Source organism: Salmonella sp. SAL03688 (assembly GCF_046551895.1).
In the GTDB taxonomy this organism is placed as follows: Bacteria; Pseudomonadota; Gammaproteobacteria; order Enterobacterales; family Enterobacteriaceae; genus Salmonella; species Salmonella enterica.
In genome coordinates this window covers 1-42,769 of the sequence record NZ_JBGDVI010000029.1, presented here as the reverse complement: position 1 = coordinate 42,769, position 42,769 = coordinate 1, and the positions used below count along the sequence as shown (strand labels likewise).

Annotated in this window: 36 protein-coding genes; 18 read left to right on the top strand and 18 right to left on the bottom strand. The window is 49.5% G+C overall.

Annotated elements, in window-relative coordinates:
* Positions 1–162: 162 nt before the first annotated feature.
* On the bottom strand, positions 163–3,687 hold the full coding sequence (gene nifJ / locus ACLJR2_RS21495) for a pyruvate:ferredoxin (flavodoxin) oxidoreductase (protein ID WP_001193254.1): 3,525 nt from the start codon (positions 3,685–3,687) through the stop codon (positions 163–165).
* A 60-nt stretch (positions 3,688–3,747) separates the two neighbouring features.
* Positions 3,748–4,047 (bottom strand): hypothetical protein, encoded by a 300-nt coding sequence (locus ACLJR2_RS21490; protein ID WP_031607555.1) that lies wholly within the window; start codon positions 4,045–4,047, stop codon positions 3,748–3,750.
* Here ACLJR2_RS21490 and ACLJR2_RS21485 point away from each other — a divergent pair.
* Complete coding sequence (locus ACLJR2_RS21485) at positions 3,963–4,229, top strand: DUF333 domain-containing protein (RefSeq protein WP_001200679.1); 267 nt, start codon at positions 3,963–3,965, stop codon at positions 4,227–4,229. The two genes, ACLJR2_RS21490 and ACLJR2_RS21485, sit on opposite strands and share 85 nt — an antisense overlap.
* A 43-nt stretch (positions 4,230–4,272) precedes the next feature.
* Here ACLJR2_RS21485 and hslJ read toward each other — a convergent pair whose 3' ends face one another.
* Positions 4,273–4,683, bottom strand: a complete 411-nt coding sequence (hslJ, locus tag ACLJR2_RS21480; protein WP_000725242.1) for a heat shock protein HslJ — start codon at positions 4,681–4,683, stop codon at positions 4,273–4,275.
* Positions 4,684–4,793: 110 nt separating this feature from the next.
* The gene (gene ldhA / locus ACLJR2_RS21475; RefSeq protein ID WP_000762206.1) at positions 4,794–5,783 is read right to left on the bottom strand and encodes a D-lactate dehydrogenase; all 990 of its coding nucleotides are present in this window, start codon (positions 5,781–5,783) and stop codon (positions 4,794–4,796) included.
* 266 nt (positions 5,784–6,049) lie between these two features.
* On the opposite strand from ldhA, the gene ACLJR2_RS21470 reads away from it, so the two are divergent.
* The 4 genes from ACLJR2_RS21470 to ACLJR2_RS21455 all read left to right on the top strand — a co-directional run bounded on the left by ACLJR2_RS21470 (position 6,050) and on the right by ACLJR2_RS21455 (position 9,800).
* Complete coding sequence (locus ACLJR2_RS21470) at positions 6,050–8,686, top strand: YdbH family protein (protein ID WP_000677042.1); 2,637 nt, start codon at positions 6,050–6,052, stop codon at positions 8,684–8,686.
* Entirely contained in the window at positions 8,686–8,877 is a 192-nt protein-coding gene (locus tag ACLJR2_RS21465) for a YnbE family lipoprotein (protein WP_000784063.1), read from the top strand. Before ACLJR2_RS21470 ends, ACLJR2_RS21465 begins: the two co-directional genes overlap by 1 nt.
* Before the next feature lie 7 nt (positions 8,878–8,884).
* Entirely contained in the window at positions 8,885–9,208 is a 324-nt protein-coding gene (locus tag ACLJR2_RS21460; RefSeq protein ID WP_000760414.1) for a YdbL family protein, read from the top strand.
* A 142-nt stretch (positions 9,209–9,350) separates the two neighbouring features.
* Positions 9,351–9,800, top strand: coding sequence for a GFA family protein (locus tag ACLJR2_RS21455; RefSeq protein ID WP_001518898.1), 450 nt, complete (start codon positions 9,351–9,353; stop codon positions 9,798–9,800).
* Here ACLJR2_RS21455 and azoR read toward each other — a convergent pair.
* Positions 9,797–10,402, bottom strand: coding sequence for an FMN-dependent NADH-azoreductase (gene azoR / locus ACLJR2_RS21450; protein WP_000048924.1), 606 nt, complete (start codon positions 10,400–10,402; stop codon positions 9,797–9,799). The genes ACLJR2_RS21455 and azoR overlap by 4 nt on opposite strands.
* A 200-nt stretch (positions 10,403–10,602) precedes the next feature.
* Between azoR and hrpA the strand changes: the two genes are divergently transcribed.
* From hrpA to cybB, 3 genes are all read left to right on the top strand, one after another.
* Positions 10,603–14,505, top strand: coding sequence for an ATP-dependent RNA helicase HrpA (gene hrpA / locus ACLJR2_RS21445; protein ID WP_024134145.1), 3,903 nt, complete (start codon positions 10,603–10,605; stop codon positions 14,503–14,505).
* A gap of 63 nt (positions 14,506–14,568) precedes the next feature.
* On the top strand, positions 14,569–15,369 hold the full coding sequence (locus ACLJR2_RS21440) for a YdcF family protein (protein WP_001098505.1): 801 nt from the start codon (positions 14,569–14,571) through the stop codon (positions 15,367–15,369).
* Between the two features lie 116 nt (positions 15,370–15,485).
* On the top strand, positions 15,486–16,016 hold the full coding sequence (gene cybB / locus ACLJR2_RS21435; protein WP_000527277.1) for a cytochrome b561: 531 nt from the start codon (positions 15,486–15,488) through the stop codon (positions 16,014–16,016).
* A gap of 270 nt (positions 16,017–16,286) precedes the next feature.
* Here cybB and ACLJR2_RS21430 read toward each other — a convergent pair whose 3' ends face one another.
* From ACLJR2_RS21430 to ACLJR2_RS21405, 6 genes are all read right to left on the bottom strand, one after another.
* The gene (locus ACLJR2_RS21430) at positions 16,287–16,949 is read right to left on the bottom strand and encodes a class I SAM-dependent methyltransferase (protein ID WP_001534088.1); all 663 of its coding nucleotides are present in this window, start codon (positions 16,947–16,949) and stop codon (positions 16,287–16,289) included.
* 463 nt (positions 16,950–17,412) lie between these two features.
* Positions 17,413–18,963: a glycosyltransferase family 39 protein gene (locus ACLJR2_RS21425; protein WP_001534052.1), complete on the bottom strand. Its 1,551-nt coding sequence runs from the start codon at positions 18,961–18,963 to the stop codon at positions 17,413–17,415.
* A gap of 136 nt (positions 18,964–19,099) precedes the next feature.
* Entirely contained in the window at positions 19,100–19,780 is a 681-nt protein-coding gene (locus ACLJR2_RS21420; protein ID WP_000560165.1) for an amino acid ABC transporter permease, read from the bottom strand.
* Complete coding sequence (locus tag ACLJR2_RS21415; protein ID WP_001534086.1) at positions 19,777–20,508, bottom strand: amino acid ABC transporter ATP-binding protein; 732 nt, start codon at positions 20,506–20,508, stop codon at positions 19,777–19,779. Before ACLJR2_RS21415 ends, ACLJR2_RS21420 begins: the two co-directional genes overlap by 4 nt.
* Before the next feature lie 24 nt (positions 20,509–20,532).
* Entirely contained in the window at positions 20,533–21,180 is a 648-nt protein-coding gene (locus tag ACLJR2_RS21410; protein WP_000094453.1) for an amino acid ABC transporter permease, read from the bottom strand.
* Between the two features lie 6 nt (positions 21,181–21,186).
* Positions 21,187–21,948, bottom strand: a complete 762-nt coding sequence (locus ACLJR2_RS21405; protein WP_001534089.1) for a transporter substrate-binding domain-containing protein — start codon at positions 21,946–21,948, stop codon at positions 21,187–21,189.
* A gap of 906 nt (positions 21,949–22,854) precedes the next feature.
* Here ACLJR2_RS21405 and ACLJR2_RS21400 point away from each other — a divergent pair.
* The gene (locus ACLJR2_RS21400; RefSeq protein WP_000281189.1) at positions 22,855–23,199 is read left to right on the top strand and encodes a DUF1294 domain-containing protein; all 345 of its coding nucleotides are present in this window, start codon (positions 22,855–22,857) and stop codon (positions 23,197–23,199) included.
* 120 nt (positions 23,200–23,319) lie between these two features.
* Here ACLJR2_RS21400 and sseJ read toward each other — a convergent pair whose 3' ends face one another.
* The gene (gene sseJ, locus ACLJR2_RS21395; protein ID WP_001131436.1) at positions 23,320–24,546 is read right to left on the bottom strand and encodes an SPI-2 type III secretion system effector SseJ; all 1,227 of its coding nucleotides are present in this window, start codon (positions 24,544–24,546) and stop codon (positions 23,320–23,322) included.
* Between the two features lie 425 nt (positions 24,547–24,971).
* On the opposite strand from sseJ, the gene ACLJR2_RS21390 reads away from it, so the two are divergent.
* A complete protein-coding gene (locus ACLJR2_RS21390; protein ID WP_000997196.1) occupies positions 24,972–25,688 on the top strand; it encodes a membrane protein in 717 nt (238 codons plus the stop codon).
* A gap of 128 nt (positions 25,689–25,816) precedes the next feature.
* Here ACLJR2_RS21390 and steB read toward each other — a convergent pair whose 3' ends face one another.
* A complete protein-coding gene (steB, locus tag ACLJR2_RS21385) occupies positions 25,817–26,218 on the bottom strand; it encodes a type III secretion system effector SteB (RefSeq protein ID WP_077905099.1) in 402 nt (133 codons plus the stop codon).
* 523 nt (positions 26,219–26,741) lie between these two features.
* On the opposite strand from steB, the gene ACLJR2_RS21380 reads away from it, so the two are divergent.
* From ACLJR2_RS21380 to ACLJR2_RS21370, 3 genes are all read left to right on the top strand, one after another.
* Positions 26,742–27,017, top strand: a complete 276-nt coding sequence (locus ACLJR2_RS21380) for a metal/formaldehyde-sensitive transcriptional repressor (RefSeq protein WP_001120770.1) — start codon at positions 26,742–26,744, stop codon at positions 27,015–27,017.
* Positions 27,018–27,048: 31 nt separating this feature from the next.
* Positions 27,049–28,167 carry an S-(hydroxymethyl)glutathione dehydrogenase/class III alcohol dehydrogenase gene (locus tag ACLJR2_RS21375; protein WP_000842141.1) on the top strand — a complete coding sequence of 373 codons (1,119 nt, stop codon included), beginning with the start codon at positions 27,049–27,051 and terminating at the stop codon, positions 28,165–28,167.
* A gap of 168 nt (positions 28,168–28,335) precedes the next feature.
* Complete coding sequence (locus tag ACLJR2_RS21370; protein WP_001534046.1) at positions 28,336–29,961, top strand: methyl-accepting chemotaxis protein; 1,626 nt, start codon at positions 28,336–28,338, stop codon at positions 29,959–29,961.
* Positions 29,962–30,021: 60 nt separating this feature from the next.
* Here the strand turns inward: ACLJR2_RS21370 and ACLJR2_RS21365 are convergent, their stop codons facing one another.
* A complete protein-coding gene (locus ACLJR2_RS21365; RefSeq protein WP_000414259.1) occupies positions 30,022–30,945 on the bottom strand; it encodes a LysR substrate-binding domain-containing protein in 924 nt (307 codons plus the stop codon).
* Between the two features lie 292 nt (positions 30,946–31,237).
* On the opposite strand from ACLJR2_RS21365, the gene ACLJR2_RS21360 reads away from it, so the two are divergent.
* The 4 genes from ACLJR2_RS21360 (at position 31,238) to ACLJR2_RS21345 (ending at position 36,784) form a co-directional block, all read left to right on the top strand.
* The gene (locus tag ACLJR2_RS21360) at positions 31,238–32,581 is read left to right on the top strand and encodes a VOC family protein (RefSeq protein ID WP_001534095.1); all 1,344 of its coding nucleotides are present in this window, start codon (positions 31,238–31,240) and stop codon (positions 32,579–32,581) included.
* 48 nt (positions 32,582–32,629) lie between these two features.
* A complete protein-coding gene (locus ACLJR2_RS21355; protein ID WP_000933978.1) occupies positions 32,630–34,138 on the top strand; it encodes a carboxylesterase/lipase family protein in 1,509 nt (502 codons plus the stop codon).
* A 219-nt stretch (positions 34,139–34,357) separates the two neighbouring features.
* Positions 34,358–36,013 carry a glucan biosynthesis protein D gene (locus tag ACLJR2_RS21350; protein ID WP_001081947.1) on the top strand — a complete coding sequence of 552 codons (1,656 nt, stop codon included), beginning with the start codon at positions 34,358–34,360 and terminating at the stop codon, positions 36,011–36,013.
* 195 nt (positions 36,014–36,208) lie between these two features.
* On the top strand, positions 36,209–36,784 hold the full coding sequence (locus ACLJR2_RS21345; protein WP_001024324.1) for a YceI family protein: 576 nt from the start codon (positions 36,209–36,211) through the stop codon (positions 36,782–36,784).
* A gap of 177 nt (positions 36,785–36,961) precedes the next feature.
* Here the strand turns inward: ACLJR2_RS21345 and ACLJR2_RS21340 are convergent, their stop codons facing one another.
* The 4 genes from ACLJR2_RS21340 to ACLJR2_RS21325 form a co-directional block, all read right to left on the bottom strand.
* Positions 36,962–37,681, bottom strand: a complete 720-nt coding sequence (locus tag ACLJR2_RS21340; protein WP_000023780.1) for a FadR/GntR family transcriptional regulator — start codon at positions 37,679–37,681, stop codon at positions 36,962–36,964.
* A gap of 90 nt (positions 37,682–37,771) precedes the next feature.
* Entirely contained in the window at positions 37,772–38,863 is a 1,092-nt protein-coding gene (idnD, locus tag ACLJR2_RS21335) for an L-idonate 5-dehydrogenase (RefSeq protein WP_001131637.1), read from the bottom strand.
* Positions 38,832–40,193 (bottom strand): MFS transporter, encoded by a 1,362-nt coding sequence (locus ACLJR2_RS21330; RefSeq protein WP_000648129.1) that lies wholly within the window; start codon positions 40,191–40,193, stop codon positions 38,832–38,834. The genes idnD and ACLJR2_RS21330 overlap by 32 nt, the downstream gene beginning before the upstream one ends.
* 83 nt (positions 40,194–40,276) lie before the next feature.
* On the bottom strand, positions 40,277–41,044 hold the full coding sequence (locus ACLJR2_RS21325; RefSeq protein ID WP_000125686.1) for an SDR family oxidoreductase: 768 nt from the start codon (positions 41,042–41,044) through the stop codon (positions 40,277–40,279).
* A gap of 337 nt (positions 41,045–41,381) precedes the next feature.
* On the opposite strand from ACLJR2_RS21325, the gene ACLJR2_RS21320 reads away from it, so the two are divergent.
* Positions 41,382–42,635, top strand: coding sequence for an enolase C-terminal domain-like protein (locus ACLJR2_RS21320; RefSeq protein WP_000067287.1), 1,254 nt, complete (start codon positions 41,382–41,384; stop codon positions 42,633–42,635).
* Positions 42,636–42,769: the final 134 nt, after the last annotated feature.

The window sequence follows — 42,769 nt, the reverse complement described above, 5'->3', positions numbered from 1 at the left end:
CAGCCCGTTTACGGGCCGTAAGTAACGAAGTTTGATGCAAATGTCAGATCGTATGCGCCTGTTAGGGCGCGGCTGGTAAGAGAGCCTTACAGGCGCATCTGAAAAACCTCCGGCTATGCCGGAGGATATTTATTGTTTCCAGGTTAATCCTTAGAATATTTTTTAATCTGCGCCGGGTTTTTCCGCTTTTCCTGCCAGCAAGGCAAGAAAGTCATAGCGTTTTTGCAAATCCAATGCGGCATCTCGCCATAATTGTTCAGCTACTTCAGGCTGTTGCGCATTCAGGCGACGGAAACGCTGTTCATTAAGCAACGTTTCCGCCAGGGCATCAGACGGTGGCCGAGAGTCCAGCGCCAGCGGCGGCTTGCCTTCATCCGCACGGCGGGGATCAAAGCGGTATAACGGCCAGAAACCGGTCGCCGTTAACTGGCGCATCTGGTCATGGCTTAGCGCCAGATCGTAGCCATGTTCCTCACAGGGGCTATAGGCAATGATCAGCGACGGTCCTGGCCAGGCTTCGGCCTCCTGGATGGCTTTCACCGTCTGGTTTAACTGCGCGCCCAGCGAGATTTGCGCGACATAAACATGACCATACATCATCATGCTGACACCAAGATCTTTACGGGCTTTACGCTTGCCATGTTCGCCAAACTTAGTGACGGCGCCAAGCGGCGTCGCCTTCGATGCCTGGCCGCCAGTATTGGAGTAACACTGCGTATCCAGAACCAGAATATTGACATTCTCCGTCAGGCTTAACACATGGTCTAAACCGCCAAAGCCGATGTCGTATGCCCAACCATCGCCGCCAATCAGCCAGATTGATTTTTCTACCAGCGCATCAGCATCCTTTAACAGTTCCTCTGCGCCTGCAACCGATTTCAGATGTTGGCGTAATGCGGCGACCTGCTCACGCCGAACGTCAGGCGTTGCTTCGGCATGCAGCGCATTGTTTAATTCCGCCGGGATGCGATCGGCGAATTGCGCCAGTAAACGCATGACGCGCGCCCGGTGCTGATCCACGCTCAGACGGAAACCGAGGCCAAATTCCGCGTTATCTTCAAATAGCGAATTCGCCCACGCCGGGCCGCGTCCGTTGGCATCGGTGGTATAAGGCGTAGAGGGTAAGTTACCGCCGTAAATAGAGGAACACCCCGTGGCGTTAGCGATTAACATTCTGTCGCCATATAACTGAGTCAGCAGCTTAATATACGGCGTTTCACCACAGCCGGAACAGGCGCCGGAATACTCAAACAGCGGCGTAATAAGCTGCGATGTGCGGATATCAATTCGTTCCAGTTTGCTGCGATCGATTTCCGGCAAGTCGAGGAAGAAGTCATAATTCACTTTCTCTTCTTCCACATGCTCAAGGCGCGACATCATGTTAATCGCCTTGATCTGTGGATTTTGCCGATCTTTAGCCGGGCAGACCTCTACGCATAAATTACAGCCAGTACAGTCTTCCGGCGCGACCTGCAGCACATATTTCTGGCCGCGCATATCGCGGGACTTCACGTCCAGCGAATGCAGACTGGCTGGCGCGTTCTCCATCGCCTGCGGGGAAACGACTTTCGCACGAATCGCCGAGTGAGGGCAGGCGGCGACGCAGTGATTACATTGTGTACACAGTTCCTCTTTCCAGACAGGAATCTCTTCGGCGATATTGCGTTTTTCCCAGCGGGTGGTGCCCATTGGCCATGTTCCGTCCGGCGGCAGCGCGGAAACAGGCAGTGCGTCGCCAAGGCCCGCCAACATGGCGGCGGTAACGGTTTTCACGAAATCCGGCGCGGCGTCGGAGACGACCGGCGGGCGATGCGCGCTGTGCGGATTAACCGCCTGCAACGGCACTTCCGCCAGCGATTCCTGCGCCAGAGCCAATGCCTGCCAGTTACGCTCAACCAGATCCTGACCTTTGCTGCTATAGCTTTTGGCAATCGCGCCCTGCAGCTCAACCAGGGCGCTATCGCCCGGAAGAATATGCGTCAGGTGGAAGAAAGCCATTTGCATGACGGTATTGATGCGGGCGCCAAGTCCACATTCGCGGGCGATTTTCGCCGCGTTAACCACGTAAAAACGCGCCTTTTTCTGATTCAACACCGCCTGAACTTCTTGCGGCAGACGCGACCAGACCTCGTCGGCGCTGTACGGCGTATTAAGCAGAAAGATACCGCCGGGCTTCAGACGCTCCGCCATCTGATATTTATCGATAAACTGTAATTGATGGCAGCCGACAAAATCCGCCTGAGCAATTAAGTAAGCGGAACGAATGGGTTTTTCGCTGACGCGCAGGTGCGATACCGTGAGCCCGCCAGCTTTTTTAGAGTCATAAACGAAATAACCTTGCGCATACCACGGCGTAGAATTACCGATAATTTTAATATTATTTTTCGTGGCGGATACGCTGCCGTCGCTTCCCAGGCCGTAAAATAACGCTTCAAGTTTAGCGCTGCCGGGCAGGGTATTTTCCGGTAATGGCAGCGAGAGGTTAGTAACGTCATCATAAATGCCCACCGTAAACCGTGGTTTGGGTTTCGCGCGGCTGAGTTCATTAAAGACCGCCAGTACGCACGCCGGGCCGAACTCTTTGGATGATAGCCCATAACGGCCGCCAATGGTGCGCGGCAACGTTTCGCGCTCGCCATTATTAAAGGCTTCCGCCAGTGCGGTCATCACGTCCAGATAAAGCGGCTCGGCCTGCGCGCCAGGCTCTTTGGTGCGATCCAGCACGGCGATAGCGCGAACGGTTTCCGGTAATGCCTGTAACAAATGTTTGGCGGAGAAGGGGCGGAACAGACGGACTTTCAGAACGCCGACCTTTTCTCCGCGTATCAGTAGCTCGTCCACGACCTCTTCGCAGGTGCCGAGGGCGGAGCCCATCATTATGATGACGCGTTCAGCCTGGGGATGGCCATAATATTCAAATGGCTGGTACTGACGGCCCGTAGCGTCGCCAAATGCCTTCATCGCCTCTTCAACATGATCATAAACGGCGTTGTACCACGGGTTGGTCGCTTCGCGAGACTGGAAGTAGGTATCCGGATTCGCTGAAGTTCCACGAATCACCGGATGTTCCGGATTCAGCGCGCGGGCGCGGTGAGCGTCGATCTCCGCCTGCGGCATCAGGTTCAGAATGGTTTCATCCGTTAGCGGTATAATTTTGTTGATTTCATGCGATGTACGGAAGCCATCAAAAAAATGAATAAACGGAACGCGGCTTTTCAGCGTAGCCCTGTGTGCGATCAGCGCAAAATCCTGCGCTTCCTGAACGCTGGCGGCGCATAACATCGCGCAGCCTGTCTGGCGGACCGCCATCACATCGGAATGGTCGCCAAAAATAGAAAGCGCGTGTGTGGCGACAGTGCGCGCGGCAACGTGCAGTACAAACGGCGTGAGCTGCCCCGCCAGTTTATACAGCGTTGGAATCATCAGCAGCAGCCCCTGCGATGATGTAAATGACGTAGAAAGCGAACCGGTTTGTAACGCACCGTGAACGGCGGCGATCGCGCCGCCTTCCGACTGCATCTCTACCACACGCGGCGTATCGCCCCAGACATTTTTAAGCCCATTGCCGGCCCAGGCATCCGCTTGTTCAGCCATTGTTGAACTGGGCGTAATCGGGTAAATGGCGATAACCTCGCTGGTACGGAACGCCACCGACGCTACTGCGCCATTACCGTCAATTGTTTGCATATGACACCCTTACATTGCGCAAAAAAGAGGGACACGCATAATCGTGAGCGCATCCTGTAGTTATCCTTTTATTTTAGCAAAGCCCTTCAAGCCCCATTTTCGCTTTTGTGTCCCTGGCGGGAGGAGAATGACGATTTCTTGCCGAAAAGACGTAAAAAATTGCCAATAAATGTTAATGAAGCGCATAAATGCGCGCTTTGCCTCTCGACGCGTCAGTTTCTGCTGCCTATTATTTAGGGCGGTGTCGTTTGGATGAATAAACAGAGGGGAGAGAAATGCGCGCAGCGTTTTGGGTGGGATGTGCCGCGTTATTATTGTCGGCTTGCAGTAGCGAACCTGTTCAGCAGGCAACCGCGGCACATGTTTCGCCAGGGATGAAAGCGGCGATGTCCAGCGCCGGCGAAGCGAATTGCGCTATGATTGGCGGTTCGCTTTCAGCGGCCCGGCAGCTTGATGGTTCAGTAATTGGTATGTGCGCGCTACCCAACGGCAAACGTTGTAGCGAACAGTCGCTTGCCGCCGGAAACTGCGGGAGTTACTAAGCGCGGCGTTTCGCCTGACGCGTATAACTTTTCACTTAATGGCTTAGTGCGCTAAATCCGCCAGTTTATACATTAGCGTTGTTTCTGCCGTCGCCAGCGTTAATTGGTTCGCAGTTAAATCGACCTGCGCTCCTTTGCTGAAGAGCTCGCTGAGGGTGCCGTCCAGCGCATTAAGCTGCGGATCGGCGCACATCATTCGGGTCATCGCTAAATTTTTCACTTTTAATTCGCCGTCCGATAGTTTTCCTTCGCCGGTGAATTGATTGCACATTTTGCCGGATACCGTCATGTCCTCGCCAAAGCTGAGCTCCGGGCCGGTGACCGTTTTACCGTTTACGCTTTCCAGAACAAAGCGGTGGTGCTCCAGTTGCTCGCGTTTGACGGACACTTTTCCACTGCTCACACACCCTGTCATTATGATGCTCAGGGCGACCAGCGTGACGATTTTCTTCATTGATATTCTCTGTAATCTGATAGTTAACACTGACTATAGTAATGATATGACCGGATAGATCTTCAGGGGTTATCCGAAAATGCTCCCCTGAGCGCAGGGGAGCGACAGGATTAGAACAGCGCGTTCGGGCAGGCTTCGCCCTTCTCAAGCTGGCTTAAGTTTTGTAACGTGGTTTCAGAGATGCTGATCAGCGCTTCTGCGGTCAGGAATGCCTGGTGCCCCGTAAACAGTACGTTATGGCAGGCCGACAGACGGCGGAAAACATCATCCTGGATAACATCGTTTGACTTATCTTCAAAGAACAGGTCGCGTTCGTTTTCATACACATCCATCCCCAGCGAGCCGATTTTCTGATTCTTCAGAGCTTCGATAGCCGCCTGGGAATCAATCAGCGCGCCACGACTGGTATTAATGACCATAACGCCATTTTTCATTTGGTCGAATGCCGCATGGTTCAGTAAATGGTAGTTTTCCGGCGTGAGCGGGCAGTGCAGGGAAATGACATCCGATTCGGCAAACAACGTTTGCAGATCCACATACTCGACGCCGAGATCAAGCGCGGCGGTGCTGGGATAGGGATCAAACGCCAGTAAACGCATTCCAAAGCCTTTCAGGATACGCAGCGCGGCGACGCCGATTTTACCGGTACCAATGACGCCAGCGGTTTTTCCGTGCATGGTAAAGCCGGTCAGTCCCTCAAGGGAAAAGTTAGCGTCGCGGGTGCGTTGATAAGCGCGGTGAATACGGCGGTTCAATGTCATCATCATGCCAATCGCATGTTCAGCGACGGCTTCCGGAGAATAAGCCGGCACGCGGACCACCTGCAAACCGAGCTCTTTAGCGGCATCCAGGTCGACATTATTAAATCCGGCGCAACGCAGCGCGATGTATTTCACGCCATGTTTTTTCAGCTCTTCCAGTACCGGTCGGCTCCCGTCGTCATTCACGAAGATACAAACTGCTTCACATCCATTGGCGGTTTTCGCCGTTTTCTCGGTCAGCAGAAAATCAAAAAACTCCAGTTCAAAACCGAACGCTTCGTTCACTTGCTGTAGATATTTCTTGTCATACTGTTTGGTACTATAGACGGCGAGTTTCATATGACCTTCTCCAGTGATGTTAGAATCACACAAATATGCTTAAAATTATCTTACAAAAAATCAAAAATAATTGATAGTCATACATATAATGAATAATTTTAGGTTATCATTCTCCACAACGCCTCAAATAGCCGGAGGGCGCCCCTGCAACAGGCATAACGCATCACCCGCTTGCAACATGAACTATTAGGCTATGTACGGGCAATCATGCCAAAATAAAGAGATAGCCAACTGAATTTTTCGTTAAATCAGGAAATTAATGGCCCATGAAGGGTAAATATAAAGCCGCCCTTGCGCTACTGTTACTGCTGATTCTTGTCCCTCTGACGCTACTGATGACCCTCGGGCTGTGGGTTCCCACTCTGGCGGGAATTTGGCTACCCGTCGGTACCCGTATCGCTCTGGAACAAAGTCCACGCCTGACACGTCATGGGTTAGTGATTCCCGATCTTCGCTATCTGGTCAATGATTGTTCGTTAGCGCATATTACCCAGGCGAAACTGACGCATCCCAGCCGTTGGTTGCTGAATATTAAAAGCCTCAAACTGGATGCCGCGTGCCTGGCGAAACTGCCTGCTACAGAAGCCTCTCCCGCCGCGCCGCGTACGCTGGCGCAGTGGCAGTCAATGCTGCCCAATACCTGGATTAACATCGATAATGTCATTCTCGCGCCCTGGTCGGAATGGCAGGGCAAGCTGGCGATCTCCATGACGCCGGTCATTCAGCAGATACGTTATCAGGGCGAAAAAGTAAAATTTCAAGGGCAGCTACGCGGTCAGGCATTGACGGTGAGCCAACTGGAGATCGCCGCGCTGGCCAACCAGCCTCCCGTTAGCCTGGCGGGGAAGTTTATGTTGCCGCTGGTACCGGATGGCCTGCCGGTCAGCGGTCATGCGGCAGCGACCTTGCGTCTGCCGCAGGAACCGTCGCTGGTGGATGCGGAACTGGAGTGGCGTGATAACGCCGGACAGCTCATCGTGATGGCGCGAGGTAATCCTGACCCGATTCTCGATCTCCCCTGGGCGGTAACGCGTCAGCGGCTTACCATCAGCGATGGCCGCTGGAACTGGCCATATCAGGGATTTCCCTTGAGCGGACGTCTGGCTTTTAATATCGATAACTGGCAAGCCGGGCCGGATAATGCGCGAGTCAGCGGACGCCTGAATATTCTGACCCAGGGCGATGCCGGTAAAGCGAACGCTGTACTGACTATCGGCCCGGGAAAACTCAGCATGGATAGCAGTGAGATGCCTCTACAGCTTACCGGCGAGGCTAAACAGAAGGATTTAATCTTTTATGCCGTATTGCCCGCTATGTTCCGCGGCAGTCTGGCCGATCCGCAGCTCACCTTTGCACCTGGCGCATTGCTACGCTCGCGCGGACGGGTGATTGATGCGTTAGATATTGATGAAATTCGTTGGCCGCTGGCGGGCGTTAAGGTGACGCCGCGCGGCGTTGATGGCCGATTACAGGCTATTTTACGGGCGCACGAAAATGAGATGGGCGATTTCGTTCTTCATCTTGATGGCCTGGCGAATGATTTTCTCCCTGATGCTGGTCGCTGGCGGTGGCGCTATTGGGGGCAAGGAAGCTTTACGCCAATGCGCGCCCGCTGGGATATTGCCGGACAGGGCGAATGGCATGATAACACCATCAGGTTGACCAGTTTGTCCACCGGTTTTGATCAGTTGCACTATGGCGCAATGACCGTCACATCGCCAAGACTGGCGCTGAATAAACCTATTGTCTGGGTTCGCGACGCCACAACGCCGTCGCTACAGGGCGCGCTGTCTCTGGAGGCGGGAAAAACCGTATTTACCAGCGGGAGCGTGCTGCCGCCTTCTACCATTAATTTTAGCGTTGAAGGGCGCGAGCCAACCCTGTTCCAGTTTAAAGGCGACCTTCGGGCGGGGGCGATAGGGCCGGTACGGCTGAATGGGCGCTGGGATGGCGAACGCCTTCGCGGACAGGCCTGGTGGCCGAAGCAGTCGCTTATCGTTTTCCAGCCGTTGCTTCCACCAGACTGGAAAATGACGCTGCGCGAAGGCTCACTGTATGCGCAGGTGGCTTTTTCCGCCGCACAGGGGCAGGGGTTTGAAGCAGGTGGACACGGCGTGTTAAAAGGCGGCAGTGCCTGGATGCCGGATAACAAAATCAACGGCGTCGATTTCATTCTGCCATTTCGCTTCCACAACGGCGCGTGGCAATTGGGGACGCGCGGGCCCGTCTCGCTGCGTATTGCCGGGATAGTTAACCAGGTCACGGCGAAAAATATCACCGCTGATTTACAGGGCGGTTATCCCTGGAGCGAGTCGAATCCATTACTGCTAAGCGATGTCAGCGTAGACGTGCTGGGCGGTCAAATCATTATGAAACAGTTGCGAATGCCGCAGCACGACCCGGCGCTTTTACGGGTGCAAAATATTTCATCCAGCGAATTGATTAGCGCCATAAATCCAAAGCAATTCGCCATGTCTGGTCCGGTTAGCGGCGCGCTGCCGCTGTGGCTGAACAATGAAAAATGGATAATCAAAGATGGCTGGCTTACGAATCCTGGGCCAATGACGTTGCGCATCGATAAAGATACTGCGGATGCGGTGGTGAAGGATAATGTTACGGCAGGCTCGGCGATTAACTGGCTACGTTATATGGAGATTACGCATTCGTGGACGAAAATTAACGTTGATAACCTGGGCGTACTAACGATGCAGGCGGCCATTACCGGCAAAAGCCGGGTAGATGGTAAAACCGCGATCGTTAACTTGAACTATACCCATGAAGAAAATGTGTTTACGCTGTGGCGCAGTTTGCGTTTTGGCGACAATTTACAGGCATGGCTTGAACAAAATACAGCATTGCCGCAACCTCCTTGTCGGAAAGACAAGGACTGTGAGGATAAATAATGAAAATGAGTATTGCCATGCTGTCAGCGCTTGCGTCATTTATCGTGGTGGGCTGCACGCCACGTATTGAAGTCGCCGCGCCGGAACAGCCGATTACCATCAACATGAATGTAAAGATCGAGCATGAAATACATATCAAAGTCGATAAAGATGTTGAAGAACTCCTGAAATCACGCAGCGATCTATTCTGAGGCCATAATGAAAAAGTATTTAATGCTATGGGTGCTGACGCTGAGCTTGCTCACACCTTCTGTGTGGGCCTTAACCCTGGACGAAGCGCGCACGCAGGGCCGGGTAGGGGAAACGCTGAATGGCTATCTGGTGGCCTTAAAGAATGATGCCGAAACCCAGAAACTGGTGCTTGATATTAATCATGCCCGCCGCGCCAGTTATCAGCAGTTAGCGGATAGCAATCATCTTCCCGTGGACGAGGTGGCGAAGATGGCAGGGCAAAAACTGGTTGAGCGCGCCAGGCCGGGAGAATATGTCCAGGGAATTAATGGCAAATGGATGCGTAAATAACCGCTTCCCGACAATTTTTTTACCGCAAAATGCATTTTTATATGGGTAATTTCTGAATACGAAGGTCGTATTTACATTAGGCGAACCGGAAGGCTATTTCTATACTGTTGGCTGGTATCATTATTCGCGAGAGTAACCAGGTATGACGTCTGAAAAATTATCTGCTGCCTGCCATTGTGGCAGCGTCGTGTTTACCGTTCAACTTAGCGATGGCTTTCATACCGCCAGGCGCTGCAACTGTTCCTTTTGCCGGATGCGCGGAGCAGTGGCAGTGTCTGCGCCGCTGTCGGGTATTAAAGTGCTAAAAGGGCAGGATAAGCTTACCGAATATCGCTTCAATACGGGCAAGGCGGTGCATTTTTTCTGTTCGGTATGCGGGATATATACTTTTCATCAGCGCCGATCCAATCCCGATCAATATGGGGTCAATGTGGCGTGCATCGAAAATGTGTCGCCTTTTGATTTCGCCTGCGTTGAAGTCAATGATGGGGTAACGCATCCCAGCGATGGCGGCAGTAGCGGCGTGGTAGGATATTTGCGCTACGAACCTAAGAAGTCACCTCCCGTCGAAACGGGAGGCAAAAATATTTAAGCGGCCACTACGCTGTCAATCGCAGCTTTTGCATCGGCCTGAGCTTTAGCCGCCACTTCCGGCCCGTAGGCGATGCCTTCGGCAAAGACAAAATTCACGTCGGTAATACCGATAAAACCAAGGAACACTTTCAGGTAAGGCGCAATCAAATCCGTCGGGGTGTCTTTATGGATACCGCCGCGACTGGAGAGAACCACCGCGCGTTTACCGGTTACCAGACCTTCCGGGCCTTTTTCGGTATAGCGGAAAGTGATACCGGCGCGGGCAATCAGATCAAAGTAGTTTTTCAGCTGCGTCGGGATATTGAAATTGTACATCGGTGCCGCAATAACGATGACGTCGTGGGCTTTCAGTTCAGCAATGAGTTCATCAGACAGCGCCAGAGCGTCCTGCTGACGTGGCGTTAAAGGCGCATCGCCCGGACGCATCGCGCCCACCAGCTCGCCATCCAGCACCGGAACAGGGTTGGCCGCCAGATCGCGGACAGTAATTTCATCTGCGACGTGTTTTTCGCGCCATTGTTCAATAAAATAGTCAGTCAACTGACCAGACTGAGAGTACCCTGCCAGAATACTGGATTTAAGAACTAATACCTTGCTCATGGGTGTTTCCTTTTATGTGTTTGAAGGGGCGTGCCCCGTTGCTTGTTGACACTTTATTCACAAATATGTCGCAGGGATAGCGCAATATATCGAACCCTTTGTTCGAAATTATTGAACAACGCAAAAAAAGCCCCAATGTGGTACTCTATACCTATCATTTAAAACGATTTTAAACAGGCAGAATGCTGCCCAAGAGCTTTATGACTGAACAATCTATGTTGACGCTTCAGGTGTTACAGCAGCGGCTGGATGCACTGATGCTGCGCGACAAACAGCGCTTTGCGCGCCGCCTGCATGGCGTAAAGAAAGTAAAAAATCCTGATGCGCAACAGGCCATTTTCCAGACGATGGCGAAAGAAATTGAACAGGCTGCGACGCAGGTCGCTCTCCGCGAAGCGGCGCGTCCCTCAATCACTTATCCGCAAAATCTGCCTGTTAGCCAGAAGAAACAGGACATTCTGGAAGCGATCCGCGATCATCAGGTAGTGATCGTGGCAGGGGAAACCGGTTCCGGTAAAACCACCCAGTTGCCGAAAATTTGTATGGAACTGGGACGCGGAATTAAAGGACTTATTGGACATACTCAACCGCGTCGCCTGGCGGCGCGCACCGTCGCTAACCGCATTGCCGAAGAGTTGCAAACGGAGCCAGGCGGCTGCATCGGCTATAAAGTTCGTTTCAGCGATCATGTCAGTAGCAACACCATGGTCAAACTGATGACGGACGGTATCCTGCTGGCGGAAATCCAGCAGGACAGGCTATTGATGCAGTATGACACCATCATTATTGATGAAGCGCATGAACGCAGCCTGAATATTGACTTCTTGCTCGGCTATCTGAAAGAGCTTCTGCCGCGTCGCCCCGATCTGAAAGTGATTATTACCTCTGCGACCATCGACCCGGAACGCTTCTCGCGCCACTTTAATAACGCGCCGATTATCGAAGTCTCTGGCCGAACGTATCCCGTAGAAGTTCGTTATCGCCCCATCGTGGAAGAGGCTGACGACACTGAACGCGATCAGCTACAGGCAATTTTCGACGCTGTTGATGAACTGGGGCGTGAAAGTCCCGGCGATATTCTGATTTTTATGAGCGGAGAGCGGGAAATCCGCGATACCGCTGACGCCCTGAACAAGCTGAACTTACGGCATACCGAAGTGTTGCCGCTGTATGCACGCTTGTCGAACAGCGAACAGAACCGCGTTTTCCAGTCGCACAGCGGACGCCGTATCGTGCTGGCAACTAACGTGGCGGAAACGTCGCTGACGGTGCCGGGTATCAAGTATGTGATCGATCCTGGCACTGCGCGCATCAGCCGCTACAGCTACCGCACTAAAGTGCAGCGCCTGCCGATTGAACCGATCTCACAGGCTTCCGCCAACCAGCGTAAAGGGCGTTGCGGGCGCGTATCGGAAGGGATTTGCATTCGTCTGTATTCGGAAGATGACTTTTTGTCACGTCCGGAATTTACCGACCCGGAAATTCTACGTACCAACCTGGCGTCGGTTATTTTGCAGATGACCGCCCTGGGGCTGGGTGACATCGCCGCCTTCCCGTTTGTCGAAGCGCCGGATAAGCGCAATATTCAGGATGGCGTGCGTTTGTTGGAAGAGCTGGGGGCGATTACCGCCGACGAACAGCAAACGGCATATAAGCTGACGCCGCTGGGCCGACAATTATCTCAGCTGCCGGTCGACCCGCGCCTGGCGCGTATGGTTCTGGAAGCGCAAAAACATGGCTGTGTGCGCGAAGCGATGATCATTACTTCCGCACTCTCTATTCAGGATCCGCGCGAGCGCCCAGTGGATAAGCAGCAGGCTTCCGATGAGAAACACCGGCGTTTCCATGATAAGGAGTCCGATTTTCTGGCGTTTGTTAACCTGTGGAATTACCTCGGCGAGCAACAAAAGGCCCTGTCGTCGAATCAATTCCGCCGTCTGTGTCGCACCGACTATCTGAACTATTTACGCGTGCGTGAGTGGCAGGATATCTATACCCAACTGCGTCAGGTGGTAAAAGAACTGGGGATTCCGGTAAACAGCGAACCCGCAGAATACCGGGAAATTCACGTTGCGTTGTTAACGGGGCTGTTGTCGCATATCGGGATGAAAGATGCCGATAAACAAGAGTACACCGGCGCGCGTAACGCCCGATTCTCTATTTTCCCCGGTTCCGGTTTATTCAAAAAACCGCCGAAATGGACAATGGTCGCAGAACTGGTGGAGACCAGCCGCCTGTGGGGGCGCATCGCTGCCCGCATTGAGCCAGAATGGGTGGAACCGGTAGCCCAGCACCTGATTAAACGTTCATATAGCGAACCGCACTGGGAGCGGGCGCAAGGCGCGGTGATGGCGACGGAAAAGGTTACTGTCTACGGTCTGCCGATTGTCGCCGCGCGCAAGGTGAATTACAGCCAGATTGACCCGGCGTTGTGTCGCGAGTTGTTTATCCGCCATGCGCTGGTGGAGGGGGACTGGCAAACCCGTCACGCCTTCTTCCGTGAGAATCTAAAATTGCGTGCGGAAGTCGAGGAACTTGAGCACAAATCTCGCCGCCGCGATATCCTGGTGGATGACGATACCCTGTTTGAGTTTTATGACCAGCGTATTAGCCATGACGTTATTTCCGCCCGCCACTTTGATAGTTGGTGGAAAAAAATCAGCCGCGAGACGCCGGATCTGCTCAACTTTGAAAAAAGTATGCTGATTAAAGAAGGCGCGGAAAAAATCAGCAAACTGGATTACCCGAATTTCTGGCACCAGGGCAATCTTAAGCTGCGTTTGAGCTATCAGTTTGAACCGGGCGCGGATGCTGACGGCGTGACCGTCCATATTCCGTTGCCGCTACTTAACCAGGTTGACGAGAGCGGTTTTGAATGGCAGATCCCAGGGCTGCGCCGTGAATTAGTTATTGCGCTGATTAAATCGTTGCCAAAACCGGTACGTCGCAACTTTGTTCCAGCGCCAAACTATGCTGAAGCGTTTTTAGGTCGCGTAACGCCGCTGGAGCTGCCGCTGCTGGACGCTCTGGAGCGTGAACTGCGCCGGATGACCGGCGTCACGGTCGACCGGGAAGACTGGCATTGGGATCAGGTGCCCGAGCATCTGAAAATCACGTTTCGCGTGGTGAATGACAAAAACAAGAAACTGCAGGAAGGGCGTTCGCTCGCCGAGCTTAAAAATGCGCTGAAAGGTAAAGTGCAGGAGACGCTCTCGGCGGTAGCGGATGACGGCATTGAGCAGAGCGGGCTGCATATCTGGAGTTTCGGCGAGCTGCCGGAAAGCTACGAACAGAAACGCGGTAATTATAAAGTGAAGGCGTGGCCGGCGTTAGTGGATGAGCGTGACAGCGTCGCTATCAAATTGTTTGATAATCCGCTGGAACAACAACAGGCGATGTGGTGCGGTTTACGCCGTCTGCTGTTGCTCAATATTCCTTCACCGATTAAGTATCTGCATGAGAAATTGCCGAATAAAGCCAAGCTGGGGCTGTACTTTAACCCGTACGGCAAAGTACTGGAGTTGATTGATGACTGTATCGCCTGCGGGGTAGATAAGCTGATAGATGCCAACGGCGGACCGGTGTGGAGCGAAGCAGGTTTCACCGCGCTGCACGAAAAGGTACGCGCCGAGCTGAATGATACTGTGGTGGATATCGCGAAGCAGGTCGAGCGGATCCTGACGACCGTATTCAATATCAATAAGCGTCTGAAAGGGCGGGTGGATATGAGCATGGCGTTGGGGCTTTCCGATATCAAGGCGCAGATGAGCGGTCTGGTATACCGTGGTTTTGTGACTGGCAACGGCTTTAAACGTCTCGGCGATACGCTGCGTTATCTGCAGGCAATTGAAAAGCGGCTGGAGAAACTGGCTGTCGATCCGCACCGCGATCGGGCGCAAATGCTGAAAGTCGAAAGCGTCCAGCAGGCGTGGCAACAATGGATAAATAAATTGCCTCCAGCGCGTCGCGAAGATGATGATGTTAAAGAGATCCGTTGGATGATTGAAGAACTGCGTGTCAGTTATTTCGCCCAACAGCTCGGTACGCCTTATCCTATTTCCGATAAGCGTATTTTACAGGCCATGGATCAGATTACGGCCTAAAAAGCCAGGCGACGATGTCTTTCAAAGAGATCCGGTACAAGTTCGGAACAAAAAGGAGGAATTATGAATACAACGCCATTTCCGGCGCTCTCTGCGGAAACATTGCTGGCGGTGAATACCGTCGGACAGTGGCTGGCGCAAAATGATTTTTCCGGCGAACAACCTTATTCGTCGGATTGCGTCGTCCTGGCGGGCAATGCGGTGATCCCCACTATCGACGCGGCCTGTCGCATCGCCAAAGCGCAAGGCGTTCCTTTACTGATTAGCGGCGGTATAGGTCATTCGACGCCGTTTTTGTACGCCGTGATTGCCCGGCATCCGCGCTACCATACTATTCGCACAACCGGACGCGCTGAAGCCGCTATCCTCGCGGATATCGCGAACCAGTTCTGGCATATTCCGGCTGAGAAAATTTGGCTGGAAGATCGGTCAACTAATTGCGGCGAAAATGCCCGTTTCTCCTGCGCACTGATCCGTCAGGCGAAAGAAAACATTAACACGGCTATCGTTGTGCAAGACCCCACCATGCAGCGGCGCACTATCGCGGCGTTTCGGCGCGTGACAAACGACGACACCGATGCGCCGCGCTGGCTGAGTTTTCCTGGTTTTGTTCCGGTACTGCGCCACCTTAACGGCGGTACACGTTTTGCCAACGTTGAAGAGGGCATCTGGACGGTGGAGCGTTATCTGTCTCTGATTGCCGGCGAGCTGCCACGTTTGCGTGACGATGAAACAGGGTATGGACCGCGTGGTAAAGATTTTATCATTCACGTTGATATCCCACGCGATATTGAAAAGGCATGGCAGGTATTGCAGGCAGATACTACGTTGCGCAGTGCGTTAGAACAGAGAGCTTTACGCTAAAAATCGCCCGTTTGCGAGGGTGAACGGGCAAGTGCGACCACCAACTCATAAATTTGATGAATTATTTATAAAAGCTGGTTATGTTGTCGCTTTACGGTTTTCATTCAGGACGCGCTATGGGCAATAAGTATTCCGGCCTGCAAATTGGTATTCACTGGTTAGTCTTTTTTCTGGTTATTGTGGCTTACGCCGCGATGGAGCTACGCGGTTTTGCGCCGCGTAGTTATCGGCCCTGGTTTAATATGACGCATGTTTCATGTGGCATCACTATTTTGCTTTTAATGGTGGCGCGCTTGATTATTCGGCTGAAATATCCCACGCCGCCCATTGTTCCTCGTCCAAAACCGATGATGACCGGAATGGCGCATTTGGGACATCTGGTGATTTACCTGTTATTTATCGCGCTGCCTGTTATTGGTCTGGTCATGATGTATAACCGCGGCAATCCCTGGGTCGCATTTGGCATTACTATGCCGCATGCCGCCGAAGCTAACTTTGAACGCGTAGATATGCTGAAATCCTGGCACGTCACGCTGGCGAATCTGGGCTATTTTGTTATTGGACTTCATGCCATCGCTGCTTTGATGCATCACTATTTCTGGAAAGACAATACGCTGTTACGGATGATGCCGCGTAAGCGTGACTGACCGTCCTGTATGACGTTTGTCGCAGGTGGGGTTAACTGCTTCAGGCAAACAAGGCATCTATCAGAGGGGATGGCGTATTCCATACAGAAAACGCCTGCGTCTAACCAGGACCCGTGACGCAGGCGAAGGAGGACGGGTCTACATCGGAAGCGGGTATTATACTTATTTGTATGACAAATAAAATAAACAATTACTATTCCGTAATCCAATGTTTAATCAACGGGTTAAACCCACATGATCGCGCTGCCGACCGCCCGGAAGTGCCTACACTTACAATGAACGTGGCATAGTGGCGGAAAATAGCGCAACGGCGCCATGTTGCTCCAAAGCCACCTTAGCGAAATGTTCGTCCAACACGCTGCGTAACGTATCGGCTGAATCATTGGTATTACTGAATATTCCTTTCTTGTTATAAACAGCCATTAATTTCTTACCAAAAGCATTGTGAGAAACCTCTTTGCCCAGAATCGTGGCGCCAAAAAGTGTGCCGCCGGGTTTAAGCGCCATACCGGCATTTTTAATTGCCTTCGCTTTTGTTGTCATCTCACCAGGTAAGCAGTGCAGAAGATAGTACATCGAAACGGAATCGAAGCGCCCGTGCCAGTCCGCCGGGAACGTGTCGAAAACATCGTGTTGTAGTGTGGCGCGGATTTTCGTATTACCCACTCGGCTGGCGGCTATTTTCAGGCTATCCGGATTTAAATCCATCAGCGAAATGGCATGAGTCGCAGGTGCATGTTTCAGGTAATAACCTGTACCTACGCCAATATCCAGGTGAGTCTCGCCCATGTGATGCAGGAAGAAAGGAAGTAGTCGCGTATCAGTAGGACACTTCCATGCATATTTGTTTGAGATATTGAGTACCCACCAGTCATATAAGCTAAGCGTGAATGGGTTATAGACTTTTGCGCCTGATTGTTGTGTATGCTTCATTGTTCTCTCACTAAATAATTTCGCGCTGGAATTAAAACAACGAAGCAATCGTTAGGCAAGCATTAATCAGGTGAGTGAGTAATTTAATGCGACGAATAAAGGCGATATTATGAATTAAGCGGTTATCTTAAAGAATATAGAGGATAATAATAGCTGATAAATGAATTGAACAGTCATATTATTATAAGCTGATAATTAATAATCGTTGATGTACGCGTATTAAGCCCTTTGATAATAACAATGCAATTAAATGCAGGAAGAATAATATTTATTCAAACACATAAAGCGATTATTGCACATTAATTGATATTTTAAATGTTACGCTGAGATAGCCATCTTTATTTAATATCACCTACCTGGAGGCGATATGATTGAGGTTTTTGAAGCGTTTGGCTGGACCTTACTTTTAGGCGGTCTGGCAGTGGCAGTACTGTTTATCACTGCACTGGATAGAAAACGGTAATCATTGCATTTGACGCGCCTGTTGAGTTGGTATTACAAATAATTGTACCTGAAATCTACCACTTCTGAATTTTGCGATATTTTGCCATTCTGACGGCAAGGGGTAATCCTGACTAAAGTTACCGCCGCTTACCAACCAGACACGATGGTAACTTTTTGAAAGCGTTGTCAGAGTATCAATATATGTCTGATCGGCTTGCGCATAAAACAGTGAACCAAAGCCATAGGCATTCGGTCTGCCTGATGTTCCGTGTGCGTTAGGCGGTGTATAAAGAAACGTACGATAATCTTGCTTATTATAATACACATAACTTAAATAATCGAACATTTTACTGACTACCACGGCATCATTAGGCTGGTGACGGGTATTAATATAGTTTACCAGTGGTTTAAACTCGTCTATGTGCTCAGGGTTATTATGATATGAACCATAGCCGAATAATAAGGTGAATAAGATAAACCAGAAGCCACAAACCGCTTTTTTTGCGCGGGTAAGTAATACCGCGAGCAGGGGAGGAATGCTCAGCGATGAGAAGAAGAAATAACGATCGATAAATAACGGCATCCACCAGGAAATGATGAAGACCAGCATTACAGGGATGACCAGATTACAAAATAATATCAGCTGATATCTTTCATATTCTCCGTTGCATAAAGATATTCGCCCCACAGTACCGATAAAACCTCCCACAGCCAGCCACAGAATGAACGACGGAAAACCCTGTCCGTTGTTTCCGGTAAAAAAATGCCAATACATCGCAGGCAGGTCACGCCATGTTACGGGGGGAATCCAACCGATATCATTACCGGCTCTCAACTGCGCCAGATGAGTCAGTAAATTAAACAATACGGGCAACCAGGGGAGATAAGCGACAGCAATCGCCAGGTTAGCAAACCACCAGCCAGGAAGTTTAAGGTAGCAGGCCGTTTTATGGCTTTGGCAGGATAATATTGTTACTGCGATCCAGTGGGCAATAAGTGTAAATAGGGTGAAATAATGGGTGTAAAAGCTGAACGTCATAAGTAAAGCATACGCGACAAGATAGCGATTATGGGTGGGTGTTTTTATCCACATCATCAATGCTAACGCGGCAGCGAGCGTTAGCATTCCCATTAACGCGTACATGCGCGTTTCTTGACTGTAATGAACTGCCATCGGCATCAGGGCGGCGAACCATCCCGCCAATAAGGCTGTACGTTCATTTGCCAGCCATCGCGTAAGCACGATAACCAGCACAACTGTCAGGATCCCAAAGAGTAGACTGAGAGAGCGCACCGCTGCAATGCTATCACCCAATAATATGATCCAGTCATGCAGTAACAGATAATAAAGCGGGGGATGCACGTCAAAAGCGGCATGGAAGAGCAGATTATCTACGCTATGTCGACTAATCAGCACGCTGGACGCTTCGTCACACCAAAGGTAGCGGTCAGTTAAAAACAGCAACCGTATAAGGACGGAGAATATGACAATGAGACAAACATGATATTTATACTTTATTTTTCTTAACCCATCGCCGGGCTGCCATATTGATAGTTGTGGTAGCGCCATAATATCCTCAATGGAGTAAGACTTAGACCAGAATGGACACCTAACGCAATAATGAAGGTTAAAATCTTAACCAACACTAAATAAAAATAACTTTGATAATGTCAGCGGTGAATTAATCAGAATAGTGCAGTACAACTCAGTAATCTTGACCGTAATGGCGAAGCAGTCTATGCTCTAAAAACCGGGTCAAACCGACGATAAAGGTAACGCCAATAAGATACACTATGGCGGCAAAAAGGTAAGCATGGAAGAATTTAAAGCTGGTTGCAGCAACCTCCTGAATTCGCGCGAAAAACTCAGTATATTGGATAAGAAAAACGATGGTGCTGTCTTTAAGGTTATTAATCACCTGATTCGTTAAGGCTGGAATGGAAGACAGCAATACCTGAGGCAGTATAATCCACAAAAAGACCTGCCGTTTGTTCAACCCCTGAACGACTGCTGCCTCCGTTTCATACTTATTCAATGCGTTATAGGCCGTTGTCATGTACGCGGCATTATATGCGCCGACATTCAAGGTAAAACCTGTAACCGCCACGGTAAAAGAGGACAGGTGAATGCCAGATTGAGGTAAACCATAATAGATAACAAATAGAATAAGAATGAGTGGCGTACCGATAAAGAAATCCATGTACAGTCGAGTTATGGCTTTTACCACGGGGCGATGGCTCAGGCTCAGAAAGAAAATAATAATTCCCCACAAAAAACCGGTGATGGAAACAATCAGCGCAAGTTTACAGGTTTCTTTAATACCGTCCACAACAAGTGGCAGTTGTTCAGTCAGGTCATTAAAGAAAAGAGACCAGCCAGCGATCATCGTTGTGCCTCGCTAAAAAAACAGTGGATATCTGGATCCGTTTCTCGTAAGGCAAGATCGGTAAAAGCGCCTTCTGCACGAATTTTGCCATGATTAAGAAACGTTACGTTATCGCTTAGTAATCTGGCGAGGCGAATATCATGAGTGACGCATAATATAGTGACGCCATTGTCATGAAGTTGCTTGATCAACATTCCGACTTCACGAGTCATGAGCGGATCAAGTGCAGACGTCGGCTCATCAAAAATAATGAGTTCTGGGTCGGTGACCATTGTACGGGCCAGGGCGACGCGCTGTTGCTGCCCTCCCGATAATTGCGAAGGGTATTTCGCGCTATGCGAGACCATATCAAGTTTTTGTAGCTCATGTAAGGCTTTCTCCCGAGCTAGTTGTCCCGGCATGCCAAACACTTTACATAGGGCAAGGGTAATGTTATCCATGACGTTAAGATGGCGATACAAAGCGTAATTCTGGAAGACACAACCGACTTTTTTTCTGAACTCAAGAATAGTAAATTCCTTGTCATAAATATTTCCCCCGTGAAAATAAATATCACCATAATCAGGCTCTTCTAATCGAAGCAGACAGCGTAAAAGCGTCGTTTTTCCACAACCCGATGGCCCCATGACTACTTTCATGTCTCCCGAATTAATTTTCAGACTAACCGTATCAAGAACCTTTTTTCCTGAATATTCCTTACTTATCTCTTTTAGTTCCAGTAAAGCCATGAGTATCACCTCTATTTTTATGCTTCAACTGATGCGATATTTTTTCTCAAACACTCCGGCCAGAAGAGTAAATACTTTATAAATAATGAAATATAATACCCCGGCAAGGGTATAGATCTGTAACCCGTTCAGCGTGATGGCTGTCAGTGACATTGCCTGCTTCGTTATTTCAGCGATGCCTACAGTATAAGCAAAGGGCGTCGCTTTTAATACAGAAGAAAACTCATTGATAATACCGGGCACAGAAAATCGCAACATCTGTGGCAGTTCAATATTTATTATAACCTGTAATTGACGCATTCCTGCTACTTTCGCTACCGTTATTTCGAATGGCTCAACTAATTTAAGCGCCCCTCTGAACACCTCGGCAAGATAACTCCCGCTGATTAAGCCGACGCTGAGGTTCATGGCCACCAGTGGTGAAACATATATGCCAATCGATGGTAATCCAAAATAAACAAGAAAAACAGCAATAAGTATTGGAATTCCCCGAAGAATAAAGACCAGTACGTCGAGTATCTTCTGTAGTGGAAGAGGGGATAGTCGCCGTAATACGGCGACTGTAAGCCCGGTCAAAAACGCTGAGAGAAAACAGGTAAATGTTACAAGCAGCGTATTACCAATCCCTTCCAATAGGAAATAAAAGATAGCCAGCATATTACCTGATGACATAGCTTACTATTTCATCCAGTTATCGGCGATGCCAGATATTTTTTGTGGCCCTTGCTCTTTAAGCCATAAGTTAAAATCATCGCGCACGGGAGAGCCTTTCTTAAAGGCAATGCCAAGTTGATCAACATTCTTGAAAACATAACGACTTTCTATCGGCATCTTTTTCTTATTTTTGAAGGTAAAATAAACCGGCTCTTCTATAAAAGCCAGATCAAGATTGCCATTTTTTAGATCAGCCATCGTCTCATTATAGGTTGGATACAATTTTACTTTACTTAACGAGTAGTATCCTTTGGGCTCCAGATCGTTTTTGATAAGGTCGGAGTAAGCCATTCCTCGAGGGTATCCAATAGAATATTTATTTAATTCATTGAGGTTATTGAGCGTTATTTTATGATTGGCCATACTGACCAGATAAAAAGAGTTGATGTAATAAGGTTCAGAGAAATCAATAACTTTCTTACGTTTATCTGTGATTGAAATTCCCGAAAATGCTACATCTGCCTGACCACTCGCCACTGCGCCAAGCATTCCATCCCAGGCATATTCGGTGATGTTTAGCTTACAATGCCGTGACTGACAGTAAGACGAAAAAAGCTCCAGATCTATCCCCTGCAATTTGCCATCAGCACTTTTAAATAACATAGGGGGAGAGGCTGGTGATACTGCGACATTGAGTGTTCTCCCTTCAACGATGCTATCAGCAAACGCTGAAGACGACATTATTCCCAACACTATCATCGATAAGCCAAATTTTTTGGATAACATGCTATCTATTTCCTGTAGTAAGGTAATGCGTATTATAAATTAAGCATTAGGGCGTGAGCCTGACATTTGCAGGCGTAAAGTACTTAACGTTATGTATTCCATCGCTGTTAACTAATTTAATCAGGAGGTTTGACAGGAATCATCAAAGGGAATGGATTGAATATACCATGAGATATCAACTGGATATGAGTGCAGCGACACCATGAAAGGTGAAAATGTAAAGATACCATAGACATTAGTATACTGGACATAGTTTATGCTCCATTTACGCATACATATTTACATGATAAGCAGATAAATGCTTCAGTGACGGTGCCTTTCATGTCTCTAATTATCATCTTACCACTCTATCCAGGGCCAATATAAAGACTTATCTTTTCTTGTCAAATACATTTTTTGAGCTAAGTTGATTTGCGTGCTATCTATATTTGCAAGCATATAAATTATTTGTCTCATGAACAAACGACAACAAATCAGGATTTCTGACGATGTTGTTATGTTTATCAAAACGTTAACTTGTTTTAATCGATGATAATCTTAATTCAGAAATATCTGAATATATACGGTTGTTGAGATAAAATTCTCAAATTAACATCGTACATCTTATGTAATAAATATAAATACGATTAATAAATCCAAAACTGAGACTGCCAACCGGATAACAAACAGCAATAAAGAGGGTTCTTCATTAAGTTATCCTGGCAACGGTTAAGGTGGTAAAATTTTCGGTGGCTTTACCCATTTTAATCGTGTTCACAGCCGTTAATTACCTTATGATTACCATGGTAATTAAAAATGAATCCTTAATGACTCGTTGGCTGAGTGAAAAAAATTCTACATCACATAGGCGCATGTATCGCGTATAATGGGCTCCGATGCCCCTAATTATTGCTATGACATAATGATATGTATCTTAACCGCTTTTGTTATTTACTCCTGATCTCCGCTGCGGTCGGAAGCATTTTTACATCGCATCCCGTCGCGATGTGGTTCCTGCTCGCCAATGTGCTAACGCTGGCGATCTACGGTATAGACAAAACGGCGGCACGTAAAACCTGGCGCAGAGTGCCGGAATCTACTTTGTTGGTGTTTGGGGCTGTCGGTGGGTGGCCTGGGGCGATTGTTGGTCAACAACTCTTCCGTCATAAAACGCAAAAGCAGCCATTCAAAACATACTTTATCGTCAGTGTGATAGTGAGTATTGTAGTTACGGTGGCGATCTATCGACTCTATCCATTTTTGTCTTACTGAACATAGACTATGTATCACTTATTGACCAATCGGCAGCAAAGATAGCATCATATTTTCATGCCACCGGCACTATGATATTGAGCTGTGTTTTGCTCAAGACGCACCGCAGCCGATGGAACTTTATTCAGTGGAATAATGATGAGCTATAAAACTTTCTAACATTATGGCAAAACAATGATGGACTTCCTGGGTTGGATGGACAAGGTCGTTGAAGACGTATTGCGGACATATATCTAGCTGAGGGTCTTTAGCCCCGGGAACATGTACATAGCCGTGGTGAGTATAAGGGTTTTCCGTATCATAACCAATATTACTGGCCGCCTCCATTATCACCTTAAATGCATCGGCAGTCTCGTAATAGCATATTTTATGCTGGGGGTATTTTTCTTTTAATTCTTCAACATTAGTTTTTAGCAGGGCATTGTGAGCGATGCTTTCATCCTTAAGTTTTCTTTTTTCATCAGAATGCTTGCCATAGGGTGTTAAAGACAAATCGGGAATCCCCATGACCAGAACATTATTAACTCCACCGGAAATTATTTTTTCAATATCATCAATTTGTTGCTCAACGACCATTATTACATTATCTTTGTGTAGTGTCATATAGTCATTAGCCCCCAATAAAAATATCGCCAGGTCCTGGTGAGAAGGGGTGTAAGATGCGACTTGTCTGTCCGTATTTGATACAAAGTCACCGATGCAATTAAAGCAGGAATAGCTTGCCGATGTACTTCCCCCTTCAGCAAAATTAAGCATCTCTTTACCTAAGAAGTGTGGAGATGATAAAAACTCAGTCCAGGTAAATCCATTAGTAAACCTTCCGCCAAAGTATTGACCATAGGAGGGTAAGATATGATGTGTTTTTTCAAACATACGCCCTAAGGAGTCAGACAAGCTGTCGCCAAAAAATACCAGTCTGGTAATATCACCCAAAGAAATATTTTTGGGCTTGGGATGTGATTTATTGATTTCTTTGGCAAGACCAAAAGCTTCCGGATGACATTCAACCTCAATAGATAAAATATTTTCACCATTATCATCTTTAATAATCAACTTATCGGCGTGTTCCTGTGATTCTATAATAAACTGTTCTTTACATCCCTGAGACGCTAAGGCTCGAAGTTTGATGTAGGCTCCGCGAACCTGTACCGGTGTTAGATTCAGTTCCTGATGGTGGTAAAGATTAAAGATACATTCGAGCGCCTCTGCATGGTGGGTGGTAAAGAAATATGCTTTGATTTTCTCCCATAAACTTAATTCCGGAAGGCGTACGCTTTCTTTTATCGCATTAAATTTTTCAGAACTGATAGATGATGTGAAATAACCCTGTCCAACACTCAATGGCATAGTGTCCTCCTTACTTTATTAAACACGCTTTAGCAAAGCATTAATTAGCAAATATTAGCAAGAAAAGTAATCAGGTAAATGGTGTATATGGAATTGCGCCTTTTTCACAGTTTGTCGCCGTCAATAAAATGTATGCAGTGTTTATTATTTTTCAGCGAAGTAAATACATCATCAACAACGTGAGGTTAATACCGGGTACATATTATCTGACTGCTATCATTATTGAGTATGCGCCTGGCTAAGGCAAAGATCTAAAAAAGAAGCCACTCCTGATTTTAGTGTGCTGGCGTGAGTATGAGCTGGCTTGATACTCAGGAAAAACAGACAAACTTATCATCCGACTATTATTGCTAAAGTGCTAGTGTTTTATGTGACATTTTGATTTCTATTTTCATATTAAATATTTCTTAAGTGAGTTAACTATAATGAATGATGATTCAATTATTAAAAACTCTTCGATGCTTTTGGCCTATTTAGGTGGTTTGGGATGGGGAAGCGCCTATTTTTATGGCTGGGGCGTCTCCGCGTACTATGGTTTCCCGTGGTGGTATGTAGGCGTCGGCCCTGACAACATTGCCCGAAGTCTATTCCATGCGATTAGCCTGATGGCTATATTCATAATAGCGTGGGGAGTGGGTATTCTATTATTTTTTCTAGTAAAGCAAAAAGCACGTATCCACGACCTTAGCTTTTTACGTCTTTTTTTGGCAGCGGTTTTGTTCTTTATTCCAATTGTTATCGAGTTTTCTCTCTTAACAGAATCGTTTTTGTGGGAGCTTTTTTTTATCATTTTACTGGTGGCTTTATGCTTATCGGTGGGGATGCGTTTTTATAGTAAATTGATGCCAGTGATTTGTTTTACGCAACTCAGTTGGGTGCGAAGGCATTGTTTCACTATAGTTATGCTTGGTTTTATTATATATTTTTTTATATTTTCTTTTTTTGTTGGGATCTATAAACCACAATTAAAGAAAGAATACGAAATGATATTGTATGATGGAGGCTGGTACTACGTCCTGGCCAGGTATCATGATAGTTTTATTTTGTCGAAATCCTTTACTAAAAATAACAATAGATTTATTATTTTTAGACCAGAAGATGGACACTCTTATGAAATTACCCTGGTAAAAGTCAGACTTTAATGAAATACTGGTTGGCAAGAGCGTGAAATGACGGCAGAACTTCCCATAGCAACGATTGAGGAAAGAACTGAGCGCCCATATCTGTAGGCTGTGGAATAGCAATGCCGGGAAGGACATGGCATGACACTTTATCTGACATTACCATTTGAGTGACAGGTTAGCAGATGTTTCAGGCCAAACCCAAGTTGAACTGGAGCGCTCAGAAGCCGATTACCTACATAACAAATATTGGCCGCAAGCTTATGCTGTGGGCGAAATATACGACCGCTATTATCCAGACTGGCTGTTAACTTATTTATTTTCCCAAAGTAGCCTATAACAGGCCTCCCTGAGGCATTGGCTAGCATCTGTGCATTGGAAAAACAGGCTCCATTTGCACTATAGCAACTTATAAATTTTATTGCCTCATGAGAGTTGCTAATATGGCGGATTGATTTTGAAAGTGATGATGACTGACTTGCCCCGGAACTATACCGATTTTCATGTTGAACAACAAAAGGGGCACCATGTGTACAAATCGAAATAGGCATGGATTATTACCTGAGATTGATTTCAAATTAACAATAATGATGACGCTTTTGGGTATTAAAAAACTTTCAAATAACGCTCATTTGATTTTTTGTCCACATTGACTAAATCTGGAAAGATACAGGGTTGAGATATTTTCGCTACCCGTCGGCGGTGTATCGCAGTTGTGATGTTACGTTTTTACAAGACTGACATCTGCATATCATAACCTTTATTCATTACCACCTGATGATTATATAAAAACTATTGAGCAAATATTTACTTCTGGGTAATGGGACTGGATTCACACGGCATTACCTCTGTGCCCTAGTCGGGCAGAACATTGCAGCTTAGAAAGGAAGCTTTGGCGTTTATTGTCTGTGGCCAGAAAAAGTTCCCGTGAGCTGAATATGCTGAATGTGAACTGATTCTTGATGACCTATGCCGGTAGGTTATAAGCGCTTGATTTTTATATTGTGTGTAATTTTACAATTACATAAACATTAAATTCTGATAGTATACCCCCCTATAGTATATGGAGGTCGAATGCCGCATTCACCTGAAGATAAAAAACGTATCCTTACCCGTGTTCGTCGCATACGCGGGCAGGTCGAAGCGCTGGAGCGGGCGCTTGAGTCTGGCGAACCTTGTCTGGCGATTCTGCAACAGATTGCCGCCGTGCGCGGCGCGTCTAATGGCCTGATGAGTGAAATGGTTGAAATCCATCTGAAAGATGAGCTGGTCAGCGGGGAGACCACGCCAGATCAGCGCGCGGTTCGGATGGCGGAAATCGGCCATCTTCTTCGCGCTTATCTAAAATAACAATTTCCCTCACCGTAACAGGAAGAGATATATGAAATCACGTGCAGCAGTTGCTTTTGGTCCCGGTCAGCCGTTAAAAATTGTCGAGATTGACGTTGCGCCGCCGAAAAAAGGCGAAGTTCTGGTCAAAATCACTCATACCGGCGTTTGCCATACCGATGCTTTTACCCTTTCCGGCGATGATCCGGAAGGCGTATTCCCGGCAGTCCTGGGTCACGAAGGCGGCGGCGTGGTAGTCGAGGTCGGCGAGGGGGTCACCAGCCTGAAACCCGGCGATCATGTTATTCCACTGTATACGGCGGAATGCGGCGAGTGTAAGTTCTGTAAGTCCGGTAAAACTAACCTTTGTCAGGCCGTACGCGCCACTCAGGGAAAAGGGCTGATGCCGGATGGCACTACCCGCTTTTCTTATAACGGCGAACCCGTTTATCACTATATGGGAACCAGCACGTTCAGCGAATATACCGTTTGCGCGGAAATTTCTCTGGCGAAAGTGAACCCGCAGGCGCCGCTGGATAAAGTGTGTCTGTTGGGCTGTGGCGTGACGACTGGTATTGGCGCCGTCCATAACACCGCTAAAGTGAAAGCGGGCGACACCGTTGCCGTTTTTGGTTTAGGCGGTATTGGGCTGGCGGTTATTCAGGGCGCGGTTCAGGCTAAAGCCGGGCGTATTTTAGCTGTCGACACGAATCCGGAAAAATTTACGCTGGCGGGCGAAATGGGGGCCACGGACTTTATTAATCCGAATGATTACGACAAACCGATCCAGGACGTTATTGTTGAGCTTACTGATGGCGGCGTAGATTTCAGTTTTGAATGTATCGGCAACGTTAACGTGATGCGAGCAGCGCTGGAATGTTGTCATAAAGGCTGGGGCGAAAGCATTATTATTGGCGTAGCGGGGGCAGGGCAGGAAATCAAAACCCGTCCCTTCCAGCTAGTGACCGGTCGCGTCTGGCGTGGCTCCGCCTTTGGCGGCGTGAAAGGGCGCACGCAGCTGCCAGGGATGGTCGAAGATGCGATGAACGGTAAAATCCGTTTAGATCCTTTTATTACTCACCGCCTGCCGCTGGAGCAGATTAACGATGCCTTTGAACTGATGCATCAGGGTAAATCCATCCGTACTGTTATCCACTTTGGCGATAACTGATTCATCCGCCAGCGGATTTTCCGCTGGCGCTTTTCTGAATTTTCTGGAATGAATGTTGTGAAAATGTGACGAAGGCGATGCTTTTCGCGATAAGCAAACGTCACGAAGTGCCGATGACTATCTAACGGGCGTGTTTTACGCATAAAACCTACAAGAGAGTCGACGGTCATGGGCAACACATTCTCGATGCAAGCCTCGCATAAACTGGGCTTCCTGCATCATATTCGGCTGGTTCCGCTGTTTTCCTCCATTCTCGGTGGCATCCTTCTTCTTTTTGCTTTGAGCGCCGGGCTGGCAGGCTATTTTCTGTTACAGGCCGATCGCGATCAGCGTGATGTCACGGACGAGATTCAGGTACGGATGGGATTATCCAACAGCGCTAACCACTTACGTACCGCACGTATCAATATGATCCACGCTGGCGCGGCGAGCCGGATTGCTGAAATGGATGAAATGAAAGCCAATATTGCCGCTGCGGAAACGCGGATCAAGCAGTCTCAGGACGGCTTTAACGCTTATATGTCCAGAGCGGTGAAAACACCCGCCGATGACGCGTTAGATAACGAGTTAAACGCCCGCTACACCGCCTATATCAACGGCCTGCAACCGATGCTGAAATTTGCCAAAAATGGCATGTTCGAAGCGATCATTAATCATGAAAACGAGCAGGCAAAACAACTGGATGCAGCATATAACCATGTCCTGTTGAAAGCGATTGAACTGCGCACCGAGCGGGCAAGACTACTTAGCGAGCAGGCTTACCAACGTACCCGGCTCGGTATGATGTTTATGATTGGCGCATTTACGCTGGCGCTGGTATTGACGTTAATGACCTTCATGGCGCTGCGTCGCACGGTGATACGACCCTTGCAGCAGTCTGCGTCACGTATCGAACGCATTGCGGCGGGCGATCTGACCATGGCTGACGAGCCCACAGGGCGCAGTGAAATTGGTCGCCTGAGTCATCATCTTCAGCAGATGCAGCATGCGTTGCAACAAACGGTAGGGGCGGTGCGTCAGGGGGCGGAGGAAATTTATCGAGGCACCAGCGAAATTACCGCCGGTAATACGGATTTATCTTCTCGTACTGAACAGCAGGCTGCCGCCATTGAACAGACCGCGGCCAGTATGGAACAGTTGACGGCAACCGTTAAGCAGAATGCGGATAATGCGCATCACGCCAGCAAACTGGCGGAAGATGCTTCCGGTAAAGCCAGCCGCGGAGGCCAGATGGTTTCCGGGGTCGTACAAACGATGGGGAATATTTCCACCAGCTCGAAAAAAATCTCGGAAATTACCGCCGTCATTAACAGTATCGCTTTCCAGACCAACATCCTGGCGCTGAACGCGGCGGTCGAGGCGGCACGCGCCGGGGAACAAGGACGCGGTTTTGCGGTGGTCGCCAGTGAGGTTCGTACCCTCGCCAGTCGCAGCGCGCAGGCGGCAAAAGAGATTGAAGGCTTGATCGGCGCATCGGTCAGCCTGATTGAACAAGGCTCTGAAGAGGTTATCGCTGCGGGGAGCACCATGAATGAGATTGTGGATGCCGTCAAACGCGTCACCGATATTATGCTCGACATCGCGGCAGCCTCTGATGAGCAAAGTCGCGGTATTGTTCAGGTCAGTCAGGCGATTTCTGAGATGGACAAGGTTACGCAACAAAACGCGTCGCTGGTCGAAGAGGCGTCCGCGGCGGCGGCTTCGCTTGAAGAACAGGCCGCCCGCTTGACGCAAGCTGTTGATGCGTTTCGTTTACAGGATACTGGCGCGACGATGCGATCATCCTTCCTTTAATAAGCGTCGCGCCAGCGGGCTATTTTAGCCGCGGGCGCGTTTAATGTCCGACAGCCGCTATCACAGCGGCATCGATTTACGGATTGCCGCAATCAGCATTTGCGCCCCGGTTGAGAGCGGGATATCAACTCGCGTAAGAATACCTATCGGTTCGCCTGCGCTCTGGGTCGGCACGGGTAATGAGACCAGCGTCGCCTGGCGAAGATCTTCTTTAACCGCGCCAGAGGGGACGAACCAGACGTAATCGTAATCTACGGTCAGTTGTCGTGATAACGATGCGGATAGCGTTTCGATACATCCGGCAGGCATTTTACACCCCTGGCTTTGCAACAGGGCTTCCGCATTCTGGCGCGGTACCGTGCCTTTTGGCGAGACGACTACCGGCCACTCCATAACCCGACTGAGCGTGATCGTCTCCTGTAACAGGGGATGACCGGGGCGTACCACTAATTTAAGCGATTCTAAAAACAGCAGTTCGTAATTTAAACCGCCCATTAATTCCGGGTCTGACATGCGGCCAATACCCAGATCGATCTCGCCTGATTTCAGACCTGCAAGCAACATCGTATTGTTCATGGTCGCGACCTGTAACGAGGTCGATTTTTGCTGTTGATGGAACCGCCCAATAGCCGCCGGGAGTATACCCAGCGCAGCGGTGGGGAGCGCGCCAACACGCACCACATCGGCGCTGGCGTCCTCTTTGCGATTCAGCGCCTGCCCGGCGGTATTCAATGCATCTAATACTTTTACCGCATGAGTCAAAAATTGTTCGCCAGGAACCGTTAATTGCGCGCCCAGTCGCCCGCGTTCAAACAGACGGGTTCCGGTGAGTTGTTCCAGTTCGTTCAGCGTTTTAGAAAGCGCTGGCTGGCTCAGGTTAAGGGTTTCAGCCGCGCGCCCCAGAGTTCCCTGTTGCGCAACGGCGACAAATGTATGAAGGTGGCGCAACCGAATGCGCTGACTAAACAGACCATTTTTTTCCATAAGCGATGTTAAAAACAGAGCCGTGCGGGTGACAAGTAAAGTTGTTTGTTTTTGATAACCTGATAGCAAAATATTATTAACATTTTACCATTTCAAGTTACAACTGTTTTATTTTACTGATGATTCAACTGCCGTTAAGCGTGTTAAGCCGCGATCTGGTCGGGGATATGCCAGCTCATGTCAATCCGTTCTGCATAATGAATTCAGACCGGATCACACTTTATAAATTCTTCTCCCCGGAATGGATGAGGTTTTCTACACTCCAGGTAACATTCACTGGAGGCATGACATTATGGCGAACACCATCACGGCAGATGAGATTCGGGAACACTTTTCGCAGGCAATGTCGGCAATGTACCAGCAGGAAGTTCCGCAGTACGGTACGTTACTGGAACTTGTGGCTGACGTGAATCTGGCGGTGCTGGAAAATAATCCCAAACTGCATGAGCAGTTGGCTAATGCCGATGAACTGGCGCGATTGAACGTGGAACGGCATGGCGCCATTCGTGTTGGCAGCGCAGAAGAACTTTCTACCTTGCGTCGGATATTCGCCATCATGGGGATGTACCCAGTAAGTTATTACGATCTCTCTCAGGCGGGCGTGCCTGTGCACTCCACGGCATTTCGTCCCATTGACGAGGCTTCGCTCTCGCGTAATCCCTTTCGCATGTTCACTTCGCTATTACGCCTGGAGCTCATTGAAAACGCGGCATTACGCCAACGGGCGGCGGAAATCTTATCGCAGCGGGATATTTTTACATCGCGCTGCCGACAATTGCTGGATGAGTACGACGAGCAGGGCGGTTTTAGTGCTGCTCAGGCCGAAGAGTTCGTCCGTGAAACGCTGGAGACTTTTCGCTGGCATCGTCAGGCTACCGTTGATGAAGAAACGTACCGCAGCCTGCATCGTGAGCATCGTTTAATTGCCGACGTGGTCTGTTTCCCGGGATGTCACATTAACCATCTGACGCCGCGTACTCTGGATATCGACCGGGTACAGGCCATGATGCCGGAGTGCGGCATTACGCCTAAAATTCTTATCGAAGGTCCGCCTCGCCGCGAAGTGCCTATTCTGTTGCGGCAAACCAGTTTCAAAGCCCTGGAAGAGCAGGTGCTCTTCGTTGATGAAAAGCAGGGTACGCACACGGCGCGCTTCGGCGAAATTGAGCAACGTGGCGTCGCGCTGACGCCAAAAGGTCGTCGATTATATGACGAACTGTTGCACAAGGCGGGAACGGGTAAGGATAACTTCACGCATCAACTCCATTTGCGGGAGGTCTTTAACGCCTTTCCGGATAGCGAATTTCTGCTTCGCCAGCAGGGGCTTGCCTGGTTCCGCTATCGCTTAACGCCATCCGGCGAGGCGCATCGTCAGGCGATCCATCCTGGCGACGATCCGCAGCCGCTTATTGAGCGCGGTTGGGTGATCGCGCAGCCGATTACCTATGAAGATTTTCTTCCGGTCAGCGCAGCCGGCATTTTTCAGTCGAATTTGGGAGATGAAACGCTGGCCAGAAGCCACGGCAATGCCAGCCGCGACGCCTTTGAACAGGCGCTGGGATGTGCAGTACGGGATGAATTTTCGTTATATCAGGAAGCGGAAGAACGCAGTAAACGCCGTTGCGGTCTGCTTTAAAAGCGGTAAGCTTCACAGGCTGTGAGGATACTGTAAAAGGAAGGCGTTATGTTGAATCCCTCCATCCCGCTGGTGGCGACGCGTCACGGTAAAATCGTGGGCGTCGTACAGGAAGAAATCCATATCTGGCGCGGTATACCTTATGCCGCGCCGCCAACAGGGGAGCTACGCTGGCGTGCGCCGCAGCCTGTTACGCCCTGGCAGGATGTGCGCCAGGCGGATTGTTTCTCCTGCGCCAGTTGGCAGGATATTACCTGGTGTCGCGAACTCGGCGGCGGCGATCCGGGAAATTTTTCCGAAGACTGTCTCTATCTGAACGTCTGGGCTCCCGCCGTGCGTCATGAACCGTTGCCGGTCATGGTCTGGCTACACGGCGGCGGTTACACCATTGGCGCGGGGAGTTTGCCGCCCTATGACGGTCAAGCGCTGGCGAAGCGCGGCGCGATCGTGGTGACGGTCAATTATCGGCTTGGCCATCTGGGCTTTTTCGCGCATCCGGCGCTGGAAGGCGAAGAGGCGGAGTGTATTCATAATTTCGCTTTACTCGATCAAATCGCTGCGCTGCGTTGGGTGCAGGACAATATTGCCGCGTTTGGCGGCGATACGCAGAATGTGACGTTATTTGGCGAATCCGCCGGCGCCCGCAGCGTGCTGTCGTTGATGGCTTCGCCGTTGGCGAAGGGGCTTTTTCATAAAGCGATTATTCAGAGTGGTTATACGCTGCCGGATACGCCCCGCGAGGTGGCGCTAAAAAAAGGCGTTGCGCTGGCAGAACATCTTGGCTTAGCCCATGCCACTGCCGAACAGCTACGCGCTTTACCGGCAGAGACGTTTTGGCCGCTGGACGCGCCTTTTAAAATTGCGCCGACGCCGATTTCCGGCGACGTCGTGCTGCCGCATCCGATGCTGGAAACCTTCTTTGCGGCGAAACAGCATCCCATACCGGTGATGATCGGCTCGAATAGCGATGAAGCCAGCGTATTGGCAGTTTTTGGCGTCGATATTGCCGGTCAAATTCAAAAAATGCGCCGTGAGCGGCGTGTTGGTCTGGGGTTAATCCGGCTGCTTTATCCTGGAGTGAAAGGCGACGAAGCGCTAGGGCGGCAGGTCTGTCGGGATATGGTATTTACCACGTTGGGTTATGTCGTCATGCAAGCGCAGCAGCGGATCGGCGAACCGTGCTGGCGTTACTGGTTTGATTATGTCGCCGAAGCGGAGCATAACACTTACGCGAATGGTGCCTGTCATGGCAATGAAATACCGTATGTATTCGATACGTTAACGCGGGCTGAGCCCACATGCCATTATGTGAATGAGAATGACCTGGCCTTTGCCTCGCAGGTGGCGGATTACTGGGTGAATTTCGCTCGTCATGCCAGCCGCACGCGCGACGTGCTGCACGGCCCGGTTCGCTGGCCCGCCAGCATTCGGGGGCGAGATCGTCTGTTGCGGATTGGGCTGAACAAACTTGCCGGTTTTAAAGTGGAAAACCGATTTATGCGTGCGCGTCTGGCGCTGTTTAAACGAGTCATGAAACATCACGTTAGTCTGGAATAAACTTTTCATAACCTGAAGAATGCTGCGTGAGGTTTACATCCGATTAGGTCGGTTCTTATCGACATAAAATATTTACGCTTTTGCACAGTTTCCAGGCGACCAACAATTGGATTATTAATGAATTTTGTCTAGAGTGAGCGGTCAGAAACGGGCACATTCTTGCTGCTGAAAAAACCAGCGCGGGACCATTCACAAGACCAGAAGGACTCATTTTCAGGTATGAATCGTAGACGATTTATTAAAGGTTCAATGGCAATGGCCGCCGTGTGCGGTTCCAGCGGTATTGCTTCCCTCTTTTCTCAGGCGGCGTTTGCCGCGGAATCCGATATTGCGGATGGTAAAATTGTCCGTTTTGATTTTGCTGGTCTGCAATCAATGGCCCAGGCGTTAGCGAAAAAGCCCTGGGGCGGCGCGCCGGGACCCTTGCCGGATACGCTCGCCAATCTGACGCCGCAGGCCTATAACAGCATTCAGTATGACGCGGCGCATTCACTCTGGAACGGTGTTGCCAACCGGCAGCTCGATATTCAGTTTTTCCACGTAGGGATGGGCTTTCGTCGTCGCGTACGCATGTTTTCCGTTGATACGACGACGCATCTTGCTCGCGAGATTCATTTTCGCCCGGAACTGTTTAAATACAACGATGCCGGCGTCGACACGACGCAACTGGAAGGGCAGAGCGATCTCGGTTTCGCCGGTTTCCGTGTCTTTAAAGCGCCGGAACTGGCGCGGCGCGATGTCGTCTCCTTCCTGGGCGCCAGTTATTTCCGGGCGGTAGATGATACTTATCAGTATGGCCTGTCGGCTCGCGGGCTGGCGATAGATACCTATACTGACGGTCAGGAAGAGTTCCCTGACTTCACCGCATTCTGGTTTGACACCGCGAAGCCGGGCGATACTACGTTTACCGTTTACGCTCTGCTGGACAGCGCCAGCGTGACGGGCGCGTATAAATTTGTGATCCATTGCGAAAAATCGCAGGTGATCATGGATGTAGAAAACCATCTCTACGCCCGTAAAGATATTAAGCAACTTGGCATTGCGCCGATGACCAGTATGTTTAGCTGTGGGAATAATGAACGCCGGGTATGCGACACCATTCATCCGCAAATTCACGATTCCGATCGGCTGGCGATGTGGCGGGGTAACGGCGAGTGGATTTGCCGCCCGCTGAATAATCCGCAGAAATTGCAGTTCAATGCATATATGGACGATAACCCAAAAGGGTTCGGCCTGCTGCAACTCGATCGCGATTTCTCGCATTATCAGGATGTGATGGGTTGGTACAACAAACGTCCGAGCCTGTGGGTGGAGCCGCGCAGTAAGTGGGGGAAAGGCGCGGTTAGCCTGATGGAGATCCCAACCACTGGTGAAACTCTGGATAATGTGGTCTGTTTCTGGCAGCCGGAAAAAGCGATCAAAGCCGGGGATACGCTGGCGTTTAATTATCGTTTGTACTGGAGCGCGCAGCCGCCGGTACAATCGCCGCTTGCGCGGGTCATGGCGACCCGTACCGGGATGGGAGGCTTTCCCGAAGGTTGGGCGCCGGGCGAACATTACCCGGATAAATGGGCGCGCCGTTTTGCTATTGATTTTGTCGGCGGCGATCTGAAAGCGGCCGCGCCAAAAGGCATTGAGCCGGTAATTACGCTCTCCAGCGGTGAGGCGAAGCAGATTGAGATCCTCTACGTTGAGCCTTTCGACGGTTATCGTATCCAGTTTGACTGGTATCCGACCTCGGATTCTACGGCACCGGTGGATATGCGTATGTTCCTGCGCTGCCAGGGGGAGGCTATCAGCGAAACCTGGCTGTATCAGTATTTCCCGCCCGCGCCGGATAAGCGCCGTTATGTCGACGATCGTATCATGCGTTAGTCAGTTTGCCTTCTGTACCGCCACAAAGGCGGTACAGGTTGCGGAAATAGCCCTGACATAAACTCATTCGTGAGCTGCTGTTTTTGTGACACGGCCTTTTCATCGTTCTATTTTTGCAACAGTCCTTCCTGTGTATCCCTCTCGATCCTGCGGACAGGGAACATTAAGATAACTTCACCTTATTTAAGATATAAAGTGAATATAATGAAAAAGAGTTTTCTTGGTGCTGTCCTGTCTCTGGGTTTATTAAGTGCTGCTCATGCAGATGTATATAAATTTGATAATACGCATACCAATGCCGTATTTAATATCGATCATTTCCAGACCTCAACCAATCATGGCGGGTTTTATACTATTAGCGGCGAACTGAAATATCAGCCGGAAAAGCAAGTCGCAGAGATGCGTGTGACGATTCCCGTGAGCGCCTTAAATACCGGGGTGGATGCGTTTGATAACCATATTCGCAGTAGCGATATTCTGGATGCGGAAAAATATCCAGAAATAGTATTTAAATCGACAAAATGGCATTTTGACGATAATAAACCAGTTTCTATTGACGGTTTGTTAACAATGAAGGGAGTAACTAAGCCCGTCACCTTAACCACCACCAAGTTTGGCTGTTATATGAGCCCGATATTCAAGGCGCAGGTTTGCGGTGGTGATTTTGTCACGCAAATAGATCGCACCCAGTGGGGGGTAGATTATCTGGTCGATATGGGGATGACGAAAGTTGTCGATATAAAAATCCAGGCAGAAGCGGTTAAGCAATAAAGGGAATGATGATGAAAATTATTGTATGTTAAGGGGGATTGGCTATTTGAAGCTTCGCTGATTTCAGGCCGCACTGCCACGATTTTAAAGTGGGACTATGTCACTAAATAGTTGATGGCAACTATTTCGGATTCAGATATGTTAAATTTTTCTACTACTTGAGCTTGTAACCAACGGTTATTTTGTCCCTGATGTCTCTGTAGATTTGATTTTTTCGATCGCAATAATATTGCCTGACATCGCTTCATTGAGCACTTCGACGGCCGTGCTGGCATCGCGATTCTTTATCGACATGTAGACCTTGATATGGGCTTCCACACTTTCAAGGGTAATACCCAGCGCACGGTTAAGCTCTTCAAGATAGTAGTAATAGATGTCTTTAATCGAGCTCATCACGTTGTAGAACACGCTGTTGTGCGATGCCCTGACAATCGCCAGATGGAACTCGTAGTCCGCTTCCGAGTATTTTTTATAATCACCTTTGTGGATCAGCATGTTGTTCAATGCTTCCTCGAGCTGGCGAATGTCATCATCGGTGGCGTGTGTGACGGCGAGCTCCACGCATTTGAACTCCACGGTTTGACGAAAAATCATCATATCGTGAAACTCTTCGCGGCTAAGGTGCATGATTGGGCGGGGATCGTTACTCAACATCTGCGGGGTGAAGTTTTCGCTCACGTAGCTGCCGCTGCCCTGACGCGTCACCACAATCCCCAGGTCACGAAAACGCTGTACTGCGCTGCGAACGCTGACCCGGCTGACGTTAAATGAGGTGGTCAGCTCCGCTTCTGAGGGCAAACGGCTACCCGGCGCCCAACTGCCGTCCAGCAGTTTGCTGCTTATCTGATCATAAATTTCATTTACAACATTCTGTTTTTGAATGGATTTTATGCTCAAGATGGGTATCCGTTAAGATGTCGCCGAAGTGCTTTATTATATAACAATTCTCTTTTAAGAACAAAGCGCCCGGCCGGGCGCTTTTCACCGTTAATCGAAACGAATGAGTACCTTAGCAGAGACATTTTTGTCTGTGGCGGTAATCAGCGCGTCTTCAATTTGCTGGGGCGGGAACTCGGCGCTGATAAGCGGGCGAGGATCGACGCGCCCATCTTCCAGCCAGCGTACCGCGGTGATGAACTCACCGATAAAACGGAATGAGCCGACCCAGTTGAGTTCTTTAACCAGCATCGTTGACACCGGCCAGCTTACCGGGCTGGCGCCCATCCCCACCTGAACGATGGTGCCGGCAGGGCGGGTGAAGTCGACGGTGGATGCCACGGCAATCGGCGCGCCGGAGGCCTCAAACACGACATCAAAGTAGCCTTTATGCTGCTGATAATGGGCAACCTGTTCTTCATTGCGCGGATCCATCACCGCTGTGGCCCCCATTTGGCGTGCCAGTTCCAGACAGCGTGGGCTGAGATCGGATGCTACCAGTTCAGATGCTCCGGCACTGCGTGCCGCCGCGAGGATCAGACAACCAATGGGGCCTGCGCCAATCACCAGTACGCGTTTGCCGGTCAACTGGCCCGCCTTTTTTACTGCATGAATGGCGACCGCCAGCGGTTCCGAAAAGGCCATCACGTTTGCGGGCACGCGCCTGTCATAAGGAATGCATTGCTCCGGTTTTACCACCACGTATTCAGAAAAACCGCCATTCACATGCGGATTGAACTGCGCGCTGCCCATAAAGCGCATGGAGCCGCACAGATTTTGATGGCCGGAAAGGCACATCTCGCACTGATTGCAGGGGCTGGACGGGTTCACCGCAACCGTCTGGCCCACTTTCAGGTCGCTGCCTGCTGGCACTTTGCTGATCACGCCAACAAACTCATGGCCAATCACCATCGGATGCTTGAGGACAGACATCCCCGCGCGGCCATGCTGATAGTAGTGAATATCAGAGCCACAGATGCCGCCGCAGGCGACCTTCACGACGACGTCATGTTCACTGTGCTCGATTTCACGTGATTCAAAGCGTACGTCTTTTTCCGCATGGGCCAGACAAGCGTTACAGGTTATTTTTTCCATTTTGATAATGACCTCATTATTTGTTGGCAGTTGCCGGGTTAATGGCATTCTTATCCACAGTGTCGGCATTCTTTTTTTCAGGCAGGATCACTTCAATTTTGCCCACCAGGAATATGTAGGCTAATAAGCCCAGTCCGGCGACGCCTGCGATATACCACATGGCATACTGGAAGTTTTGCGTGCGCTGGAGAATAACCCCAATAACAATTGGGCTAACGATCCCCGAAAGGTTGCCGCAAATATTTAAAAAGCCACCCATAGTGCCGAGAAAATTACGGGGAATTACATCGCTCCAGACCACCCAGCCCAGGTTTGAAAAGGCGTTGGCAAAGAACGCAACAGACAGAATGACAATCGCAATAACCGGCTGGTTTTCAAAGAAATTGACCAGGCCAATAATCATGGTAACGCACAGGCCAGCCATAACGGGTAATTTTCGTGCCAGCGTTCGGGATTTTCCTTTTTTCAGCAGCATGTCGCTTAGCGTACCGCCACAGAGCACCCCAAGCATCGCCATAATATAGGGCAGCATGGCGCCTATCCCGGCTTTGGAAATAGAGAGATGCAGTCCTTTTTCCAGGTAAACAATAAACCAGGTCAGGAAAAAATAGAGCGTAGACGAGCAGGCAAACTGGGTGATGAACAAACCCCAAATCGTTTTTTTGCTGAGGAAGAATTTAATATTTTGCCAGCTGATTTTTGCACTCACGGAGGATTGGTTCTCCGAGCCATAGCCGCCGCCTGCTTTGATATAATCCAGTTCGGCCTGGTTCACAGCAGTGCTGTGCTGTGGATCGCGGTAATACATAAGCCAGTAGATGCCAAACAGAATCCCGGCGCCACCGGACAGATAAAACGACATTTCCCAACCGTAGTTAGCCACAATAAAGGCGAGGGCAGGCGTCAGCAGCGCGAGACCGATATATTGTGCACTGGAATAAATCGCGGTCGCACGGGCACGTTCATGGTCCGGGAACCAGGTGGCGATTATTTTTGTGTTAGACGGGAAGGATGGCGCTTCGGCAACACCAATTAATGCGCGGCAGGCCAGAAGCATTGCAAATGAAGCGGTTGCCGTCGCGAATAAATGGTGTGAGGCGAACCCCATCATAAAGGTAAAAATACTCCACAGAATAATCGCACCACCATAAAGAATACGTGAGCCAATGCGATCAAGAACATAGCCGACAGGAATTTGACTGGCAGCGTAGGCCCAGGTAAACATGGAGAAAAGCAAACCCAGTTGTGTTGGCGTCAGACTGAAATCATTCTGGATATTCGAACCAGCAACGGCAAGATTGGCGCGATCCATATAATTAATTGCAGTCACAATAAACAGCAATGTGAGAATAAAGAGTCGTTGTCTTGAAGCCTTCATAATAATACCTGTGTTATATCGGCATGCATCGGGGTAAACACATGCCATCAATTTTAAAGGCGAGTCGGTAGAGTGCGGGCGACTTATAAAACTGCGAGCCAGCCACCATCGACGTAAATAATCTGCCCGTTGATATAATCTGATGCTTTGGATGATAAGAAGATGGCGGTGCCGATGAGCTCTTCCGGACGACCCCAGCGTTGAGAAGGTGTGCTGCTTTTCACCCAGCTATCGAACTGCTTGTCTTCAATAAGCGCGGTGTTCATGTCGGTCAGAATGTAGCCAGGTCCAATGGCGTTGGTCTGGATATTAAACTGCGCCCATTCAGCAGCCATCGAGCAGGTGAGCATTTTGATGCCGCCTTTTGCTGCCGTGTACGGGGCAACAGTCGGGCGGGCCGCCTGGCTGGTAAGCGAGCCGATATTAATAATTTTACCGCCGCTGTTGCGGGCGATCATCCGTTTTGCCGCCGAGCGGGAGACTAAAAATGCGCTGGTCAGGTTAGTGTCGATCACCTTCTGCCAGTTTTCCAGCTCCAGCTCGACCATTGGTTTGCGGTACTGAATACCGGCGTTATTGATCAGGATATCAACATGGATCCCTTCTGCATCAAGTTTGCTAAAAGCTGCCTCAATCGCCAGTTCATCGGTGACGTCAAAAGCCACGCCATGCGCGTCGTAGCCTTTTCTGGTCAGCGTATCCACTGATTCGGCCAACAGCGTGGCGCGAATATCATTCAGGATAACCCGTGCACCCGCAGCGGCAAGACCCTCTGCGTAGGCAAAGCCCAGTCCTCGTGCAGAACCCGTTACCAGCGCCGTTTTCCCAGTTAAATCAAATAAAGCGGTCATGTTGTTTCCTCACTTGTTTAATTTGTATGACGACTATCCTTTTTTAGGTTGAATTTTCGCCCTGATAAAATCAACAGTTCACCCATGAATTTGCAACAAGGATCACAAACAGCTCCACATAGCGACCGCGTAATTAATATTAATTGATTGAATTATATGTATATATTTGATTTGAATTTAACGCAGTTTGATCGCTGTCACAGAATGGCACTCGCAGCGATCCGCTGTAAAAGAAGCGTGATATAACAGCATAAAGTTGTAGGACAACTTACACATATCTGTTGTGCCATCCACAACGATATGACATGCGGTAAATTCGCTGAGTTAAGGAGTGAAAGTGAGTAACCTGAAAATTACCAACGTGAAAACGATTCTGACGGCGCCGGGCGGCATTGATTTGGCAGTCGTTAAGATAGAAACCAACGAGCCAGGGCTGTATGGGCTGGGATGCGCGACATTTACCCAGCGTATCTTCGCGGTAAAAAGCGCGATCGATGAGTACATGGCGCCTTTTCTGGTTGGCAAAGATCCGACCCGTATTGAGGACATCTGGCAGTCAGGCGTGGTGAGCGGCTACTGGCGCAATGGCCCGATCATGAACAATGCATTGTCCGGCGTGGACATGGCACTGTGGGATATCAAAGGTAAGCTAGCGGGGATGCCGGTTTATGATCTGCTGGGCGGCAAATGTCGTGATGGGATCCCACTGTACTGCCACACCGATGGTGGTGATGAAGTTGAAGTGGAAGATAACATCCGAGCCAGAATGGAAGAGGGTTACCAGTACGTTCGCTGCCAGATGGGAATGTATGGCGGTGCGGGGACCGATGACCTTAAACTGATCGCCACACAGTTGGCACGTGCGAAGAACATTCAGCCGAAACGTTCACCGCGCAGCAAAACGCCCGGCATCTACTTTGACCCGGACGCCTACGCCAAAAGCGTTCCGCGTCTGTTCGACCACCTGCGTAACAAGCTCGGTTTTAGCATCGAATTTATTCATGATGTACATGAGCGCGTGACCCCGGTGACTGCCATTAATCTGGCCAAAACGCTTGAACAGTATCAACTATTTTATCTTGAGGATCCGGTGGCACCGGAAAACATCGACTGGCTGAAAATGTTGCGCCAGCAGTCTTCCACTCCGATATCCATGGGTGAGCTGTTTGTGAATGTGAATGAGTGGAAGCCGCTCATCGACAACAGGCTCATCGACTACATTCGCTGCCACGTGAGTACCATCGGCGGCATTACGCCGGCAAAGAAACTTGCTGTCTACAGCGAACTGAACGGTGTGCGCACCGCATGGCACGGGCCGGGCGACATTTCTCCAGTCGGGGTTTGCGCCAATATGCATTTGGATTTGAGTTCACCGAACTTTGGCATTCAGGAATACACGCCAATGAACGACGCGCTGCGTGATGTCTTCCCGGGCTGCCCTGAGATTGACCACGGTTATGCCTATCTGAACGATAAGCCGGGTCTGGGTATTGACATTGATGAAGCCAAAGCGGCGAAATATCCGTGCGAGGGGGGAATCCCATCCTGGACAATGGCGCGCACACCAGACGGTACGGCCTCAAGACCGTAAGCAATGAAGGCCCGGCATGCATCTGCCGGGTCTTATTGTCTATGGAAAACCCCCAGCTAGGCTGGGGGTTCCGGAAAGCTTTCAGCTTTAAGCCAGTTATTAAAACCCCTTTTGATTTGTTAAAACATCTTGCG

Coding starts and splice junctions, on each gene's coding strand:
- ACLJR2_RS21425 (WP_001534052.1), bottom strand. CDS start 18,963: ATGGCGCTACCACAACTATCAATATGGCAGCCCGGCGATGGGTTAAGA.
- ACLJR2_RS21470 (WP_000677042.1), top strand. CDS start 6,050: ATGAAGGGTAAATATAAAGCCGCCCTTGCGCTACTGTTACTGCTGATT.
- ACLJR2_RS21420 (WP_000560165.1), bottom strand. CDS start 19,780: ATGATCGCTGGCTGGTCTCTTTTCTTTAATGACCTGACTGAACAACTG.
- nifJ (WP_001193254.1), bottom strand. CDS start 3,687: ATGCAAACAATTGACGGTAATGGCGCAGTAGCGTCGGTGGCGTTCCGT.
- ACLJR2_RS21410 (WP_000094453.1), bottom strand. CDS start 21,180: ATGTCATCAGGTAATATGCTGGCTATCTTTTATTTCCTATTGGAAGGG.
- ACLJR2_RS21390 (WP_000997196.1), top strand. CDS start 24,972: ATGAATGATGATTCAATTATTAAAAACTCTTCGATGCTTTTGGCCTAT.
- ACLJR2_RS21455 (WP_001518898.1), top strand. CDS start 9,351: ATGACGTCTGAAAAATTATCTGCTGCCTGCCATTGTGGCAGCGTCGTG.
- ACLJR2_RS21440 (WP_001098505.1), top strand. CDS start 14,569: ATGAATACAACGCCATTTCCGGCGCTCTCTGCGGAAACATTGCTGGCG.
- ACLJR2_RS21325 (WP_000125686.1), bottom strand. CDS start 41,044: ATGACCGCTTTATTTGATTTAACTGGGAAAACGGCGCTGGTAACGGGT.
- ldhA (WP_000762206.1), bottom strand. CDS start 5,783: ATGAAACTCGCCGTCTATAGTACCAAACAGTATGACAAGAAATATCTA.
- ACLJR2_RS21330 (WP_000648129.1), bottom strand. CDS start 40,193: ATGAAGGCTTCAAGACAACGACTCTTTATTCTCACATTGCTGTTTATT.
- hrpA (WP_024134145.1), top strand. CDS start 10,603: ATGACTGAACAATCTATGTTGACGCTTCAGGTGTTACAGCAGCGGCTG.
- ACLJR2_RS21460 (WP_000760414.1), top strand. CDS start 8,885: ATGAAAAAGTATTTAATGCTATGGGTGCTGACGCTGAGCTTGCTCACA.
- ACLJR2_RS21485 (WP_001200679.1), top strand. CDS start 3,963: ATGCGCGCAGCGTTTTGGGTGGGATGTGCCGCGTTATTATTGTCGGCT.
- idnD (WP_001131637.1), bottom strand. CDS start 38,863: ATGCCATTAACCCGGCAACTGCCAACAAATAATGAGGTCATTATCAAA.
- sseJ (WP_001131436.1), bottom strand. CDS start 24,546: ATGCCATTGAGTGTTGGACAGGGTTATTTCACATCATCTATCAGTTCT.
- ACLJR2_RS21430 (WP_001534088.1), bottom strand. CDS start 16,949: ATGAAGCATACACAACAATCAGGCGCAAAAGTCTATAACCCATTCACG.
- ACLJR2_RS21405 (WP_001534089.1), bottom strand. CDS start 21,948: ATGTTATCCAAAAAATTTGGCTTATCGATGATAGTGTTGGGAATAATG.
- ACLJR2_RS21360 (WP_001534095.1), top strand. CDS start 31,238: ATGGCGAACACCATCACGGCAGATGAGATTCGGGAACACTTTTCGCAG.
- ACLJR2_RS21350 (WP_001081947.1), top strand. CDS start 34,358: ATGAATCGTAGACGATTTATTAAAGGTTCAATGGCAATGGCCGCCGTG.
- steB (WP_077905099.1), bottom strand. CDS start 26,218: ATGCCTATTTCGATTTGTACACATGGTGCCCCTTTTGTTGTTCAACAT.
- ACLJR2_RS21380 (WP_001120770.1), top strand. CDS start 26,742: ATGCCGCATTCACCTGAAGATAAAAAACGTATCCTTACCCGTGTTCGT.
- ACLJR2_RS21370 (WP_001534046.1), top strand. CDS start 28,336: ATGGGCAACACATTCTCGATGCAAGCCTCGCATAAACTGGGCTTCCTG.
- azoR (WP_000048924.1), bottom strand. CDS start 10,402: ATGAGCAAGGTATTAGTTCTTAAATCCAGTATTCTGGCAGGGTACTCT.
- ACLJR2_RS21375 (WP_000842141.1), top strand. CDS start 27,049: ATGAAATCACGTGCAGCAGTTGCTTTTGGTCCCGGTCAGCCGTTAAAA.
- cybB (WP_000527277.1), top strand. CDS start 15,486: ATGGGCAATAAGTATTCCGGCCTGCAAATTGGTATTCACTGGTTAGTC.
- ACLJR2_RS21365 (WP_000414259.1), bottom strand. CDS start 30,945: ATGGAAAAAAATGGTCTGTTTAGTCAGCGCATTCGGTTGCGCCACCTT.
- hslJ (WP_000725242.1), bottom strand. CDS start 4,683: ATGAAGAAAATCGTCACGCTGGTCGCCCTGAGCATCATAATGACAGGG.
- ACLJR2_RS21415 (WP_001534086.1), bottom strand. CDS start 20,508: ATGGCTTTACTGGAACTAAAAGAGATAAGTAAGGAATATTCAGGAAAA.
- ACLJR2_RS21465 (WP_000784063.1), top strand. CDS start 8,686: ATGAAAATGAGTATTGCCATGCTGTCAGCGCTTGCGTCATTTATCGTG.
- ACLJR2_RS21400 (WP_000281189.1), top strand. CDS start 22,855: ATGTATCTTAACCGCTTTTGTTATTTACTCCTGATCTCCGCTGCGGTC.
- ACLJR2_RS21355 (WP_000933978.1), top strand. CDS start 32,630: ATGTTGAATCCCTCCATCCCGCTGGTGGCGACGCGTCACGGTAAAATC.